This is a genomic window from Paraburkholderia lacunae (assembly GCF_003353175.1).
Classification (GTDB): domain Bacteria; phylum Pseudomonadota; class Gammaproteobacteria; order Burkholderiales; family Burkholderiaceae; genus Paraburkholderia; species Paraburkholderia lacunae.
Genome location: NZ_QHKS01000040.1, coordinates 1 through 50,421 on the forward strand (window position 1 = coordinate 1; position 50,421 = coordinate 50,421).

42 protein-coding genes and 4 pseudogenes are annotated in these 50,421 nt (G+C 62.7%); 16 read left to right on the top strand and 30 right to left on the bottom strand.

The window, feature by feature from the left end:
- Nucleotides 1–66 precede the first annotated feature (66 nt).
- A complete protein-coding gene (locus tag DLM46_RS39740; protein WP_165848133.1) occupies nucleotides 67–276 on the bottom strand; it encodes a hypothetical protein in 210 nt (69 codons plus the stop codon).
- On the opposite strand from DLM46_RS39740, the pseudogene DLM46_RS34935 reads away from it, so the two are divergent.
- A pseudogene (locus DLM46_RS34935) lies at nucleotides 245–697 on the top strand (helix-turn-helix domain-containing protein); the annotation flags it as partial. The gene DLM46_RS39740 and the pseudogene DLM46_RS34935 overlap by 32 nt on opposite strands.
- A gap of 705 nt (nucleotides 698–1,402) precedes the next feature.
- Here DLM46_RS34935 and DLM46_RS34940 read toward each other — a convergent pair.
- The 6 genes and pseudogenes from DLM46_RS34940 to DLM46_RS34965 form a co-directional block, all read right to left on the bottom strand.
- Nucleotides 1,403–1,480 (bottom strand): annotated as a pseudogene (locus DLM46_RS34940) (IS6 family transposase); the annotation flags it as partial.
- Between the two features lie 36 nt (nucleotides 1,481–1,516).
- On the bottom strand, nucleotides 1,517–2,797 hold the full coding sequence (locus DLM46_RS34945) for a DUF3443 domain-containing protein (RefSeq protein ID WP_115108775.1): 1,281 nt from the start codon (nucleotides 2,795–2,797) through the stop codon (nucleotides 1,517–1,519).
- Between the two features lie 10 nt (nucleotides 2,798–2,807).
- Nucleotides 2,808–3,230: a DUF2844 domain-containing protein gene (locus tag DLM46_RS34950; RefSeq protein ID WP_115108777.1), complete on the bottom strand. Its 423-nt coding sequence runs from the start codon at nucleotides 3,228–3,230 to the stop codon at nucleotides 2,808–2,810.
- A gap of 1,156 nt (nucleotides 3,231–4,386) precedes the next feature.
- Nucleotides 4,387–5,532 (bottom strand): branched-chain amino acid ABC transporter substrate-binding protein, encoded by a 1,146-nt coding sequence (locus DLM46_RS34955; RefSeq protein ID WP_425274045.1) that lies wholly within the window; start codon nucleotides 5,530–5,532, stop codon nucleotides 4,387–4,389.
- Between the two features lie 130 nt (nucleotides 5,533–5,662).
- Nucleotides 5,663–7,018 carry an amidase gene (locus DLM46_RS34960; RefSeq protein ID WP_115108855.1) on the bottom strand — a complete coding sequence of 452 codons (1,356 nt, stop codon included), beginning with the start codon at nucleotides 7,016–7,018 and terminating at the stop codon, nucleotides 5,663–5,665.
- Between the two features lie 5 nt (nucleotides 7,019–7,023).
- The gene (locus tag DLM46_RS34965; protein ID WP_115108779.1) at nucleotides 7,024–7,707 is read right to left on the bottom strand and encodes a DUF2848 domain-containing protein; all 684 of its coding nucleotides are present in this window, start codon (nucleotides 7,705–7,707) and stop codon (nucleotides 7,024–7,026) included.
- A gap of 198 nt (nucleotides 7,708–7,905) precedes the next feature.
- On the opposite strand from DLM46_RS34965, the gene DLM46_RS34970 reads away from it, so the two are divergent.
- The 3 genes from DLM46_RS34970 to DLM46_RS34980 all read left to right on the top strand — a co-directional run bounded on the left by DLM46_RS34970 (nucleotide 7,906) and on the right by DLM46_RS34980 (nucleotide 10,773).
- Complete coding sequence (locus tag DLM46_RS34970) at nucleotides 7,906–8,850, top strand: LysR family transcriptional regulator (protein ID WP_115108782.1); 945 nt, start codon at nucleotides 7,906–7,908, stop codon at nucleotides 8,848–8,850.
- 31 nt (nucleotides 8,851–8,881) lie between these two features.
- Nucleotides 8,882–9,415, top strand: coding sequence for an ureidoglycolate lyase (locus DLM46_RS34975; RefSeq protein ID WP_115108784.1), 534 nt, complete (start codon nucleotides 8,882–8,884; stop codon nucleotides 9,413–9,415).
- Between the two features lie 437 nt (nucleotides 9,416–9,852).
- Nucleotides 9,853–10,773 carry a LysR substrate-binding domain-containing protein gene (locus tag DLM46_RS34980; protein WP_115108786.1) on the top strand — a complete coding sequence of 307 codons (921 nt, stop codon included), beginning with the start codon at nucleotides 9,853–9,855 and terminating at the stop codon, nucleotides 10,771–10,773.
- Between the two features lie 44 nt (nucleotides 10,774–10,817).
- On the opposite strand, the gene DLM46_RS34985 is transcribed toward DLM46_RS34980, so the two are convergent.
- The 9 genes and pseudogenes from DLM46_RS34985 to DLM46_RS35025 form a co-directional block, all read right to left on the bottom strand.
- On the bottom strand, nucleotides 10,818–13,763 hold the full coding sequence (locus tag DLM46_RS34985) for an ATP-binding protein (RefSeq protein ID WP_115108788.1): 2,946 nt from the start codon (nucleotides 13,761–13,763) through the stop codon (nucleotides 10,818–10,820).
- A 384-nt stretch (nucleotides 13,764–14,147) separates the two neighbouring features.
- Nucleotides 14,148–15,344 carry a porin gene (locus tag DLM46_RS34990; RefSeq protein WP_115108791.1) on the bottom strand — a complete coding sequence of 399 codons (1,197 nt, stop codon included), beginning with the start codon at nucleotides 15,342–15,344 and terminating at the stop codon, nucleotides 14,148–14,150.
- An 88-nt stretch (nucleotides 15,345–15,432) separates the two neighbouring features.
- On the bottom strand, nucleotides 15,433–16,101 hold the full coding sequence (locus DLM46_RS34995) for a YoaK family protein (RefSeq protein ID WP_115108857.1): 669 nt from the start codon (nucleotides 16,099–16,101) through the stop codon (nucleotides 15,433–15,435).
- Between the two features lie 42 nt (nucleotides 16,102–16,143).
- Nucleotides 16,144–16,547, bottom strand: a pseudogene (locus DLM46_RS35000) (DoxX family protein); the annotation flags it as partial.
- A gap of 367 nt (nucleotides 16,548–16,914) precedes the next feature.
- A complete protein-coding gene (locus DLM46_RS35005) occupies nucleotides 16,915–17,427 on the bottom strand; it encodes a DUF3331 domain-containing protein (RefSeq protein WP_115108794.1) in 513 nt (170 codons plus the stop codon).
- A 161-nt stretch (nucleotides 17,428–17,588) separates the two neighbouring features.
- Complete coding sequence (locus DLM46_RS35010; RefSeq protein WP_115108859.1) at nucleotides 17,589–19,319, bottom strand: FAD-dependent oxidoreductase; 1,731 nt, start codon at nucleotides 19,317–19,319, stop codon at nucleotides 17,589–17,591.
- Between the two features lie 230 nt (nucleotides 19,320–19,549).
- Nucleotides 19,550–20,191: an HD domain-containing protein gene (locus DLM46_RS35015; RefSeq protein ID WP_115108796.1), complete on the bottom strand. Its 642-nt coding sequence runs from the start codon at nucleotides 20,189–20,191 to the stop codon at nucleotides 19,550–19,552.
- A gap of 72 nt (nucleotides 20,192–20,263) precedes the next feature.
- A complete protein-coding gene (locus tag DLM46_RS35020) occupies nucleotides 20,264–20,407 on the bottom strand; it encodes an alpha/beta fold hydrolase (protein ID WP_341868622.1) in 144 nt (47 codons plus the stop codon).
- Nucleotides 20,408–21,133: 726 nt separating this feature from the next.
- Nucleotides 21,134–21,433 (bottom strand): hypothetical protein, encoded by a 300-nt coding sequence (locus DLM46_RS35025; protein ID WP_115108798.1) that lies wholly within the window; start codon nucleotides 21,431–21,433, stop codon nucleotides 21,134–21,136.
- On the opposite strand from DLM46_RS35025, the gene DLM46_RS35030 reads away from it, so the two are divergent.
- The gene (locus tag DLM46_RS35030) at nucleotides 21,432–22,253 is read left to right on the top strand and encodes an alpha/beta fold hydrolase (protein ID WP_115108801.1); all 822 of its coding nucleotides are present in this window, start codon (nucleotides 21,432–21,434) and stop codon (nucleotides 22,251–22,253) included. The genes DLM46_RS35025 and DLM46_RS35030 overlap by 2 nt on opposite strands.
- 150 nt (nucleotides 22,254–22,403) lie before the next feature.
- Nucleotides 22,404–22,919 carry a LysR family transcriptional regulator gene (locus DLM46_RS35035; RefSeq protein ID WP_244306491.1) on the top strand — a complete coding sequence of 172 codons (516 nt, stop codon included), beginning with the start codon at nucleotides 22,404–22,406 and terminating at the stop codon, nucleotides 22,917–22,919.
- Here DLM46_RS35035 and DLM46_RS35040 read toward each other — a convergent pair.
- The 7 genes from DLM46_RS35040 to DLM46_RS35070 all read right to left on the bottom strand — a co-directional run bounded on the left by DLM46_RS35040 (nucleotide 22,886) and on the right by DLM46_RS35070 (nucleotide 29,397).
- Complete coding sequence (locus tag DLM46_RS35040) at nucleotides 22,886–24,370, bottom strand: alginate export family protein (RefSeq protein ID WP_115108803.1); 1,485 nt, start codon at nucleotides 24,368–24,370, stop codon at nucleotides 22,886–22,888. The genes DLM46_RS35035 and DLM46_RS35040 overlap by 34 nt on opposite strands.
- Entirely contained in the window at nucleotides 24,367–25,062 is a 696-nt protein-coding gene (locus DLM46_RS35045) for a YoaK family protein (RefSeq protein WP_115108806.1), read from the bottom strand. Before DLM46_RS35045 ends, DLM46_RS35040 begins: the two co-directional genes overlap by 4 nt.
- Complete coding sequence (locus tag DLM46_RS35050) at nucleotides 25,059–25,976, bottom strand: glyoxalase (protein ID WP_115108861.1); 918 nt, start codon at nucleotides 25,974–25,976, stop codon at nucleotides 25,059–25,061. Before DLM46_RS35050 ends, DLM46_RS35045 begins: the two co-directional genes overlap by 4 nt.
- Before the next feature lie 26 nt (nucleotides 25,977–26,002).
- The gene (locus DLM46_RS35055; RefSeq protein ID WP_115108808.1) at nucleotides 26,003–26,464 is read right to left on the bottom strand and encodes a DoxX family protein; all 462 of its coding nucleotides are present in this window, start codon (nucleotides 26,462–26,464) and stop codon (nucleotides 26,003–26,005) included.
- A 1-nt stretch (nucleotide 26,465) separates the two neighbouring features.
- Complete coding sequence (locus tag DLM46_RS35060) at nucleotides 26,466–28,355, bottom strand: amidohydrolase (RefSeq protein ID WP_115108811.1); 1,890 nt, start codon at nucleotides 28,353–28,355, stop codon at nucleotides 26,466–26,468.
- 18 nt (nucleotides 28,356–28,373) lie between these two features.
- On the bottom strand, nucleotides 28,374–28,541 hold the full coding sequence (locus DLM46_RS35065; protein WP_115108813.1) for a DUF1427 family protein: 168 nt from the start codon (nucleotides 28,539–28,541) through the stop codon (nucleotides 28,374–28,376).
- A gap of 169 nt (nucleotides 28,542–28,710) precedes the next feature.
- Nucleotides 28,711–29,397, bottom strand: a complete 687-nt coding sequence (locus DLM46_RS35070; protein ID WP_059867247.1) for a hydrolase — start codon at nucleotides 29,395–29,397, stop codon at nucleotides 28,711–28,713.
- A gap of 287 nt (nucleotides 29,398–29,684) precedes the next feature.
- On the opposite strand from DLM46_RS35070, the gene DLM46_RS35075 reads away from it, so the two are divergent.
- Entirely contained in the window at nucleotides 29,685–29,960 is a 276-nt protein-coding gene (locus DLM46_RS35075; RefSeq protein WP_115108864.1) for a DUF1427 family protein, read from the top strand.
- A gap of 49 nt (nucleotides 29,961–30,009) precedes the next feature.
- Complete coding sequence (locus DLM46_RS35080) at nucleotides 30,010–31,590, top strand: Na+/H+ antiporter (RefSeq protein WP_115108815.1); 1,581 nt, start codon at nucleotides 30,010–30,012, stop codon at nucleotides 31,588–31,590.
- Between the two features lie 159 nt (nucleotides 31,591–31,749).
- Here DLM46_RS35080 and DLM46_RS35085 read toward each other — a convergent pair whose 3' ends face one another.
- The 3 genes and pseudogenes from DLM46_RS35085 to DLM46_RS41030 form a co-directional block, all read right to left on the bottom strand.
- On the bottom strand, nucleotides 31,750–32,151 hold the full coding sequence (locus DLM46_RS35085; protein ID WP_115108818.1) for a response regulator transcription factor: 402 nt from the start codon (nucleotides 32,149–32,151) through the stop codon (nucleotides 31,750–31,752).
- Between the two features lie 123 nt (nucleotides 32,152–32,274).
- Nucleotides 32,275–33,759 (bottom strand): ATP-binding protein, encoded by a 1,485-nt coding sequence (locus tag DLM46_RS35090; protein ID WP_165848134.1) that lies wholly within the window; start codon nucleotides 33,757–33,759, stop codon nucleotides 32,275–32,277.
- Between the two features lie 156 nt (nucleotides 33,760–33,915).
- Nucleotides 33,916–34,107 (bottom strand): annotated as a pseudogene (locus tag DLM46_RS41030) (oxidoreductase); the annotation flags it as partial.
- Here DLM46_RS41030 and DLM46_RS41035 point away from each other — a divergent pair.
- Nucleotides 34,090–34,215 carry a hypothetical protein gene (locus DLM46_RS41035; RefSeq protein WP_279635261.1) on the top strand — a complete coding sequence of 42 codons (126 nt, stop codon included), beginning with the start codon at nucleotides 34,090–34,092 and terminating at the stop codon, nucleotides 34,213–34,215. The pseudogene DLM46_RS41030 and the gene DLM46_RS41035 sit on opposite strands and share 18 nt — an antisense overlap.
- A 56-nt stretch (nucleotides 34,216–34,271) precedes the next feature.
- Here the strand turns inward: DLM46_RS41035 and DLM46_RS35100 are convergent, their stop codons facing one another.
- A complete protein-coding gene (locus DLM46_RS35100; RefSeq protein WP_115108825.1) occupies nucleotides 34,272–34,679 on the bottom strand; it encodes a DUF3331 domain-containing protein in 408 nt (135 codons plus the stop codon).
- A gap of 70 nt (nucleotides 34,680–34,749) precedes the next feature.
- The gene (locus DLM46_RS35105; protein ID WP_115108827.1) at nucleotides 34,750–35,685 is read right to left on the bottom strand and encodes a helix-turn-helix transcriptional regulator; all 936 of its coding nucleotides are present in this window, start codon (nucleotides 35,683–35,685) and stop codon (nucleotides 34,750–34,752) included.
- A 387-nt stretch (nucleotides 35,686–36,072) separates the two neighbouring features.
- Here DLM46_RS35105 and DLM46_RS35110 point away from each other — a divergent pair, with 387 nt between their 5' ends.
- Nucleotides 36,073–36,741 carry a helix-turn-helix transcriptional regulator gene (locus tag DLM46_RS35110; protein WP_115108830.1) on the top strand — a complete coding sequence of 223 codons (669 nt, stop codon included), beginning with the start codon at nucleotides 36,073–36,075 and terminating at the stop codon, nucleotides 36,739–36,741.
- Nucleotides 36,742–36,758: 17 nt separating this feature from the next.
- Nucleotides 36,759–37,652, top strand: a complete 894-nt coding sequence (locus tag DLM46_RS35115; protein WP_115108833.1) for a helix-turn-helix transcriptional regulator — start codon at nucleotides 36,759–36,761, stop codon at nucleotides 37,650–37,652.
- A gap of 88 nt (nucleotides 37,653–37,740) precedes the next feature.
- Here DLM46_RS35115 and DLM46_RS35120 read toward each other — a convergent pair whose 3' ends face one another.
- Complete coding sequence (locus DLM46_RS35120) at nucleotides 37,741–38,415, bottom strand: response regulator transcription factor (RefSeq protein WP_115108836.1); 675 nt, start codon at nucleotides 38,413–38,415, stop codon at nucleotides 37,741–37,743.
- Between the two features lie 257 nt (nucleotides 38,416–38,672).
- Here DLM46_RS35120 and DLM46_RS35125 point away from each other — a divergent pair, with 257 nt between their 5' ends.
- The 5 genes from DLM46_RS35125 (at nucleotide 38,673) to DLM46_RS35150 (ending at nucleotide 49,158) form a co-directional block, all read left to right on the top strand.
- Entirely contained in the window at nucleotides 38,673–43,802 is a 5,130-nt protein-coding gene (locus DLM46_RS35125; protein ID WP_165848135.1) for a trifunctional serine/threonine-protein kinase/ATP-binding protein/sensor histidine kinase, read from the top strand.
- A 687-nt stretch (nucleotides 43,803–44,489) separates the two neighbouring features.
- On the top strand, nucleotides 44,490–45,782 hold the full coding sequence (locus DLM46_RS35130; protein WP_115108841.1) for a hypothetical protein: 1,293 nt from the start codon (nucleotides 44,490–44,492) through the stop codon (nucleotides 45,780–45,782).
- An 868-nt stretch (nucleotides 45,783–46,650) separates the two neighbouring features.
- Nucleotides 46,651–47,103, top strand: a complete 453-nt coding sequence (locus tag DLM46_RS35135; RefSeq protein ID WP_115108843.1) for a helix-turn-helix transcriptional regulator — start codon at nucleotides 46,651–46,653, stop codon at nucleotides 47,101–47,103.
- Nucleotides 47,104–47,105: 2 nt separating this feature from the next.
- A complete protein-coding gene (locus tag DLM46_RS35140; RefSeq protein ID WP_115108846.1) occupies nucleotides 47,106–48,437 on the top strand; it encodes a type II toxin-antitoxin system HipA family toxin in 1,332 nt (443 codons plus the stop codon).
- A gap of 361 nt (nucleotides 48,438–48,798) precedes the next feature.
- Nucleotides 48,799–49,158, top strand: coding sequence for a YbjQ family protein (locus DLM46_RS35150; protein WP_115108848.1), 360 nt, complete (start codon nucleotides 48,799–48,801; stop codon nucleotides 49,156–49,158).
- Between the two features lie 545 nt (nucleotides 49,159–49,703).
- On the opposite strand, the gene DLM46_RS35160 is transcribed toward DLM46_RS35150, so the two are convergent.
- The gene (locus DLM46_RS35160) at nucleotides 49,704–50,084 is read right to left on the bottom strand and encodes a hypothetical protein (RefSeq protein ID WP_133300430.1); all 381 of its coding nucleotides are present in this window, start codon (nucleotides 50,082–50,084) and stop codon (nucleotides 49,704–49,706) included.
- Nucleotides 50,085–50,421 lie beyond the last annotated feature (337 nt).

Sequence of the window (50,421 nt, forward strand, 5' to 3'; positions counted from 1 at the left end):
CGTTCACACGCTGTCCTTCAACGCCGTGTGAGATTCAAACCGTTAAATACAGAGTCAAAATCAACGTCAAAACCCGACATTTCTAAATAGCTGCCACTGCGACATTTCAGGATGGCTTTGACATAAGGTGTCAGAGCTTTTTAGTAATGTCTGGTTCTGGCTCATTAGAAATGTCCGGTTTTCCCGGCTCCAGGCCGGCTGCTGTGGCGCATGCTGCGGCATGAGCACAGCCCGGGAGCCGGACATGAACGGACGTGGATTCATCACGATCAGCATGCACGAGCTCGAGCGCGTGAAGATCATCGAATCGGTCGTCCAGCGGCGGCTGACGATCGTGCTGGCGGCTGAGCGGCTGCAGCTGAGTGAGCGTCAGGTCAGCCGGCTGGTGCGGCGCTACGAGGCTGCCGGACCGGCCGGACTGGTGTCGGCGCGGCGTGGGCAACCGAGTAACCGCGAGCTGCCGGTGGATCTGCGTGCACGGGCGATGGCGCTGGTGCGTGAGCGCTACGCCGATTTCGGGCCGACGCTGGCGTGCGAGAAGCTCGCTGAATGTCATGGCGTGGTGCTGGCGAAGGAAACCGTGCGGCGCTGGATGCGGGATGCCGGGCTGTGGATTCCACGCAAACAGCGGCCGCCGAAACTCCACCAGCCGAGAAACCGCCGCGCCTGTCTGGGCGAGCTGATCCGGATCGCCGGCTGGCTGATTTCCCTGATTCCGACGGGCGGGTCGACGAGTTGCGTGAACTGAACATGATCCAGTTTCGACAGGTAATCTCTGGCGCGAACAGGGTCGTCTATCAGGTCACAGACGACATGGTCTATGTCCACGTCGTCTGCGACTCCCGCATGGATCTCACGGCCCTACTCCATCGACGCCTACTTCGATCGATTTAGCTTGGTCCATGCAGAGTTGTGCCCTCTTCCTTCCGGATCAGAATTCACGACTCGAGCGCCTTCCGAAACGCAATCCAGTTGAGCACCGCCCGCGTATCGCCAGTCGATACATCGTAAGCGTGCAGAAATCGGCGTCTAGTACTCAGCGATCTGACCGTGCAGGCTATGTCCACTGATTTGAACTGCACCCAAAAAGTTGGACCTCATTTTGAGGTGCTTTTATGCGATACAGCGAGAAGAAGAAGTTGGCTGCAACGGAAGATTATTGCTCGGGCCACGACGGTCTCATACGGGTAGCCGCAAGACATGGCGTAGACGTGTCGTTACGACGCATATGGGCGGCAATCTATCGATCACATGGCGCATCGGGGCTCGTACGCGGACACGGCATCAATGCGAACCTGCCGCGCAAGTGGATCAAGCTGCACCAGCAACGGCTCTGTCAAGTTGGCGAGCGCCGGCTACCTGTGCGTCTAAAGAGTAGTGATCCTTATCAGATAACATTCCTGCGGGTCGGCTGGTGGCTGTTCTCGGCACGGTTGCTCACGCGTGCAGCCGCCTTGACGAAAACGTGCTTCACATGCGCATCCGACACAAAGATGGCAGATTAATGCGGCGTATCTCAGTACGCAATATAGGGCCCCGCTCCGCCAGGGGTCGATTGCTGCTCGACGGCGGCATAGACGTTACGCCCGTAGAAAAACGGCATGCCCCAGACAAAGATCGCCGGGGAAACGTATGCCGGACCGGCTAGCAGCGGCACTACTGAGTTGCCGCCACGGTTCTGCTTGAGTTCCGTGCCATTGCCGACGTCAAACGAGACAGCACTGTTCGTGCCGTTTGCACCTTCAATCATGGCGCTCAACTGCTGAGTCGATGCGGGGCAGTAATACAGGCTGTTTGGGCTCGCGCAGACAGGCAGCATGCTGGTTTGAAAGAACAGTCCGTTCGAACCACTGTCCACGATGCTCCTTGAGTAGCTCGTTCCATTTAGCACGGTCATGAACGTGCCGCTGGACGGACTGAGCCCGATCACCTGCGCGTTGCCCAAGCCATTATTGCTCTGCGTACCGATGCCGAACACGAGTTGGCCGGTGAGCGAAGTTTGGCCGCTCGGCGAGGCGGCTGGCAACATCAATATCGAACCATTGTTATTGATCGCGAAGTAGGGAATCGGATTGCCAACCTGCAGGTTCTCGGCGACGGCGGTCGACGTGCAACTGTTTCCGACGCAGCCATAGTAGGTCGCCGGCACGGCAGTTCGCACGCAGGCCGGACCGCAATCGTGCTTGAACACGCCAATGCCGAGCACCCCGTTGGCTGCCAGACTAGCAGGAGTGTTGCGCGACGCGCCGAGACTGCTGCAGTCCGACGGTATCGCGCCATAGTTTGGGTCAATCACCTGAATGGGTAGCGACGCCGCTTTCTCACCACCGATCAGTACATCGGCGAGCTGTACAGAACCCCATGTGTAACCGTCGAAGAACTGCATGCACTCGGCAAGCGGATTGCCCGCACCATCCTTCTGTTGCGACAGCATGAACGACGGCGGCAGTTGCGAGGCGAACACGCGCAGCCCCGACGATCCGGTGTCGACCTGCACGTGATCCACGGTTTGACACTGCGTTGTGTCCCGCATACAGAGCGTGACGCTGACGAAGGGCATATTCGGCACACCGATCACGCCGAAATCGACGGTCAGCGCCGCGGCGTTAGAGGCCAGCACTGGCGGCGCAGGGGGCGTATTCGTGACCGTCTGCGCCGGTGCCGATGCACTGGACCCGCTACTGCTCCCACCACCGCCACCCCCTCCCCCGCATCCGGCCATTAACACCGCAAGCAATGTGGTTGCGAGAAGCTTGAGAAGCGGACCTGAACCACGGGGCGAATCTGAGTCGCGCATGATCGCCCCGCTAATTAATGACGCTGGCGTCGACGCCGGGCGGGAGCGCTTGCGGCAAATAGGCGTAGCCTGCGAACGCACGTAAATGGCCGGCCGAGAATACCACCAGAGCATCGTTCGAAACGGCAAGCGGGCTTGCCCGGCGCGTCGCGATGGCCGCGACGTATTGATCGAAAGCTTTGCCCAGCGTAGCCTTGAGATTCGGCAATGTCGGTCCCTCCCAAGCGACGCCGAACACGATTCCGTTTGCCGCGACATACTCGCGCACCACAGTGCCCGAGGGCAGCGTCATCGTATGCACGGTGTAGGCGGCTTGCGATGTGACGCTATGTACCGTGGCATGCATTTGAATCTGATCGCTACCTACGTCGCTGACCCTCTCTCCAAGCGTGGCGTACGCGAGTGAAGACAAGGCGCAAGTCGCCACGGGCATTGCGCAAGCAATGCCAATCCGATATATATTCTTCACGAGTCCTCCCCCTGAAAACAGCCTGGTCGGCAGTTTTCACGGCCCCTTATTAATCTCTAATGCAAACCATTTGTCGGTCTTTCGTCGCTCGACTTTTCAATGGGCTCAGCTGATTGCATCAAAAATGCGTTGGCGTTTCCGTGTCCACGCGTGCGAGGTCTGTATCGCTTCCCTGGATTGTTCTGGGCTTCATATCGGTCGCCGCAGACTCGCTCGTGAATCTGTTACTGCAACGGCTGTGCCATGAGCGCGCAAACCCTTTCCGCGCGACAAACAGCATTGTTCCAATGTTGTCGGCGGGCGCGGCACAGGCGCCTCATGTTTCGCAGCTGTTACACACGCAAGGGCTCGACCCGGTTCAAAAATGGCCGTTTCTCAAGGGTGCGAGAGAGACCATGCCCTCCGCAAGTCCATGGTGCATAAGGCCGGCGCGGGAGGCCTGTTGAATGTTCAGGCACAGCGTGGCGGCAACGAATAGGAAGTCAAACCTGTTTCAACATTGAGACCGGATCGGGGCCATAGATGCCCGCGAAACACCTTTTCCGACCTATTTCGGGTCCAGTTCAGTCAACGGATTGACTCCATCCACCACTGGCTTCCGCCGATCGCTTCGATAGACGAAACTTCGCTTCGGTCTTCGAGGGGAGGCCCTCCACGAGGCGACCCGTCCCTCGATTTTTCGGCCTGCCCCTCCCTCGGGTGGCAGGCTTCTCTTTTTTTCGTTCGATTCATCGGGGCTTTGCCACGAGGCTCGTCAAGCAACTGTCGGGCAACTGCGGCATGAACCGGATGGGGAATGGTCGTTACAGGTCCCTGAACGGCCAATCCCAATGGCCAATCCAATGACCGTTTCAAAACAGTCATGAGACGTTCCAGGCGCTTCGCCATAACATAAGCCGCCGAGGGATAACGAGCCAAATTCAATCAACTTACGACTCGACCACTCTATTATTGGCGTCCCGATTTGAAACCTCCGGCGGACACAGCCTGGGAATGGTGTGGCTTGCATCCTGCCCCGCAATGCGTCTTGCGCATTCATGCTGCAGATATGCAGAAAGCCGGGTGCGACACGTCGCATCCGGCAAACCGGGATTCCAACAGGTATCAGGCGCCAGATGTCCTACATTTTTATAACGTCCATCACCGATTTTCTTTTGTCCTTGAACTGGTAAATCGTGATGGCGGCGTCTTTCAGATCACCGTGCGAGTCGAACGCGATCCGCCCGATCACCCCGTCGTACTGTGTCGCGGGAATCGCAGCCAGCACCGTGGCTCGTTCCGTCGAATTGGCACGCTTCATGGCGTCGTAGATTACGTAGATTGCGTCGTAGGCGAACGGTGCGTACGCGTCGACCGGCACCTTGTAGCGTGCAGTGTAGCGTCGATCGAAATCCCGCCCTTTCGGCATCTGCGACAGCGCGAGTCCAGCTTCGGAGCAGACAACATTTGATATTGCGTCGCCTGCAAGACTGACCATCTTGATAGTGCAGGCGCCGTCTCCACCAAGCACGGGAGCCGTGACCCCCAGATTCGCCGCCTGTTTTGCAAGCGGACCAGCCGTCGCGTCAGAACCGCCATACATGATGACGTCGGGCCGGAGCCCCTTTACCTTCGTCAGAATGGCACGGAAGTCAGTCGCCTTGTCGTTGGTAGCTTCGCGCGCGATGATCTTCCCCCCGTTCGCGTTCGCCGCCTTGACGAACTCGTCGGCGAGACCTTGCCCGTATGCCGTCGAATCGTCGATCACGGCGATACGTTTGGCGTGCAGCGAAGCAAGCGCATAGCGGGCGAGCGCCGGTCCCTGCAGTGCATCGGTTGCGACCATGCGAAACGTCGTCTTGTACCCTTGCTGCGTGTACGCTGGGTTCGTCGAGCCCTGCGATATCTGCACGACCTGTGCTTCGCTATAGATGCGCGATGCCGGAATCGATACACCGGAATTGATGTCGCCGACAACGGCCACAACGCCATCGTCAACCAGCTTCTGTGCGACCTGCGTGCCCGTGCGCGGATCGGCTGCGTCGTCCTGCGAATCCAGTTGGAGACGCACCGGCTTGCCGCCGATCACGGGATGCTGGCTGTTGATTTCATCGATGGCGAGGCGCGCCGCGTTCTCGCTGTCCTTGCCCATGTTCGCGAGCTGGCCGGTGAGCGGCGCGGCGTGACCGATCAGCACGACGACAGGAGAGGCGTCGGCTGCATGTGCCGATGCATGAATGGCGGCCAGCACGACCACGCCGACCACGGAACGAAAAGTAGAATTCACGGGCTGCCTCACTTCTGTAGTGGATGTGTCGAATGGCGCTCTGTCGATCCCGATGCGCCTGAAAACCAGTATTCGATCGCCGTAATTGCGCGTCCAACGACAAATTCTTTTTGCCGCCGATAAACAAACCTTATGCCGCCACGACGGGCACGCTCGCACGCAGCAATGCCTCGACGCTGCGCGCTATCGAGAGAATCGATGCATCGGCGAGCGCGGGTCCGCAGATCGAAAGGCCGACGGGCAGTTCGCCCTCGTTGTGGCAAGGCAGTGTGAGCGCGCATCCGTCCATGAAATTCACGACACTCGGGTTCCGTAGAACTTTCGCGTTCACCGCAAAAAATGCCTCATCGTCGTGCTCGACGCCGGCAATCACCGGCGGCACGATCGCGACCGTCGGCATCAGCCATGCATCGAAACTCGCAAGTCTCGTACGTGCGTCTCGCACGAAGCGCTCGCGCGCGGCAAGCAGGTCGATATAGTCGGCGGCGCCGCGCCCTTCGCCGATGCGCAGACGGGTGAGTACGCGCGGGTCGTAACCTTCAGCGTGGCTTGCGACATGCTCGCGATGCCACGCCCAAGCCTGCGCCGCCGTGATGCCCGCAAGCGGAAGGTGGCCGGCAACCTCATGCAACTCTGGAAACGCAAAGCGCTCGACCGACGCGCCCGCGCGCCTCAGCATGCTGATCGCGCGGTTGAACGCCGTACTCACGGTCTCGTCCAGATCGTCTGAGACATAGTCCGACGTGACCCCGAAGCGAAGCCCCGTAAGCGGGCGCGGCGTGGTATCGAGCGCTTGCCCCGACACGACACGATCGATGAGCGTGCAACAGTCGACGCTTCGCGCGATCGGGCCGATCGAGTCGAAGGATGTGGACAGCGGCACCGCGCCGTCGAGCGGCACGCGGCGTGCGGTCGGCTTGAAACTGACGAGACCGCAAAATGCAGCGGGAATGCGGACCGAGCCCCCCGTGTCGGTGCCTAGTGCGGCTGCGACATGTCCGAGTGCGACGGATGTCGCCGCCCCGGAACTGGAACCGCCCGCCAGACGGCTCGGATCGAACGGATTCAGCGGCGTGCCATAGTGAGGATTGAGTCCGAGGCCGGAGAACGCGAACTCGCTCATATTCGTGCGGCCGACGAACACCGCGCCTGCCTCGCGCAATCGTGCGACGGCGGCTGCGTCGCGGACGGCGGGCGCCGCTCCGCGCAAGATTCGCGAGCCTGCCGTCGTCACCTGGCCTTTGACGTCGAACAGGTCTTTCACGGACACAGGCACGCCTGCCAGCGCCGAAGGCACATAACCCCGATCGCGGAATGCGTCGCTGCTGGAGGCGGCTTCGCGCGCCGCCGAACGGTCAATATGCGTGTAGGTTGATCCACCGCGCACCACGTCGGCATCGATGGCGGCGAGGCTCGCGTCGAGCAACTGGCCCGCCGATACGGTCTTTGTCGCAAGCGCTTTGCCTGTTTGACGGATGGTGCGCATCGCGGTCACTCCGTGTGCGCAAGCGCATCGACCGAATAACGGTGCCAGAGGCTGCGTCCGAGGATGGGGTCGTGCAGTTCCAGCACGTAAGCGACGGCCGGCGTCAATGGACCGAGCACCGGCTGCGTGCCGCAAAACAGCACAGTCTCCGGAATCATCGACATCGCACCGAACGCACGCCAAATCAACGGCTCGGGATGCATCAGCCGCGCAAGCGTGCCTTCCTGATAGCGGATGCGCTCACCAGTTGAGTCGATGCGCCAGCTGCGCGCGATCAGCGCATCCCAATGCGCAGCCACTTCCGAATAACGCCAGAGCGCCCGGCCGAGCGGCTTCGCGCACATCTGTTTCGACACGGCAACGTCATAGCCCTCGACCTTGCGGTCCGTGTGATCCGAGCCGAGGCCTACCAGCAGGCCATCCGCCTCCGTCTGGATCAGCACGACTTCGACCTCACCCGACGAATGCGCGCCGATCACTTCGATGCTCTCCGCCGTCGTCAGCAGCTCGGGCGTGACTTCGTAGAAGCATGGCACGGTCGATGGCCTGCGCACGCCGATCGCTTCCAGTTCGCGGATATGATGCTCGACCTCGACGCTGTCCCTACCGGCCCAGCCCGCGATCACGAGCCGGCTCGCAGTCACTTCAATCGGCGTTCCGCCTTCGATTTCACATGCCACTTTTTTCATCGCAACGTCCTTTCGTTTGACAGCCCCCTCGCCGACGGCGGTTGTGCGCCTGCATCGGCATTCGTTGCGAAGTTTTGGCGCTCGGCGCGCCCGTGTCCAACAAATTAAAGTTGTCGCGCCGGAGAAAAATTTCTTGTCGCATGGCGCGAAGGACAGCACTACACTGAACCATTCTCGCTTGGCTCGTCAGGGTTGCAAATGAATCTGCGATTTCTGGAAACGTTTGTCTGGCTCGCGCGACTGCGCAGCTTTCGTCTGACGGCTGAGCGGCTGCACGCAACCCAGGCAGCGATTTCCAGCCGCATTTCGGCGTTGGAACAGGAACTTGGCGTGCGGCTCTTCGAACGCGGCCCCAAAGAAGCAACGCTCACGCAGGACGGCACGAAGGCGTTGCCGTTCGCAGAACAGATGCTGAAGCTGAATGAGGCGATGATCTCGAGCGTCGGCGATCGCTCGAAGGTTTCGGGGTTGCTGCGGGTAGGCGCGATCGAATCGATCGTTCACACGTGGTTGCCGGATCTCCTCAAGCACATCCGGGAGGAATATCCGAATCTCGTGATCGAACTGACCAGCGACACGTCAAGCAATCTGTCGACACAACTGCTCAATGGCCATGTCGACGTCTCGTTTCAGACGACGAGCGTCACGGGCTCTGACATGACGAATGTCCCACTAGGCAGCCTTCCGATGCGCTGGATGGCGAGCCCGGCGCTCAACCTGTCAGCGCAGGCGTTAACGGCGGCTGAACTCGCTGCCTACCCGGTGATCAGTTTCGCGCGTCATTCGCCGCCGCACGAATTTCTCACTGGCTTGTTCGCCGCAAGCGGCGACGTACAGGTGCAGATCAACTGCCTGTCGTCGGTGGCCGCCATCATCCGGCTCGTTGTCGATGGATTCGGCATTGCCGTGCTGCCTCCCGCGTTCGTCATGCGCGAGCTCGAAGCCGGTCAACTGCATCTGCTGCAAGTGACGCATCGGGTGCCCGCGTTACCGCTAGTCGCCGTGTTTCGGCGCACACCCGACAGCCTGCTTCCCGAGTCCATCACGCGGCTTGCGCTCAACGTGGTGCTCGACTTCAGCCTGAAGCATGGGTCTGAATTCGCGCTGTTCCCACCGACGGACGAAACGATTTCGCGCATCTGAACGATCCAATCATCAACACGAGTACTCCGACATGCCGACCGCCCTTTTCATTCCGATCGGACCGCTCGATGCGACCCTTTGCGAGCCTTATGGCTGGATGCTCGGCAAGCCCGTCCGTGCCGACAGCGACGCGCCGTCGTACATCAGTCCCGCATCCGATTTCTGGCGTGAACATCTGTTTGACACCGGCTCGCAGGGAGAAACGGAAATCCTGTGGGTGACCTACCGGAACCGCGACAAAAAGGTAACGTCTCTCGAGCTGCATCGTCTGACTCAGCAGGCCATCGTGCCACTGACGGCGCCAGTCATCCAGATCGTCGCGACCTCATCGGACGACGGTACCCCGAACTTGAATTCCTTGCGTGCGTTCGACATTCCGGTCGGTAAGGGCCTGTGCATGCGGCCCAATATATGGCACGCGACCCGGGTTCACGAACGCGAAGCGACGTGCCTCATGCTCACCCGCCCATCGACGACCTACGACCTCGTGGTTCATCTCAAAACACACGCGCCAGCATGCGAAAGTGTCATGCGAAGTATCGAGATGCACCGGCTCGAAAGATAGCAGCCGTCGCGACCACCAAGCGCAGCTTTAGCCAACAGGAGCAGGGTCGAGTTCGAGTTGCGGGAGTGCCGCACTTGTCTTCCGGCGCGAGGTGGAAACATCGTGCCCCTATGTTGCTATCAACGTGGTGGGTAGTCGCAATTCTATGCATATAGAGCTCCAATCAAGCGCGGGCCCCTCCGCGATGCGCCTGTTTCGCGCTGCGCTGCCGTTCACCTTACGATGCTCACCCCACCAGCGCGCACCCGCTGTTCCCTGTACATGCGTCACCTTGATTCCAGATTGGGAATCGCCGCGCCCTCCTCCTGCCCTCCGGTTTATGAGGCTGGCATTTCGACTCGAATGATCTGGGCTGCACGATTGATCGGACGAACGCGGTTGCGGACCCCCTGAAATCCAGTATGCTCACGATGTGCCTAAATCCCCGGTTGTTCGCCATGAAGCTATCTTTTGACGTGCTGCAAGTCCTCGACGCAATCGATCGCACCGGCACCTTTGCGAGTGCGGCGGAAACGCTTCACAAGGTTCCGTCGTCGTTGACCTATCTCGTCCAGAAACTGGAGCTCGACCTTGGCGTGAAACTGTTCGACCGCAGCGGTCGCCGCGCGACGCTCACGCACGCGGGGCGCGTGGTCGTGGAGGAGGGACGTCGCCTGCTGGAGGCTGCGGACGATCTGGAGCGCAAAGCGAAAAGAATCCAGCACGGCTGGGAAGCCGACCTTCATATCGCCGTCGACGAGATCATCCCATTCCAGCTGCTATGGGATCACGTCAGCGCCTTTTACAAGCTGAATCTGGACACGCGGCTGCATCTTTCGAAAGAGGTGCTCGGGGGATCGTGGGACGCCTTGCTGACTCGGCGCGCCGATCTGATCGTCGGTGCGGCCGGCGAGCCGCCGCCCATCCCGCATCTGGTTGCGAAACCGATCGGTTCGCTACGCCACGTGTTCGTGGTCGCGCCGGATCACCCTCTGGCTTCGATACCGGGGCCGCTCACACTGGATATCGTTGCGCGGTATCGCGCGGTCGCGATCGGCGATACGTCCCGCAAGCTTGCGCCGCGCAGCATCGCGCTTGCTGCCAATCAGGAAGTGCTGATCGTGCCCACGCTCGAAGCCAAGCTCGACGCGCAGATCAAAGGCTTGGCGGCGGGCACCATACCGGAATGTCTTGCGGCCGGGCCGTTGAGCCAGGGCGAACTCGTGAAAAAGGAAGTGCGCGGCATGCGCGATGTCACGCACTGCTATCTGGCCTGGCGTGACGACGAGACGGGCAAGGCCCTGCGCTGGTGGGCCGACCAACTGGACCGGCCGGACCTGATCGACGAGGCCGCGCAGCAGCGGATGATGTACGGATGACCCTTGTCCAGCCGCGTGCCATGAATTTGCCGGGCGGCGTTTCATCAGGACGAGCCAGCCGCCACATGAGCGTCGGCTTGCTCGCTTGCTCTTGTGGCGATTTGCAGCAGGTGGTTGGCGGCCTTGAAGTCGTCCCAATCAAGGCCTTGCGTCACCTTTGCGCAGGCGGATTCCACCAGTTGTGCCGCCTCCGCGTTTCGGCCCTGCGCGTGCCACAGCCGGCCGAGGCTCGTCGCCGCACGCAATTGCAACGAGCGGCAGCCCTGCTCCAACGATTCGTCTAGCGCCGCGATCAGGCTCGCCTCCGCATCCCTGGCGACGTCGACGGATGGCGAGTCGCCTGCAGCGCTCATCAAAAGTAGATCGCCATGAATGCGCCGAAGTTCGGCGGCATACCAGCGGTCGCCGGTTTCATCACATTGCGCGAGTGCGCGCTCGACCGCAGCGATGCCTTCTTCCCGCCGTCCCGCGCGGCCGAGCGCGAGACTGTACTGGCCGGCAAACATGGCGCGCGGCGCCCCAAACGCAAGCGATTCGAGATCATCCAGTGCCGCCCGGAAAGCATGCAAACGGTCCGGCACGGCTTCATCCAGCGAGCGCAAGTATTCATTGAAACAGCGGCAACACGCTTGCGACACACTCAGCCCGGCGCGCGCCGACACCTCATGCAGCACGGCGATAGCCTGGGCCGCCCGATCCCGCTTGCCTGACAGCAGTGCCAACGGAACCATTGCTTCGCCCAGAACGTAGCACGTGACGCACACCTGTTCCTGATTGCAGGCATCGACCACGCACTCCTCGGCAACCCTGAGCGCCTGGTCGCGGTAGCCCTGTAGCCACAACACACGCGCAAGCGTGGCGCGGCCAACTAAACGCTGATCGACGGACTGCCCAAGCGGCAGGCGATGCTGCAGGCCGTCACTGTGCTGCAGCAGTTGTTCGAGCGACAAACGCGCCTGCTTTTGATCGCCCGCGTAGTGCGAAGCGATGCCGAGCAAACGGTATCCGAGGACTATGCTGCCGGCATCGCCCGTCTCCGCTGCAAGCGATGCGAAGCGCTTGGCGAATGCCAATGCGTTGCGCACCGCGCCGGACGACTGACTTGCATTCCACAGGCCCCACAGCGCGCGCGCCTCGAACGCGTGATCGCCAAGCGCGATCGCCGACGCGAGTGTCTCGGCCCAGATGCCGCGCGTTTCCGTGTTCGGCCCCTTGACATAGACCTTCGCCGCGCCGAGCGCTGCAAGAAGCTGCATGCGCACGCGCAAATGCCTGGTCGAGAGCGAATCTTCATGTGCCGCGGCCACGGTGTCGAGCGCTCGACGTGCCCAGCAACAGCATTCGTCGACCAGCGACAATTCATAAAGTAGGAACACGACCTTCACGGCGAGCGTCTCGCCCAATGTCTCGTCGCCCTTCGTCGACAAGGCCCAGGCCAGCGCCGCGCGCAGGTCATCGAGCAGGTCCCGCATCCGGTGGTGCCATTGATCGCGGAACGCTCCCGTAGCATACCCGCCGCCCGACGCATCGCGGTCGAGCAGGCCGGCGAAATAGCGCGCGTGATTGAGCGCGACGAGACGCCGTTCACCATTGTCGTCCAGCTTCTGCATCGCGTAAGCGTGGGTGGTCTCCAGCAGTCGATAGCTCGCTTTGCCGCGCTCCACATGCGCCACCACCAGCGACTTTTCGACCAGCCCCGATATCGCCGAGATCACATCGAGCTCGTGCAGCTCGCCGTCGCCTGCAACGGCGATAGCCGCTTCCATCGTAAAGCTGTTCACGAAGATGCCGAGCCTACGCAGCGTCGCGCGCTCAGCGTCATCGAGCAGCGCATGGCTCCAGTCGAGCGTCGCTTTCAGCGTTTGATGTCGCGGCAACGCCGTGCAATTGCCGCCATTCAGCATATTGAAGCGATCGTCGAGATGCTCTGCAAGCGTCTCGATGCCGAGTATCGCCGCACGCGCCGCCGCCAGTTCGATGGCCAATGGGATGCCGTCGAGCCGGCGGCAGACCGTGCCCGTCAGATGGATGCTTCGTGTATCGAACGAAAAGCGCGCGTCGATCGCACGTGCCCGTGACAGGAACAGCTTCACGGCACTGGATTGCAGGACGGCTTGACTCTGATCATCCGGCGCGGGCACGTCCAGCGAGGCGACCCAGTACAGCCGCTCGTTCGCTACCCTCAACGGCTCTCGGCTCGTCGCGAGCAAGCGAATCGACGCACTTACGTTCAACAGCATCTCGGCAAGCTCAGCGGCAGGACCAAGAACGTGCTCGCAGTTGTCGAGCACGAACAGCACGCGCCGTTCACCGAGCTCCTTGCAGACGCGCGCGAGCGAGAGCGGGCCGGTTGCCGGATTCACACCCATGCTGGTCGCGAACATTGCAAGGACACTACGCGGGTCGGACGCGGACGCGAGCGGCACCAGACAGACGCCGTCGGGAAAGTACCCCAGCAGGCTGCGCGCGACCTCGATCGCCAGACGCGTCTTGCCGATGCCACCAGCACCGACAAGCGTCACATGGCGGGCGGACTCCAGCGCAAGGGCGACATCCTTGATTGCCTTGTCGCGTCCGATCAACGCGGACGAACTGGAAGGCAGGTTGTTTGGAACGATCGGCTCGCGAACCACGTCATCGACATCATCGATGTCGTGGGCACCGGCGCCTCGATCGGCCCCGGCGCCATGAACCGTCGTTGGCTCTGGCACCATGAGCCGATAGCCTCGCCCCGACACCGTCTGGATCAGTCCGCGACTCTCGCCGAGCACCTTGCGCAGAGCGGACATATGAACCTGAAGATTGTTCTCTTCGACGATCGTATCCGGCCAGACCCGCCTGAGTATCTCGCTCTTCGATACCAATGCGCCGTTTGCGGCGATCAGAACTGCGAGCATGTCGAACGCACGGCTACCCAGCCGCACAGGTTGTCCGTCGACAAACATTTCTCTGCGAGGGAGGTCCACCTGAAGTGGGCCAATGTGAATCATTGCTTGTGTATCCAGGACGCGGCGGGTAGAAGGGAACTGAGGACTGACCGCTCAGCGTTGCGTTCCGAAGTCTAGAACAGCCGCCGATTTGCATGCGCGGAAAATATCGAACATATGATTCGAAAATTTTGTAGTAAGCACCCGGCTCTCATGACCCGGTTTTGTCGCGATAATGGCGGCAGGGCGAAGGAATCCCGACAATATGATGGCGATTGCCTATGCTGCCGGCGAGTAGAACCGCTCAGATGCGGTCAGTCCGATGTCGCCGTCATTCATCGGCCCCCTGGCGATCATGTGCATGACCTCGATGCCGCCAAGCAGCCGAACTCATGGCGTAGAGTGACGCTCAATAAACGTTGATCGCCGAAGGCTCGGCCTCAATGGTCAGAAGTTATGGATCAGGCCGATGCCCGCCCCGAACTGGCTACGCGATGACGACGGCGAGTTGTTGAAACCGTTGCCGATCGACGCCGTTGCGTCGATGATCTCCCCGCCATTGAGCGTCATGCCGTTTGCGTGCTGGTAAGCCTCGACTGCGTAGAGACCCGTGCGCTTCGACAGGTTGTAGAACTGTGACAGCGTGAACTGGTGGTACTGCGCTGCGCTCGAGATGCCGTTTGACCGGGTTGCGCGTGTGTAGCTGTAGCCACCCGCGAGCGCCCACGGGGCTGTAGGCTTCCATCGAAGCACGGCGCCTGCCGTGTTGAATGTCGCCTGGTTGCGGAATGTCGAGCCGACACCCGGGATGTACTGCACGTTCGAGTACGATGCTGTTATGTCCCACTCCGACGTGAGGTAGCCCGCCGTCACAGCCACGCGCTGCTGCGCTTGCGCCGTCTTATACCCATTGTTGATTGCCGACACGGCCGTCTGAGCGCCACCGTTCGACAGCGTGGATTCCGCACCCCAGGCACCGCCGCCCGGCGTCGAGTTATTCACACGCTGAAAGCCGGCGGCGATGCCATAGGGACCGTGGACATACCGGACGCCCCCGCTCCAAGTCGAGCCGGCGTTCAGGCTGCCCGGCACGCCACCAAACGCGTACGAGCCTCCAACCGTGAAGCCGTAAAACTCCGGCGACATGTAGACGAGCGAATTGTTAGCGCGATAATCGACGTCGAGCGCGTCGATGTCGCCAGGGTGTGCGCCGAAGTAGCCGGTCAGCCAGTTGTTCGGAGTGTACGGCGACAGCAGCGTGTAGTACGCCGTATACTGGCGGCCTGCCGTCAGCACGCCGTAGTGCGGGTCGGACAGTCCCACCCACGATTGACGCGTGAACATGCCACCGCTGAATTGCGAAGTACCGTTATTGGTGTTCACGCCCGCTTCGAGTTGAAAGACGGCCTTCAAGCCACCGCCCAGGTCCTCAGCACCCTTCAAACCGAACCGGCTTCCTAGCCAGACGCCCGTCGACATCTTCACCGCCGAGTGACCGCCGGTCGTCGAGCCGAGCGACGTGCTGCTGCTTTGATAGGTGATGCCGTTATCGACGAGCCCGTAGAGGATCACGCTGCTTTGAGCGCAAACAGTGCCGGACGCAAGACCTGCGGCCGTCATGGCGATCGCGACGCATTTCTTCATCGATTTTCTCCGTCTTCAAATTCTTTCTTGACGCGGCCGCACACCCAGGACGTGAGACCAAAGTCCTCATCGTGGTACCGCTTGCACACTAGGCTTGCTCGTTTCCGGCAAGGAAGAGCCCGACGGCGATGAGCACCGGTGGCACGGCAAAACTCCAGTTGCCAGCAAGGTAGTACATGCCCGCCGCTGCACCGCATCCCACCGCGAAGCTCGCGACACTCGCTGCCATCCGCGCCAGCGGTGACGGTCCGCCGGCCGCCGCAGGCTGAACCCTCCGGAAGCGGTCGGCCAGCTGCAGCATGATCTGGGTGACAGTACCCGTCATGAGCGTCGACGGCGGCGCATCTGGGAGATGGAGCCGGTGCAGCGCGTTCTGGATCGACATTGCAGCGACGAGCGTAAGGCCAGTTACGACTGCCGTCCAGTCGTCTCCGTCGGCGAGCGGGTCAAGACGGACTGCAAGCGCCGCGCCGAGAACGAGCAACAGAACCTGAACGCCGAGCATTACGCGCAGCACCGGCGCGCCGACCTGCTGCAGCCGATAGCTCATGGCGCCCGCCAGCATTACCATCAAGCAAAACACCGGCAACGCGAGCAGTTTCGCAACAGCGCCCGTTGTGCCGAAAACGAACGTCGCCCCCAACGTGACGAAGTTTCCGGTGACGTGCGCCGTAAACAAGCCATGCAGCGCGAGAAAGCCTGCCGTATCGACATAGCCTCCGTTGAAGCTCAGCAACGCCGGTAAATTCCGCCTCATCAAGCGATCCTTCGTAGTATGCGTTCGTTTTGAATTCGCCGGGTGCCAGGCGACCCGCACGAATCCGCCGACGAGCCCGAGATGTTCGAAGAACGCATTGGCAACCGGCACACGGTTAGGCGGCGCCATTTCCCAGAACCGATTGACGAGGAACGTCGCCTCAACGTGAACGCGACCAGCGCCAGCGCACCGAGCCAGCGAAAACGGCCCGTGAGGATCGCGAGCGGCGCAACCAGCTCCAGCACGATCGTTGCGACGGCCAGCGGTGCGGCAGGCGTGAGTCCTGCATGAGCCATCTCCGCCACCGCACCGCTGAAATCCATGGCCTTCGTAAGACCGCCCTGCAGATATGCCGAGCAAAGCCCGAGCAATCCGATCCATCTCAACGCGGGCACGCTCATCACCGAGCGCACCCATTCGATTACCGCCGGGCCCGACCGCCGCATGAACGAAAGTTAGTTCATTTGGAACGGTCCTGCCAGTAATTTGGATTGTCCAAAAACGCGATTTTTGCCTGCAGGATGCGATACGAATTCACGCGGCAGCTTGATGCCGGCATGCGTCGACAGCAGAACGGCCGATCAGTCTGGCCTGCTCGCGACGCGCGCGGTGGGCACCCGCCAACTGTGTGCAGAAAGTCGATTGACTATCGAATTCAACTGCGTCGTGAGTCGGGGAGCTGCACTTTGCTTGCGACGGAACCACACGACCCGCTGTCGCGATTGATCTTTGTTGCTGCAATGCGTCAGATCAAGTACTGGTATGAGGATAGTCAGCCACCGCACCCGCTGCAACGGCAGGATGCCTGAAGATCTAGCGCGAGTCGCCCTTCAGGGCACTGGAGGGCGGCCCTTTGATCACGGAAGCCAGAATCATCGCGTCGGCGTTGGCCGGGGTCGTACCGCGTCCCCTCGGTTTGTAGATGAGATCATTACGGCGGATCATCGCGCCGCTCAATGCGCAGCGCCCCGTCACCCGGGCGCGGCAACTGATCCACACCTGGTCCGCGTAACGGCCGCGTGTGGCGTCCTGCCAATGCACCGCGACCGCCGTGTCTGACAGTCGCTCGATGACTTCAACCTGCACGCGCGGTGACGTCGCATACGCATCGATGCCATTCGATGGCCGGGCGAGCTGCGGTCCGCGTCTATCTTCATCGCAATGGCCGGCCAGCAGCGCTCTGATCACATGATCCCACACAGGCATGCGGCCGCCGTCGATCCTCGAATCGGCCCGGTCGCAAGGCGCGCAAAGTGCGCCTTGCCGGACTTGCCCCTCGCCCCGAACCATTTCGGTGCATTGATTCGTGTGGATGTCGACATGCATAGTGCTTCTCCCGATCAATCGGCTTTGTACGTGCGGCGCCATCTGACGAATGCCCGTTCAGCCTCAGAAAATCCATCAGCATTTCGTTGACGCTTTCGGGTTGTTCCTCTTCCTGCAAAATAGGATACCGACGACACGCTCAGCGTCGTTGCTAATTTTTCTTAATCGTGCTGAGCAGACGTCGTTCTCAGATGGCTCAGATAGGCATGGATCTGACTGACGACCGCCGCGCCGTCGCCAACCGCCGACGCCACCCGCTTCGCGGACTCCGAACGCGCGTCGCCGACGGCGAACATGCCAGGCACGCTGGTTTCGAGCGGATACACGACGCCTGCTCCTGGCGACCCATGCTCGTGACGCGCGAACCCCGTCACGACAAACCCCCGGTTGTCGAGCTCCACGCCGCTCGAGCGGAGCCAGTCTGTCTTCGGGGCCGCGCCGATGAAAAGGAACAGGTGACGCGACGCCACCACCTCGTCCCCGTCGTCGCCTTCACGTCTGACATGAATGTGCGTCAACCCGGCCTCGTCGCCATCGAGCGAACGCAGCGTGCAGCCCGTGCAGAGCGTCACATTCGGTAGCGAACCGATCCGGTCGATCAGATACTTTGACATGCTCGCGCTGAGATCCTTGCCGCGAATCAGCACGCGAATGCTGCGCGCGGAATTGGCGAGAAAGACGATCGCCTGCCCGGCGGAGTTGCCGCCGCCGATCAACACGATGTCCTGCCCTTTCACCAGTTTCGCTTCGATCGTCGATGCCCAGTAGTACGTGCCCCGTCCTTCAAAGCGATCGAAGCCGGGCACCCTCGGCTTCCGATAAGCAGCCCCGCTGGCCACCACCACCGCAAGAGCGCTGATGTGTTGCCCGTCGAGCAAGGTCAGACGGAACACGCCATCTTGCCGGCTCACGTCGATGACCTTGCCGGGAATGGCCAGATGCGCGCCGAACTTCAACGCCTGCTGGAAAGCTCGTGCAGCCAGCGCCTGACCCGAGATGCCGGTCGGAAAGCCGAGATAGTTCTCAATGCGCGAGCTTGCACCCGCCTGCCCGCCCGGCGCGCGCTGGTCGAACACGGCAACCGACAGCCCTTCCGTCGCCGCGTAGACGGACGCGGCGAGCCCCGCTGGACCGGCACCGACGATCGCCACGTCATAGACATGCGATGGCTCGAACGTCGGCAAGAGCCCGAGGCATGATGCGAGTTGTGCCTCGTCGGGCGCGCGCAGAACATAACCATTCGGGCAGAACACGAGCGGGAAGTCGTCGGGTCCTGTCGTCATGCCGCCGAGCAGTGTGACCGCTTCCGGGTCGCTACGCGCGTCCACTACCGTTGCCGGGTAGGCGTTCCGGCGCAGGAACCCCTGGAGCGAGACCAGTCGTGCGTCGTCGCTATTGCCCACAATGATCGGGCCGAGCCCCTGCTCGATCAGCCCAAGCCGCCGCAAGATCAGCGCGCGCATGATGTGCTCGCCTAGCTGGGCATCGGCGACGATCAGCGCCCGCAATCGTTCCGGATCGGTGACGAGCGTGTCAACATCCGTCAGCGCGACGCCATCGATCAGCGCGGGCTTGCCCGATAACTGCGCCATCTCCGCCATGAAGTGACCGTCGTCATGCTCGGTGACGAGCGTCGAACGGCCAAAGCTGTCGCGCGAATAGATGCGCACCCGTCCCTTCAGAAGAACGAACAGGCCCAGCGCAACCTGTCCGGTTTCGAAGATCAGTTCGCCCGCCTTGAATGACATTGGCGTCGCAAAGCGCCGCAGGCTCTGAATCTCCGCAGCCGACAGGCGCGGGAACATCTGGTGCTGACGATATTCCAGCGACGAGTACGGAATCTCGAGCTCGGACGGCATCGCGGCGTCGGCAGGTAAATCTGGGGTGCTCATAAAATCGACCTCATCCAACATGTCAGCGTTGTCACGTTTCCAGAAACTGCGTCTACCAACCGAACTTCAGCTCGGCGCCTACGTAGTCGGCATTGCGCGGCTGCATCCGGCCGCCTCTTTGCTTCCAGGCGAGGAACAGCAGGACAGCCACAGGGACGGCATTCGCGCTATCCACATCCGATCCGCACACGACTCGTCGCATGGCGGTCGTGCTTACGTCACTCGCAACGTCAGTTCGGCCAGTCCGATCCCAGCACCGTCCCACAGAAATTCAATCGCCGATAGTTCGGGTCCCACCGGTCGAGAACGTCGGCATTCACAGTGCCGAAAGTCGTCTCCGGGCGATGCTCCATGCCACGCGCGTACGCCTCGATGACCCTCTTCTTGAACCCGGCTTCGCGCGGATACGCCTGAACGATTTCGTCACGCTGCTGTACCGTGAATTCCCCATAGCGGGCGCCCCGTATGTCCATCTGCACTCCGGCGCTGACCAGCGCGATGAGCGGAGACATATGCTGCGGAATGCCTGGCGTCGTATGCAACGCGATCGCCGCCCACACTTCCTGCACCGCGGATTCCGCGGCTCCGTGCTGGCGCATGAATTCACGCGCGGCGTTCGCGCCGTCCACTTCGAATCGGTGCGGGGAACGCTGATGCTTCACGTTCAGACCGACGTTATGAAACATTGCGCCGACATAGAGCAGCTCCGCATCGAAAGTCAGTTTCTCGCGATAGCCGATCAGCGCACCGAACAGAAAAGCTCTGAGTGCATGGTGGAACATCAGCTCAGACTCCGTGCTCCGGATCTGGTCGGTTGCCGCTCTTGCCATCGCGCCATCGGGAATGTCGACTCCCGCTATGGTTTCCTTCATGTCCCCTCCTCTGTGCCGAACATCTCCTCCCGGCAGAGCCGGCGCACGCGCCGGCCTCGCTGCCAGCGGCCTCTATGACCGTGCGAAGTCAAGCAGATCCCGATTGAGCCGTTCCTTATGCGTGAAATAAAGCGCATGCGGTGCGCCCTCGTAGACCAGCAGCTTCGCGCCCTTGATCAGTGCGGCCGCCGCCCTCCCCGTGACGTCGAATCTCACGACTGCATCCGCATCACCGTGCAAGTCTGGACAGACATGCCGTGCTCGCTTGATCGCCGAGAAGAACTGGAGCCCATTCTATCGACAGCTTTTCGTAGAGTCCTTGGCTAAAGGCCTTAATAATTCTTAAAAAGTATTCAAGCAGCGACGCACTCGATCGATAGCGGAAAGTCGGCGACGATCGCGTACTCAGAGCATTTCACATCTTCTGTAGAACTTTATCTGCGGTGCATTCCTACGCTTGGGCTCGCGGGATCCGCGACCCACTTTGTACCAGGAAACGGACCTTATTTGCACGCAGCGACCCGAAGTGCCCTTTCGCTACGCGCTTGCTGCGTCAGCGGGCTTTCATCGACGTTGCTGCTGTCGCAAGGTGAGCGAGCTGTCAATTGCCGAGCAGCAGCTCGTCGAAATTGCGCGGGCCGTCCACGCCCGCGCAACGAGCCGACCACGCCGCTGTCGTCGCGCGAAACGGACCGCCTGTTCCAGCTGATTCGCCAGTTGCATACCGAAGGGCTCGTGGGTCGCGAGATGGTCGTGCTCCGACGCAAACCGTCGCGGTCTGCGGCGGGTGAGCAGGTGCCACGATAGTCGTGCGCCGCGGAAGAGTCTTGAAGTGTGTTTTATTTTTTCGCATCGTGGCAATCCGAACCGGTAACCCAGCGGCACTCAAGAAAATTAAGCCAGATTTCAGTACAGCGTGCACCGCGTCGGGATAGGCTCCTGTCAGCCTTCGTTCGCCAGCATTGCGCGCCGGCCGGTGCGCGACGGCGCAGGCGGGCCGGCCGCCGCCGAGATGACGCGGCCGGTCCCCCCATCAACCATCTTGCGCGGCGTCCTTGCGCCGCATACCCAAGGAGCCCCGATGCATTCCGTACAACCCGATGCCGTTCCGTTGACCCGCCGCCGCGACATGCTCATCGCCGGCGCGACCGCCGTCGCGGCAGCGGCGCTGCCCGCCATGGCGGCCGCGGCCGGCACACCCGCCCGCACCGCATCTTCCGCCCACACAGGAGCTCGCGCCATGAACACGATCACCACAAACGACGGTACGCAGATTTACTTCAAGGACTGGGGAAGCGGCCGTCCGGTTGTCTTCTCGCACGGCTGGCCGCTGTGCGCCGACGCGTGGGATCCGCAGATGCTGTTCCTCCTGCAGCACGGCTATCGCGTGATCGCGCACGACCGCCGCGGCCACGGCCGCTCGAGTCAGCCGTCCCACGGCAACGACATGGACACGTACGCGGACGATCTCGCAGCGCTGCTGGACGCACTCGACGTACGCGAAGCGACGCTCGTCGGCCACTCCACCGGCGGCGGCGAAGTCGCGCACTACATCGGGCGCCACGGCACGAAGCGCGTGTCGAAGGCCGTGCTGATCGGCGCAGTGCCGCCGCAGATGGTGAAGTCGGCCACGAACCCCGGCGGCCTGCCGATGGAAGTGTTCGACGGCATCCGCAAGAACGTGGCGGAGAACCGTTCGCAGTTTTACAGGGATCTCGCCGTGCCGTTCTTCGGCTTCAATCGCTCGAACGCCAAGGCGTCGCAGGGCACGATCGACGCGTTCTGGGCGCAGGGGATGATGGGCGGCGTCTACGGCCAGTATCTGTGCGTAAAGGAATTTTCCGAGGTCGACTACACGGAGGACCTGAAGAAGATCGACGTGCCGACGCTGATCCTGCATGGCGACGACGACCAGATCGTGCCGATCGACGATTCGGCCCGCCTGTCCGCGAAGATCGTAAAGCACGCGCAACTGAAGGTGATCGAGGGCGGTTCGCACGGCATGTGCGTCGTCAACGCGGATCGCATCAACGCGGAACTGCTCGCGTTCCTGCAGGCATAAGCATCTTCCCCTTCGATCCTGCCCGACCGGACCGCACCTGCGCGAAATGTCGTTTGCCGTCGATCCGCTCCGACGCATAGCGGTTCGATCGACATGGCAGCGCCGGCACGAGCCGGCGCTGCAAACCAACAGGCTGGAGAGCTCCCGACGATGGATACCCTGCTTTCGATGCGTGTCTTTACGCGCATTGTCGAAACTGGCAGCTTCACGCGCGCGTCTGACACGATCGGACTCACGACGCCACGCGTGTCGGCGCTGCTGAGCGCGCTCGAGCAGCATCTCGGCTTCCGGCTGCTGAATCGCACCACCCGTCGGATCTCGCTGACCGAGGACGGGCAGGCGTACTACGAGCGCTCCGTCGCAGTGCTCCGCGAGATCGACGATATGGAGGCGTCGGTATCGCATGCACGTAACGTGCCGCACGGCCGCCTGAAGGTGAACCTACCGCCAGCGATGGCGAAACAAGTCATGGTTCCAGCGCTGCCGGCGTTTCTCGCGTACCTGGTCGAACCGTACCTGAAGTCGGGCCGCTTGCGTGAGGTCCTGACTGATTTCAACACCCCCGCGCGCCCGATCTCGGTGCTGTATCCGCCCAGGGCAACCGATGCGTGGATCTCGGACCCACGCATCGGTTACCACCCGTACTTCAGCTCGACGCCGACGTAGTCCGCGTTGTGCCCGCCCGCCTTCCGGATCGCGTCGCCGACCTGGAAATGCACGGCCTCGATCGCGCCGACCAGGTTCGCGGCAATCGTCCAGTCCGCACGCAACTGCACATACATCCCCGTCCACAACCCGCCCTTGCCGGCCGTACCCGGCACCACGGCGTTGCCCTGCTGGTAGACGGCGTCGCCGGTCGTCTCGCGCCACTGAAAACCGAGCGCGCCGAGCAGCGACAGGTTCGACGACGGCTTCAGCGTAACCGACGGCTTCACGTGAATCAGGTTCGAATAGCCGGTATAGCCGGCAAGCGTGAAGTAGTAGCCGTTGGGAAACAGCGGATTGAAGGTCTCGACGCGACCATCTCTGGGATGCCGGTCGCCCGAAGCCGCGTCGAACTGCAGCCCGATGCGCGGCGACCAGGGCAGGTCGAGCTTGTAGCCCGCGATCGAACCGAGCGCCCACGCGCCGATCGTGCTGTTGCCGACCGTGCCCGTCTGCAGCATGCCTTCGACATCCCAGTCGAAGCGGCCCTGCGTGCCCGTGTAGCGCAAGTCCCACACGTCGCGGCGCTCGGCGCCGCTCGCGTCGAGAAATCGCGCATTGCTGCGGTTATAGCGCGACCAGTAACCGGACAGATCGCCCGGCCCCACCGACTGGCGCTCGAAGCGCACGCCGCTGAAGGTGAGATCGCGGTTCGACACGTCGTCGAACACGGTCGCGTCGCGGTACTGCACAGGCTGCGTCGCGTACGCGATGAAGCGCCACTTCTGGTATTCGTAGTCGGCCCAGATGGCGTCGAATGCCTGGCGCACGTTCGGACCGTCTCGCACGGCAATGAAGCGCTGCAAGTCGAAGGCCATTTCCTGGCGGCCGATGCGAAACTTGACCGTGCCCCCGCCGAGCGCCCCGGTATAGGTCACGAATGCCTGCTCGATATCGAGCGGGTTCTTGTCCACGGACGTCACCGTGTTCTTGCCGAACGGGCGGGCGTCTTCGAGCTGCACGAAGAACTGCCAGTGCTGTCCGAGATGCGCATCGGCATGAACCTCGACGCGCTGGATCAGGTACGTGTCCGACTGCGCGGAGCCGATCCCGAACAGCGGCGCGTCGTTGGTCTCCAAACGCTCGCGCAGGTTCACGCCGAGCGACAGATAGGATGCCGGATCGTTGCCGAGCGGGATGTACTTCAACCCGTCGAGCGGCGCGTGCGGCACGCAAGGATTCGCGAGCACCGACCAGTCTTCCTGCCAGCGGTTGAACAGCACGGTTGGCCGCTTGGCCGTGCACGTCGACGCGGTGCTGTCCACGGCTGGCGCTGGCACCGAGGTCGGTGCCGGCGCCGCTTCCGCGAACGCCGCGTCGGCCCCGGCGAACAACAACCCCGCGACGACCGACACGCGGGCCGCACGATCAAAACGGCGGCCGTGATGCTTCCGTTCCCGCCGCCCGTTCATGTGCCCTCCTGCGTGACGATGCCGGCGGGTTGCGCCGCGCACAGCGCCAGCGCCGCAAGCGCACCGACGGGCACGAGCAGCGCCCAGAATCCGGCATGGCGGAACCCGAGCGCACCGGCCGTCGCGCCTAGCGCGAACGCCACGATCGCCGGCAGCATCTTTGCGAAACGCGCGCGTGCCGTCGCGCGCACGCTGTCGGCCATGCCGGCGGACAGCATGTCGACGACGTCGAGGATCGCCTGTGTAACGTTGCCGGTCATCACCGTGTTCGGCACGCCGGCGCGCGCGATCACGCGCGGATGCGCGTTCTGCACGCCCATCGCGAACGTGCCGACGATGCCGGCCACCAGCACCGGCAGGCTGTCGGATTGAGTCACGGGCGTCGCCCACACGCCGGCCGCGCAGAAGCCGAGCAGCAGCACGGCCTGCACCGCATGCAGCGCGCGCGCACCTTGCCACGCGGGCCGCCTCGAAAGCGCGCGCGCAATCAGGCTGCTCGCGACGACGCCGCACACGAACGCAGGAAACACGCTGAGCTTCAGCAGGATGCCCTGCCCGAATCCCGCGACGCCCGCGCCGATCAGCACGAAATTGCCCGTCACGTGCGCGGTGAACAGCCCGAACAGCGCGACGAAGCTCAGCGTATCGACGAAGCCGGCCACCGCGGCAAGGATCGTGTCTTCGTGCTTCATCGTGCCGCGCCCGCGTGGATCTCGGCGACGTAGCCGCCCAGGAACTGCACGAGCGCCGCATCGCGCCCGTCCGACGTGAACGTCGGTACCAGCACGGTCACGCCCGCGGCCTGTGCTTTCTTCAGCGTCGCGGCCAGGTCGGACACTTCGTAGCCGGTCATCTCGCGGCCGAACGGGTAAGGCAGATGGCCGTCCGTCGCGAGCACGGTCATCTTGCCGAACCCCGATTCGATACGGACGCGGCGGTACGTGTCGTTCGGCCGGCCGATCTCGATGCCCGGCGCATTGCGCACGTCGGACACGACCTTGCCGTGCGAGAACGCGACGAAGTCGCGCACCAGCTTGTCGGCACTTTCCGGCGACACGTATACGCGATTCTCGGGCACCGTCTCGAGCGCGTCGTAGTGCGGCACTTCGGTATGCCAGTAGAGTTGCATGTTCACGCCGCCCGGCCAGCGGACGATCGCGTCGCGGCCGATCGGGTCGGGAAACGTGTCGACGATCACGTCCGCGCCGTGCGCGCGCGCCGACTTCACCGCTACGCCCATGTCGGTGACGAAATAGCCGGTGCGCTCCGCGCAGAACGGATACGGAATCGGCGTTTTGAAGCCGAACACCGAGATCGTGCCGACCGGCGTGAGCACGACTTGCGACATCGTCTGGCTCGGCGTCGGCGTGACCTGGAACACGCCCTGCTTCGACTTCTTGCCGCCGAAGGTCGCGACGAAGCTGTCGGTGAAGCGGTCGAAATCGTCGGGCGACACGCACACGTGCGTCGTGTCGTACTGCGGGCCGACCGCAACGGCCGGTGTCGCAATGGTCTTCGCGACCGGCGTCTTCGCGAACGCGATGGGCGCGACGGCGAGACCGCCCGCGATCATCGCGGCGAGCAGCACGGAACGAATGGTTTTCATCACAGGGTTTCCTTGTTGTTTCATCGTCATCGAACGGGGCGGCCGTCGCCGGGCGGATGCTTCGCATCGGCGAGCACGGTCGCGAGCACGAGTGCGGCGATCAGCCCGAGATGTTCGAAAAAGCTGTTGAGCGCCGTGAAATGCTCGGCGCCCGTGCGGTTCCAGAAATCGTTCGCCACCGCCATTGCGACGAGCGTCAGCATGCCGAGGCTGCCGGCGCCGAGCCACGTGAAGCGGTTCAGCACCACGCTCAGCGAGCCGGCGATCTCGACTGCGATCGCGAGCGCCGCCCAGAGCGCGGCCGGATGCAGGCCGAAATGCGCCTGTTCGGCGACCGCGCCGTCGAAGTCCAGCGCCTTCGCGACGCCGCCGATCAGGTAGGCGGACACCAGCGCCAGACGCACGAGCGGCAGGATCCACGGCTGCGCCAGCAGCGCGCGGACCCACGCCGGGTTGCCGAAGCCGCCGCGGTTGGTCGAAGCCGCCATGTCAGATCGCCCAGCACGAACAGCCGAACGCGCCCCAGAAGCCCTTCGCGTCCGACGTCGGCAACGCGCGGCTCCATGCGCCCGCATGCGCATGTCCGTGCACGTTGCATGCGCTCGCGCAGCCGCACATCGCGGCAGCAGCCGCACGCTGCAGCGGTGCGCCGTTGCGCTGCGTCGCGCCCCAGCCGCCGTAGCCGCCGTACTCGCGCACGGGCGACCAGTCCGGCATCGCGGGCGGAATCGGCGCATCGTGCGACGCGAACGGCCCCGCGCCCCATACGATCTTTCCGCCGACCACCGTCAACAACGCGGTCGTGTCCGCAATATCGTCTTCCGCACACGCGAAGAAATCGCGATCCGGGACCACCAGATCGGCGAGCTGCCCGACCGCCACACGCCCTTTCTTCCCTTCCTCGTTCGAGAACCAGGTCACGTATTCGGTCCACATGCGCAGCGCGGTCTCGCGATCGAGCAGGTTGCGTTGCGGATACATCCGCAGCCCGCCGACCGTCTTGCCCGTCACGAGCCATGCGAGCGACACCCACGGGTTGTACGACGCGACGCGCGTCGCGTCGGTGCCGGCCGACACCTTGATGCCCTTCGAAAGCATCTTCGCGACGGGCGGCGTCGCTTCGGCTGCCTGCGCGCCATAGCGCTCGACGAAGTATTCGCCCTGGTACGCCATGCGATGCTGCACCGCGATGCCGCCGCCCAGCGCCGCAATACGATCCATCGATTTTTCGGTAACGGTTTCCGCGTGATCGAAGAACCAGTTCAAACCGGCAAGCGGGATGTCCTTGTTGACCTTCTCGAACACGTCGAGCGCGCGGCTGATCGTTTCGTCGTAGGTCGCATGCATGCGCCACGGCCAGCGGTTCTGTGCGAGCACACGCACGACACCTTCGAGATCGTCTTCCATCTGCGCCGGCAGGTCCGGGCGCGCGACGCGGAAGTCCTCGAAATCGGCCGCCGAGAACACCAGCATCTCGCCCGCGCCGTTGTTGCGGAAATAGTCGGTACCGTCGTGATACTTGACGCTCTTCGTCCAGTTCACGAAGTCTTCCTTCTCGGCATTCGGCTTCTGCGTGAACAGGTTGTACGCGATCCGGATCGTCATCTCGCCCGCGTCGTGCAGCTTGCGGATCACTTCGTAATCGTCGGGATAATTCTGCGAACCGCCGCCCGCATCGATCACGCCCGTCACGCCGAGGCGGTTCAGTTCGCGCATGAAGTGGCGTGTCGAGTTGTACTGGTATTCGAACGGCAGCTTGGGCCCCTTCGCGAGCGTCGCGTAAAGGATCGTCGCGTTCGGGTTCGCGAGCAGCAACCCGCTCGGGTTGCCCGCGGCGTCGCGCAGGATCGTGCCGCCCGGCGGCTCGGGCGTGTCCTTCGTGTAGCCGACCACACGCAGCGCGGCCGCGTTCAGCAGCGCGCGGTCGTACAGGTGCAGGATGAACACCGGCGTATCGGGCGCGGCCGCATTGAGTTCTTCGATCGTCGGCAGCCGCTTCTCGGCAAACTGGTGTTCGGTGAAACCACCAACCACGCGCACCCATTGCGGCGCGGGCGTGATCGCGACCTGCCGCCTGAGCATGTCCATCGCGACCGCGAGCGACGGCACGCCATCCCAGCGCAGCTCCATGTTGTAGTTCAAGCCACCGCGAATCACGTGGCAGTGGTTGTCGATCAGGCCCGGCAGCACGGCGCGCCCCCCGAGGTCGACGACCTTCGTCGCGCGGCCCGCGAGCGGCACGATCTCCGCGTTGCCGCCGACCGCGACGAAGCGGCCGCCCTTGATCGCGACGGCGGTGGCGACGGGGTTCGCACGATCGAGCGTCGTGATGCGCCCGTTGTGCAGGATGAGATCGGGTTGAGTATCGTTTGCGCTCATGAAATGTCCTCGATGCGGTCAGAAGCCGAGCCAGTGACGGACCGGCGCGATAGCCTGTGCGCCGATCAGCATGCCGGCCAGGCCGACCAGGGCAATCAGCGGCGGTGCGGGAGAACGAACCTTAATTGCGCTGTAGATCACACCGATCAGCAAGCCCGCACCAAGGGAAACCAGATAGGGTTCCATACGATCAATTTCTCGGACAGGTTGGAATGCAGGTCGCACGTCCCGGCAGTCGCTCCGAGGATGGCTTTGGTGAATTGACCACGAATCGCCACCCTCATTACGTGTTGCCGACGCGACGCGTTCACATCGAACACGCCACATCAGCACCGCCAGTCGCGACGGCCTATGGTCACTTCGCCGGCACAGGCGCGATGGCCTCGTGAGCAGTGGCGGTGCGTTGCGCGGCCTTGTGGACCATCGTGTATGCGTAGTCAACGCCCATACCGTAGGCCCCAGAGTGCTCCTTGACGAGGTTCATGACCGCGTCATAGGTCTCGCGATGGGCCCAATCCCGCTGCCACTCGAGCAGGACCTGCTGCCACGTCACCGGCACCACGCCGGCCTGGATCATGCGCTGCATCGCGTAGTCGTGCGCTTCTTTGCTGGTGCCGCCCGAAGCGTCGGCTACCATGTAGATCTCGTAGCCGCCTTCGAGCATCGCGCAGAGCGCGAACGTGTTGTTGCAGACTTCTGTCCACAGGCCCGACACGATCACCTTCTTGCGGCCATTGGCGGCCAGCGCGTCACGAACCTTCTGGTCGTCCCACGAGTTCATCGAGGTACGCTCGAGCAGCTTCTGGCCCGGGAAAACGTCCAGCAACTCGGGGTACGTGAAGCCGGAGAACGACTCGGTTTCGACCGTGGTGATGGTGGTCGGGATGTTGAAGATTTTCGCGGCCTTGGCAAGGCCGACCGTATTGTTCTTCAGCACCTGGCGGTCGATCGACTGAACGCCGAAGGCCATTTGCGGCTGCTGATCGATGAAGATCAGCTGACTGTTCTGCGGGGTGAGTACTTCAAGTTTCGGATTGCTCATGATTTCTATGTCCTTTGAACCGGTCGGAGAAAAGTCCACCTCGCCGGAATGATCGGGAGGATTCCAACGTACGTTTTCGCTGGCGAAAGCTGTCGTCCAGCTGCGTTTATTTGACATGCAAAAGCAGAAGATCAACAGTTAAAAAAACGGAAATAATCTAATTCAAAAAATTTACCCCTTAAATAATCTGAATGGACCTTCTCTTAACACCTGGAAGCCGATACGCTTTCAAAGAGTTTTCCGCACAGAGCCTGTGCAACCTGCTGGAAGTCAACGAGGCCCGCAACATGAAACCGTATTTCCTTTCGCTATTCGCCGGCATGCTTGCCGGCGTCGTTTATGGTGCGCTCGACGTGCAGTCGCCGGCCCCACCCACGATCGCGCTGCTCGGTCTGCTGGGCATGCTGGCCGGCGAGCAGATTCTGCCTCTCGCGCGGCAGGTGCTATCGGGCCTCAAGCTGGGCGCGGCATGGCGCGAAGCGAAATGCAGCCAGCACATGTTTGGGCGGCTGCCGGGTGCTCGCGTATCAGACGTGGCCGCAAGAGACCAGCAACCATCGTGATGGGCCGCCACTCACACGAGTGCGCGCTGTATCAGCTGCCGGCACACGAATGAACAACGTCGAGCTCTTCCAATATCTGCTGCTACTGATCTGCGGCGCGGGCGCGCTGACCTGGCTCGCCAGCCGCATTGCCATCCCCCCTGCCGTCGTTCTGCTGGTGGGCGGCTGCATGATCGCAGTCGCCGGCAAGCGCGTGCCCGACATGGACCCCGACCTGTTGCTGGCAGCCGTCCTGCCGCCGCTGCTGATGTCGAGCTCGTTCTACACGGCGTGGAAGGAATTCCGGCAGGAAATCGGCACCATCATTTCGCTCGTGCTCGGGGCTGTGACGTTCACGACTTTCTCGGTCGCCTCCGCCGTGCACGCCTTCAACCCTGGGCTGCCATGGGCCGTGTGCTTCACGCTAGGTGCGATCGTCTCGCCTCCCGACGCCGTGGCCGCGAAGGCGATCCTGCAGCGCAACCCGCTGCCCGCAAGGCTAGTAGCCGTGCTGGAAGGAGAAAGCCTCGTCAACGACGCGTCCGGCCTGCTGCTCTACCAGATTGCGGTTTCGGCGGCGCTGGCAACCACCATCACCGTTGCGGGTGGAACGGGCCTGTTCTTCATGCTCACGCTGATCGGCGTCGCGATCGGTCTGCTATGCGGCCAGGCGATGTGCTGGGTGCTGCCGCGCCTGCGCGATCCCATGCTCGGCATCGTTGTGACCTTTGTGGCAGCCTGGGCGAGTTTCGGCGTCGCTGAGGCCGTCCACGGCTCGGGCGTGCTTTCCGTTGTGACCTGTGGCCTCGTGCTGGGCATCCGGCAGCATCGGGTATTTGACGCCGATATGCGCATCAAGGCCAAGGCAACCTGGGAAGCGATCGTGTTCGTGCTGGACGCGCTCGTCTTCATCCTGATTGGCCTCGCGCTGCACACCATACTCGCGCGAGTGAATCACGAAGGCGCCGTATTGATGGCGGGCCTGCGCGTCGCATTGCCGGCGACCGCGGCGGCAATCGTCGCCCGGCTCCTGTGGGCATTCGCGGCGGTCTGGCTACCGGGCCGCATCCGTGGGAGGTCACCAGGGGCGCGGCCGTGGTCGTTCGGCGAGGCGGTCGTGCTCGGATGGGCTGGCATGCGGGGCGTCGTCAGCCTCGCAGCCGCGCTTGCGCTGCCGGGCAATTTCCCGAATCGTGACCTGATCGTCTTCAGCGCCTTCCTGCTCATCATCGCGACGCTTGTCCTGCAAGGCGCGAGCCTGGCGCCTCTTATCCGGTTGCTTAAGTTGCGCCCGAGCGCACGCCGTACGATGTCCGAGCATGAGGCGCGCGTGCATACGTTCGGTGCGTCGCTCGCCGCGCTCGAGAGGACCGGCAAGCGCACGTCCGGCATTGAACATACGACGTTGGAGCGCCTGCTCGCCGAATACCGGATCCGCGTTGCCGCGAACGAAAACGCACACGCGTTTGGCGCCGAGCAGGTCGAGCACCGCGCGCGCTTCCTGCGCGTCGAACTCGATCTGGTAGGCGTATCGCGCGAGGCATTGCTCGACCTACATCGTGACGGCAAGGTGGACGACGCCGTGCTGCATCGCATCGAGTCCGAACTCGATCTCGAGGAGCTGCGCCTGTTGCGCCTGCTCGAACCGTAACGGGGTGCTCGTCTCCTTCAACCTGCACCTCTGATCGCTTTAAATTAAGAAAATTCAGAGGCGACATCTATTCTGACGCCGGGGGACTGCGAGAGGAGGCACCCATGGATGCTCACGCCGCGCTCGCGTGACATGGGCAAGACGTGAGGGTGAGAGCGGTCAGGCATTGCCACCGTCAGGCCCGCTTCCTTGCCCGGACGCGGGATTTGGCGAGAGACGTTCGATCAGCTCCAGTATTTCCTCCGACGAGAACGGCTTGTGCAAGAACGCACGTGCGCCCTGTTCAAGAGCCCGACCAACAGACGCGTCGTCGCCGTGCGACGATATGAAAATCACCGGAGCGTCCACGCCCCGTTCGAGCAGCAGCCGCTGAACTTCGAGCCCATTCACGCCCTTCAACTCCAGATCCAGCAGGATGCAGCCAGCGCTCCCAGCCTGAGCAGAGGCGAGAAAATCCTCTCCGGAAGAAAAAGGCACCGCGGTATGCCCGGCTGATTTCAGCAGACTCGTCAGACTCTTACGTATCAACGCGTCGTCATCGATGATGCAGACAATGGCCATTTAATTAAAACCAGATATGTGTCGCGATACGGCGCCGGCGCGACTTTGAAGCTCGCCCGCTTCGCCCTGTGGCTTGCCGCGGCGGTGTCCATGCCGGCAGGCGGCAGAATCGCGCGCTAGCCGCTACATATACGTGACAGTTGCCGGCGCCGCCATAGTCAAAGCGATCGGCGAGGATCGCCGGGTGGCCGCCAGCAAAGTGTCGATGCTGGGGCTCGACAGGTAACGGTCGCTGACCTGCGTGCGCTCACCGGCCTCCTCGAGTTTTTCAAATGCGTACGTGCGCACGCAGTCAAGCAGCGAATAATATTTCGATAATTCGGCCGCGTGCACGACGAGCAACGACTTGGACGCGAGGCTCACCACGCAATCAAGCACGGCGTCGTGGCCCAGTTGCTCGCAAGTGGCGAGCGCACAGGCCGCTTCAAGCCTGAAAGTAAAGGGGAATACCGCGAGTCGCCGCAACACGGTACGCTCAGCCTCTCCGAGCAGCTCGTAGCTCCATTCGACACTCGCCCGCAGTGTCCGCTGCCTCGGGTGCGCAGTGCGCAGCCCACCGGAGAGCGACAACAGCGATCGGTCCAGATCTGCCGCGAGCCCCTTTATGCCGAGCGATGCGGCCCGCGCGGCGGCAAGCTCCAGCCCCAAGGGTAAGCCATTGAGCCTTCCACACACGCTGGCGATCATCCGCAGCGTTTTGAGGTCGTGGGGGAAGTCCGTCCCCATCGCACGCACACGCGCGATGAACATCCTGACTGCACTGCATGCCTCCAGATCGCTCTCGCTCGCCTCGGTGTCGGGTACAGCAAGTGGGTCAACCCGGTAAATGCGTTCGTAAGCGACCCGCAGTGGCTCGCGGCTTGTCACGATCATCGACACCACTGCATGCGAAGCCGCGATGGCTTCGCAGAACCCTGCCAACTCGTCCACGCACCGCTCGGAATTGTCGAATACGAGTACGAGCTCGCGAGCGCCTATTTCGCGCACGACGTCGTCCATGTCGCCTTTGCAGGAATCTCCGGAACCGCGAAGCGCACGCAGCAGCGTTGCCATAAGTGTGTCACGCCCGGTCAGGCTGGCAAGATCGACGTGACACAGCTTGACCCTGCGCGAACATGCCAGGGCCGCCGCGGCTTCGAGTGCAAGGTGTGATTTGCCGACACCGCCGGGGCCCACCAGGGTCACGAGCACTTCCCGCTCGAACAGGTTACGAAGCTCTGCGAGCTCGTGTTCGCGCCCAATCAACGGCCATTTACGCTGTGCGGCGAGCGCGTGTGGCTGCGCGGGTACAGCGTCGCCAACCGGCACGCGTGTACCCGCGGCGGGCGGCGCGAAACGGTAACCCCTGCCCGCCTCGGTCCGGATCCAGCCGTGCTTGCCGCCAAACAACTTCCGTAGCGTCGAGACATGTACCTGAATATTGTTCTCAACGACAACTGTGTTCGGCCACACGGTACGCATGATCTGGTCCTTCGTGACCAGCCCCCCTTCGGCGCTGATGAGAAGTTCCAGGATTTCGAAAGCTCGGGCTCCGATATGCTGAGGCTGACCATCGGCGAACACCTCACGGCATTCTAGAGAGACCGACACTCGATCAAAATTGTGCATTTCCCACGCTCTCCACACATTCGCCCGTGCCTCGCGGCGCTGGCATCGTGCCGTATCTGCTCCGCGCTCGTCGTGCGGAGCAGATACGGCAGGGCTCATACGCATGCTAGAGGGTGGATAAGCACTGGACCATTATCCATAGGTCTAAGCTCGGTCCCACCCGTGGCGCGAACCTGCCCAGTCCGTCCCCGTGATGCGAAAACCGAGTGCGACTTCCGCAGGCAGTGCGGCCTTCACGGCATCGGCGATCTCCAGTGCGAGTCGCATCCGGTTCTCGAGCGTGCCGCCGTAATCGTCCTGCCGACGATTGGCGAGCGGCGAGAGAAACTGATGCAGCAGATGAACGTGGTGGAGGCCGCGTCCGATCCGAGCGCCATCGTCTTCATGCTGATAGGGATCGGCCTGATCGCTTCCGTCACGATCGGAACCAATACCATCTGTTCCGCTGCAACGTGATCTCGCAGGAGCACACTGACGCCTGAGCGGGACGCCGTCCGACGTACCACCGCGCATCATGCGGTCACCGGCTCGAAATCGTCGACCTCGGCCGTGCGCAGCACCGACGCGAGGATCATCTCGCGGGCATTCAGCGCCGGCGGCTGGCAGTGGCGCGGCTGGAAGACCTCGTCGCCACGGTGGATCGCTCGTCCGCTCATCGCGCACACGCCCGGGCCACGCGCGCGGGCCGCCTGCCAGATCTGGTCGCCGTACGAGCAACGGGTCGCCTCGCTCCACGCAATCGTGGCGGTCACGTCCGTCTGCCGCTCGAGCAAACGAATCGTCGCCTGATGTACCGCACAGGATGCAATCCCGTGAGATTGCAGCACACGCTCGGCCACCATCGCAGGATAGGCGTACACGCGCGACAGCAGATCGACCGTCCACCGCCACGGATCCCGATTCGTTTCGAATATCGACATGATGCTGCACTCCTTTGTCCCGCCGGCGTACTGCGCCGGCGCGCGCGTCTCGACAGACTGGTACCGCGTGCTATCCAGCCGTCGCCATGATTCGCCAACGATGCGGCGTGTTACCGACGAACCGTCGGAACACCATCGTGAAATGCGCCTGTGACCGGAATCCGCAGGCGAGCGCGACATCGAGCACGTTCAGCTTCGACGTCACAAGCAGCGTCTGCGCGCGTTCGATCCGGCGTTTCAGCAGGTACTCGTGGGGTCGCAAGCCCGTCGCCCGCCGAAACTGGGACGCGAACTGCATGCGCGTAAGCCCGGCGCTCTCGGCCATGTCGGCGAGTCCGATCGGCTCGGACAAGTGAGCATCCACGTATTCGGCGACATGCCGCATGCGCCAGCCCGGCAACGCCGCGTCATGCGCCCGCCGCGCCATGCCTTCGAATCGATGCGCAACGAGCCGCGATACGATCGCGAGGCCCACCGCGTCGACGAATATCGCGCCGCACGCGATGTCGCCGGTCTGTGCGGCGACAAGCGCCTGAGCGAGCCGTTCGATCACCGGGTCGTATCGCAAGCGCGGATCGTCGAGCAATACGTCCGCTGAGGGGCCGTCGTCGAAAAGGCTCTGATAGCACTCGGTCAGGCAGCCGGGCGAAACGAACAGATGCAGGACGTCGCACGCGCAATGGAAGCACGCTCGCGTCGCAACGCGTGGCGTCGTCACCTGGATTGCGCCCGGAATCACGCGGCCGTCAAACAGAACCTCGTCTGCGTGCTCAAACCTCAACGATGTGCATTTCAGGTTGATGCCGACGCAATGAAGCGCGTCATGGCCGCCGTGCGCGACCTCCTCCGGCTCGACGAGATGGCGCGTCCAGCGCGCCAGCCTGACCGCGCGTCGGGCCTTGTCGCCCGGACAGCGCCAGAGGGATTCCAGCTCGACCCGATCGCCGCCGGGCCTCAATCCTGAAGTGAGCGACGGAATCAGGGTAACTGGCAACGAAGTCTTCATCGCGGTAGCCCGGGGGCGCGTTCACGGTACATGCCTGAATGATGGATACGCCGGCGGAGACTTTCTTGAACGTTCTTGCCCGGCATTGCACGATTTGATCCGGCAATAGTAGCCTCGAACGTCGCCGGTGACCAGATCAGTCATGGTTCGCCCAATTCCTTAAGCAATTGCTGAATCATCAGTGGAATTCGAAGCATAAAAATTTTATAAAGCGCACTTTCACGCGCGACTTGTTCGAATTTTCACGTGCTAAGATTCAGCCCAAAGCTGGATGCGCAGCGTCCGGTTTGATCACGCGACGCAGGAAGCCAACCGCCCGCATTGCCCGCCCCGTGGTTCACTCGCACGCATGCGCATCCGCCCCGATGTCGAAACCGGAAGCCCCGAATGTCCATAGCTGAGCTATCGCGACTTGCGTCGCTGGCATCCGCGCTGCACGCGCCGCTCCCGCAAGTCGCGGGCACTTGGCAGCCGGATCCCGCGGTCGCACGCGAACTTGAAACACTGGCAGAGGAGTTAACGAACGGCGACCCCGTATCGACGCGGCTTGGTACGCTGTTGCGCGATGCGCTCGCCTCTCCGCACGCGCAAACGCGCGGTGTCGTACACGGCTTGCTGCTCGCGATCTACGGCCACGCCGCCGGGCCCGGCGGCGCGGCGCGCTCGCTCGAGCGAGACACCCGCGGAATGACTGCACGCCAGTATCGGGCGCTACTCGAACATGCCAACACGCATCTGTCCGCGTCGCTGATGACAGCCGAGCTTGCCGCCGCGTCGACGCTGAGCGCCGCGCATCTGTCCCGTGCACTCAAGCGCGCGACCGGCGAGACGCCGAAGCAATGGCTCCTGCGGCGGCGCATCGAGCGAGCCAAGCAAATGCTCATACGAAACGATTGCTCATTAAGCGAGATCGCAGCGGCCTGTGGCTTCTCACATCAGAGTCACCTGACCCGCGTATTCGTCAAAGTGACCGGCGCCACGCCGCGTGCCTGGCAAGCGTCGAGGCGAATACCCATGCAGTCGCGGGCGGAACGGACCCGCGCGCCGTCGCGCTAAGTCGCCGGGACTCACCGATGTCCAACCATTACGGCAACGAAGCCGCCCAGTACTTCAGACTGCCGCCCATGCCGGTGCTCAGGAGCTCAATGCTTCAAACGCCGGACGTCACGATTACGCGCCTGACGTCCACGCCGGGCGCCGTCAACCTGACCGACCCTATCCCGCCGGAAAACGCGTTCGTTCTGTGCCTCCAGCTGCAGCCGCTGCCCCGGCACGAGCTGTGGTTGGACGGCAAGCCCGAGCGCGTGACTCCGTACGCTCGCGGAGCCGTGTCGGTGGTCGATCTTGCCGCCCGCCCCTCCGCGTTCCTTCCCACGGCATTCGACTGCCTGCAGTTCTATCTGCCGGAAGCTTCGCTGCAACGTATCGCCGCCGCGGAAGACTGCGCCGCGATCCGCGAACTCGCCATTCCGCACGGCATCCAGGATCCATTCGTCGCGACGATCGGGCAGTTGCTGCTGCCCGCGCTTGCCGGCAACACCGTGCCGCAATTGTTTGTCGATGGTCTGTTGATCGCGCTGCATAGCCATCTCGCGGCTACGTACAGTGGCGTGCGGGTCGCGGATGCGCGCAAGACGGGGGCACTCGCACCGTGGCAGGAACTGCGCGCCAAGGCGATGATCGACGCGCACCTCGAAGACGGCCTGTCGATCCTTGAGCTCGCCGCCGCGTGCGAGCTCTCTCCCGCTTACTTCTGCCGCGCATTCCGCCGCTCCACCGGGCTCGCGCCGCACCAGTGGTTGATGCGACGACGCATCGACATCGCGCGCGATCTGCTCGAACGCGGCACGTTGTCGATGACGGAAATCGCGATCTCATGCGGCTTCGCCGATCAAAGCCATTTCACGCGTGTGTTCTCGCAGATGACCGGCGGCACACCGCGCGCATGGCGTCAAGCGCGGCAGTGAGGGCGGCAACCCGGCAAGCGCGCGGCCGCCTCTCCGACGCGACATATCGCACCTGCCCGGCCTCAGGTTTGCATGCGGGCGTGCTCGCTCAGCTATGTGTGCGGGCAGGCTGGACGCCCAGCGCCTCGGCCTTGCGCACGAGATCCGGCAAGGTGCGCACCCGCATCTTCTTCATCACCTGCGCGCGATGAACCTTGATCGTGATCTCCTGCACGGACAGGTCCCAGGCGATTTGCTTGTTCATCAGGCCCGCGATCACACAGGCCATCACTTCGCGCTCACGCGGCGTCAACGTCGCATATGCCCGGCGATCGTCACCTAGCGCGCGCTCGCGCCCGAGTCGTTGGCTGTCGAGCGCGAGCGCGCGGCCGACGGCGTCGAGCATCTCCTCGTCGTCAAACGGCTTGGTCAGGAAGTCGAGCGCGCCGCCCTTCATCGCCTTGACCGACGCGGCAACATCCCCGTATCCAGTCATGAACAGGATCGGCATGGTCAAGCCGACGCGCGCCACTTCCTCCTGGACCGCGAGTCCGCTTTCGTCATCGAGTTGCAGGTCGAGGATCAGGCAGCTTGGCACGTCGGGACGACGGAACTCGAGCAACGCGCGCGACGAAGCAAACGCTTCGACAAGGTAACCCGTCGAGCGCAACAACGAGCTCAACGATCGTCTCAGCGTCTCGTCGTCGTCGACGACATAGACGATCGGCGCCGCATCGTCCAATCTCGGGTCGCCGGACGACGCGGAATCCAGCGTGCACGACATGGCACCTCCATGCGGATCAGATTCATCGTTTCCGGATGATAATCGCGCGCCTGGCGGCTTGTCAGACACCCCCCTGGTTACACGAAGGGCAGGCACGCGCCGCGGGCGCTCGAGGGGGGTGCCTGAATTTTCCCGCGACCTGCCGGACAATGCGGGGGCCGCGACGACGATGCCTGCGGCCCGACTGGCGCGTGGCGGAACCGACACGCCGGCCGGCAGTCGCCCAGTTCCACCATTTTGAGCGTCCGACTATGAACATGCGCCCTGCCCTCCCGGCCGATGCGAGGCGGATGGACGCCGACTGGCTCGCCCGCGCGAAGTGGACCAACATCACGCGATCCGACAACGTGCTGACGTTTGACGTAACGGATCCGGACAACGGCATCGTCTGGTCAGCGCGCCAGACCTCATGGGAGCTCGACCTGCGCTGCCGGCAGCTCGAGCGTGAGTTCGCGTTGAACCAATCGCTGGAGCCGGAATGGGCGCTTCTGGCGGTCGCGCTGATTCGCGCGAGCGACGGCCCGGTTCTCGTCCACCCGCACACGGGCGGCAATACGTTCGATTCGCTTGCGGATGGCCAACTGCCGCTCGACACCTTCCTCGACCTGTCGCTCGGCGCAGTGCGCGCCCTCGCCAAGCTCCATCGCCGGTCCTGGCTGCACAGCGACCTGCGGCCGACGAGCCTTTTCGTCGATCAAGACGGCGCGGTGAAGCTCCGCTCGTTCGCCCATGCGAGGAAGCTGCGCAACGACACGGAAGCGTCCGGTACGATGCGCGCGGATTTCGCTGCCTATGCGGCCCCCGAGCAGGTAGCGTCGGAAAACGCGCGGATCGACGAGCGGTCGGACCTGTATTCGCTCGGCGTCACGCTGTTCCGCCTGCTGACGGGCTCCATGCCGTACAAGGCGTCGTCGACGTCCGAATGGATTCACGCGCACGTCGCCATGCAGCCGTCGCCCCCGGGCGCGTTTCGCAACGGCGTGCCGGCGATTCTGGAGCGCGCGATCCTGAAGCTGATCGCGAAAGAACCGGGTGAGCGCTATCCGTCCTGCGATTCGCTGCAGCACGACCTCGAGCACATTCGCCGTGATTGGCTCGCGCCTGGCCGCGTCGAGCCGTTCGAGCTCGCGAGCGCCGACCCGCTCGCGCGCCTGCGCATACCCGACGTACTGATCGGCCGCGCGGCGCAATCGCGTCAGCTCGCCGACACGCTGAGCCAGGTCGCGCGCTCCAGCGAGACCGCGATCGTCCTCATCGAAGGACCGGGCGGCGTCGGCAAGACGGCGCTCGCCGACGAGTTTGCGCGCCACGTGCGCGCGGCGTCGCCCACATCCTGCTGCGCATCCGGCAAGGTCGCTCAGTACCATCCCGCGAGGCCGTACGCGCCGGTGCTACAGGCACTACGCTCGCTGTTCGGCAGCGCGCTGGCAAGGCGCGATGACGAGATCGCTGCGATAGTCGCACGGCTGCACGACTGCGTCGGTCGACAGGCGAGCCTGCTGGCCGGCATTTTTCCGGAAATCACCTGGCTGATCGACCTGGAACCGCTCACGCTCAGCCACGCGGGACCGGCGGACGTGATTCCGGAGTTCCACTTGTGCCATGCACTCGTGAACGCATTCCGCGCATTCGCGGGGCCAGCCGAGCCGCTGCTCCTCATGATCGACGACATCCAGTGGGCCGACGACGCGACGCTCGCATTCATCGCCTCTATAGCAGCGGACGGGCCGGCCAATATCTGTCTGGTCGCCGGATACCGCAGCGAGCAGGACCACACGCCCGCGTTCCAGGCATTCCTGCGGCAACTCGATCGGGCCCGTGTATCGAGCATCACGCTGGCTCCGCTCGATCCACACAATGTCGCGCAGATGCTTGCCGCGATGCTGGGCGAGGTGCGCGGCCAACTGTCGGAGCTAGCCAACATCATCCACCGCAAGACCGGCGGCAATCCGTTCTACGTACAGCAGTTGCTGCGCGCGCTGATCGACGAGCGGCTGCTCCGCTACGACTCCGCGCTGCAAACCTGGCAATGGCGATCGGCCGACATCGACGCGCATCGGCAGACCGAGAACGTCGTGAGCCTGCTCGTCACCCGGCTCGAACGGCTGACACCCGGCGCGCGGGCGATGCTGTCGCTGCTCGCGTGCGTCGGCACCCGCGCCGATGAGACCCTGCTGTGCGCGGTGGCCGGCACGACGCCGGCCGAACTCCGCCTCCGGCTGGAGCCGGCCCGCAAGGCGGGCCTGGTCTGCATGCGCGACGGTCACTGGAGCTTCATGCACGACCGGATGCTCGAGGCCGCGTATGCGCTGATCGCTCAGCCGGTGCGCGCCGCACATCACGCGAACATCGCCGCGGCGCAGCTCGCGCGCCCCGATGCAGCGTCGGCACAAACGCTGCTCGATCTCGCCGCTCACATCGAGGAGGCGATGTCCATACCGCTCGAAGACAGCCAGGCGCTCGCGTTCGCGCACGCGCTCGTCAGTGCCGCGGAAGCCGCGGCCGCGGCCGCGGCGCGCAAACGCGCACTGTCGTTCCTTGCGTCCGCACGAACATTGCTCGGTCCGCAAGGCTGGGCCCGTCATTACGCGCTCGCCAGTCGGATAGGCATGCTCCGTTGCGGCATCCTGCTCGCGGAAGGCGAAACCGCGCAGGCAGGCATCGAAATCGACGAGCTCCTGGCTCGCACGAGCACGCCGGCTGACCGCGCCGAGGCGCACCGGCTGAAAGCTGCGCTGTTGACGGTGGAGTCGGAATACGAGCGAGCGGTCGACATCGCCCTCGCGGGACTCGCTCTGCTCGGCGTGGACCTGCCCGCTCATCCGACCGAAGCGGATCTCACGGCGGCCTGCCAGGCCGTGCGCGATGCGCTCGGCGAGCGGCACGTCCACGAACTGGTCGATCTGCCCGCGATGACCGACCAGCGGATCGGAGCGACGATGGCGCTCCTCACCGCGCTCGAGGCCGCCCATTTCTACCCGAGCAGCGGACTCGTGCTGTTGCACCTGGCGATGATGGTCCGGCTCACGCTGCGCCATGGCGTGACGGCCGCATCGGTGCAGGGACTCGCGTGGTACGGCGTGAGCATCGCGGAACATTGCGACGCGTATGAGGAGGGTTTCGAATTCGCGAAGGTCGCGCTCGCGCTCGTCGAGCGCCACGGTTTCGAGCGCTATCGCTCCGCGACGCTCGTCGCGCTCGATCAGGTCAGCGTCTGGACCCAGCCGCTCTCGTATGCGCTCGACCGCGCACGCGATGCGAAGGCCGCCGGCAACGCGAGCGCCGAACTACGCTGGATGTGCTACAGCTGCAACCACATCGTCAGCGACCTGCTGGCGATGGGGGAACCGCTGCCGGCGATCCGCGAGGAGATCGAACCGCTGCTCGAAGTCGCGCGCGGCGCGCACTATGAAGACATCGTCGACCTGGTGTCGACACAGTTGGAATTCGTCGATGCATTGCGGTTCGGTTACGATCGCCCGGTCGGCTCGTGGCGGGCCCGCGCGGGGACCAAAATGCCAATGTCCGTACTGCAGTTTTGGACCGACGTGCTGAAAGGCCAGGCTGCATTCCTCTTCGGCGACATCGACACGGCGCGCGCGTCGTTTGATGCCGCCGCGCCGCTCGCATGGTCCACGCCGGCCCACATCATGCTCTCCGACTTCTATCTGTTCAGTGCGCTCGCGGAGATTGCGTGCGACAACGGCGCGACGCCGCCGGAGCGGCTGATCGATCGCCTCGATGCACACCGCGCCAGGTTCGTCGCATGGAGCGCACTGAATCCGCATACGTTCCGCAACAAGCTCGCGTTGATCGACGCAGAGTTCGCGCGCATACGCGGCGACCATGTCGCCGCCATGCAGCACTATGAGTCGTCTGCGAATCTCGCGGCCGAACGCGGCTTCGTGCACGAACAGGCACTTGCACATGAGTTAGCGGGACGCCATGCCGCGTTGCTCGGCCTGACCGGTCCGGCGCGCCATCAGTTGCGTGTTGCGCACGCGTGCTATCGGCGATGGGGTGCGACGGGCAAGGCGCATACGATGACGGCCCTGCATCCGTTCCTCGTCGTCGATACGTCCCTGCACGGGGTGACGGCCGCTTACGCGCGTGAGGATCTGGACTTCTCTCTGGCAATGCGAACCGCGCACTCGCTGTCCGAGGAAATTGTGCTCGAGCGGCTGATCCAGACGCTGATGCGCAACATGGTGGTGTACGCCGGCGCGCGCTATGGACTCCTTCTGCTCGCGCGGCACGAGAAGCTCGGGATCGAAGCGGTCGCGCGCGTCTTCGGCAACGACGTGATCGTCGACATCGCTCACGGCCAGCCGACCGAACAGGACGTGCCGTTGTCGATCCTGAACATGGTGGTTCGGACCCGCAAGCCGATCCTGCTCGGAGACGCACAGCGCCAGGGAATGCCCGAACACGTCCACAGCCTGAGCGCGCATCCAACGCGTTCGGTGTTCTGCCTCCCGCTTCTGAAGCAAGGCACGCTGATTGGCGTGCTGTATCTCGAGAATGCGCTGACCCAGGGCGTGTTTTCGCCGCGGCGCGTCGCGATGCTCGAGGTGCTCGCCCCGCAGGCGGCGAACTCGCTCGAGTCGGCGCGGCTCTATGCGGAGCTGATCGACGAAAGCACGCGCCGGATCGAGACCGAGGCCGCGCTGCGGCATGCGCGAACCGAACTCGCTCGCACCGCGCACATGACGGTGATGGGAGAACTGGCCGCATCGATCGCGCACGAAATCAACCAGCCGCTGACCAGCGTCGTGACGAGCGTTGGCGCATGCATGCGCTGGCTGCGCGGCGAGCAGCCGGATATCGACGAGGCGCTCGCGAGCCTCGAGGACATCCGGGCATCGGGCGTACGCGCGGCCGACATCGTGCGTGCGCTGCGCTCGCTCGCAAAGCAGGCGCCGCCGGCGATGGCGCCGCTCGTGATCGATGATCTGATTCGGGACATTCTGCGGCTGACCGCAACCGAAATCAACGCGAAGAACGTGCAGCTGCGTGTCGATCTGCGCAGCGGTGGCATCAAGGTGCTGGCCGACCGGACGCAGATCCAGCAGGTCATCTTCAACCTCGTGACGAACGCTCTCGACGCGATGGACGGTATCGCCGCGCCGCGCGAACTCGCGGTGACGTCGCACGCGAGCGACGGACACGTGATCGTCGGCATCGCCGACAGCGGCGGCGGGATCGACGGGGAAATCACCGCGCGGATCTTCGATCCGTTCTTCACGACGAAGTCAGGCGGGATGGGGATGGGCCTCGCGATCTGCCGGTCAATAACCGACGCGCACGGCGGCACGCTCGACGCCGCTCCGCGCGCGGCGCGCGGCAGCGTGTTCACGTTCAGGCTGCCAGCCGGGACAGCGCCCTGAAGCGCGCGACTGCGCGACGTCGCGCGAGGCCTTCATTCGCCGAGTGCTGCGGCTTTTCGCAGAAAGGTGACACACAGCCATGCGGTCTTTCGGAACGTTCACGGTCCAGTAACTCGCGGACGGTGCGGGCACGCCGGCACTGGATCATGATGATGCGTTCCTTGCCTGGCTGGTTGTCGGCCTTTCAAGAGGCGGACACACCGTGTGCTTGGGGAAATCCGACAGACCGCGGGCTGCTGTTGGCGACACAGCGACATATGTGGAAAGGCTCATCCGAAGCCAACCCAGGTTCGCCTCGGCCGCCGAAGGTTCAAGACCTCGCGGATTTCAAAATTCCAGTCGCTGCGTCGTTCTCCAGGCATCGGTCATAGAACGTCAGGTGCGACGATGACCGCACCAAACAACCCTGGTTGTTGATGAATCGATACGGCGATCTCCGCTTCGTCAGGTGTCGACTACCCAGCGACCCCGGCGCTGGTTCTGTGCAGGATTGACCGCACGTCCAACCCCGCCGATCGCCACACGCGACCAAACGGGTCGAGCGCGTGGTTCGAAGGAGCAGAGTCATGTCCTGTCTCATCCTGTCTCACTGTTCTCCGAAAAGCCCGTTTTGAAGACGCCTACCAGCGTGGAGCCGCATTGATTCCCGATTCCCTTGGTAACTAGACTGCGCTGTGGAGCGAACCGATGGCCACTCCTGCTCTCGCTGCCGTGCCCGATGATGAGCCCGTGCCAAGCACGTTCGACGAGCTCATTTTCAAGCGCGATCTCAATGAGGTTCACCTGCTGCTGGACTTCATTTCCGGACGACCCGATTCCCATATCTGGGATATCGGCGACGTCAAATTTCCGGATCGAAGCAGCGGGAACGGCGCGGTTCTGACGGCGTACCAGGTCATCGAACGCATTTGCGAACTACGTTATCCGCCACCGACGGGACAAAATACGCCAGACAAGGCGGAAAATGCGGCGCTCCTTTTGTGCGTGAAAGACAGATTGAATGCGGTTGCGTATCCGGCTTGCGGCTTGACGATCGCGTATACGTACGTCTTTCTTGAGGAAATCGAGAAGTCCGGACGCCAGGAAGCGTCGTCCGGGCGTTCCAGGGCGCGCGCTTTAGTTGCGAGAACGGCGTATCCAGGCCTGATTGTGAGCGCGACGCGGTTTCGCCGCTTTCATAAGACTGTGGCGTGGGCGGGTGTTGCCATCACGCTGCTGGCGGCGATTCTATTGTGGTTGGTTGTGTACGGCGTGCAGCTGACGTCGCGGTTCGAGGAAGACCAGAAGAGCGCGGCCGACGTGGCGACTCAGATATACGCGCAGGTCGACAAGGAAAACGCGGCAGTGCCCCCTCCTGCGCAACAAACCCACGAGAGCGCCCCAGTGCGGTGCGGTGCGGACAAGATCGAGCAGCAAAGCAATCAGATCAGGCTGTTGTGCAACCAGTGGTCCTACGATCAGGCGCGCTACGACAAATCGATCAGCGACGTCGCGACGTTTGCCAACCATTGGCCCTCCAGCTGGCTGATGACGCCCTTCCCGACTTCTCCGGGACTCAGGGAAAGAGGCGAAAGCGGATATGTCGCAAAGCAGGAAAACATTCAGTCGATTACGCTGGTGCTGTCTGCGTACGCGAGCTATGTATTGCCGGTGATGTTTGGCGTGGTCGGCACGATTGCGTCTTTCCTGCGCGACATCGGCAACCGGCTCACCGGCAGTACGCTCGCGCCACGCGATGAAACGCTCGCCATCATCCGCCTGATTCTGGGTGCAATCGCGGGGCTCGCGGTCGGGCTGTTCTTCACGCCCGCGTCCGTCGCGGCGCAGGTGAGCTCGGGCGCCGGGGTGCTGACGTTGTCGGCATCGGCAATCGCATTTCTCGCCGGCTATGGCGCAGACGGGTTCTTCCGGATGATCGACGGGATGATTACGCGCGTGTTCAGCCTGGACCGCCCCGACAAGTCTTTGCCCCCCAGGTGAGACTCGGGTAGTGGGATGTGGCTATGCCGGATCAGCACGTAAGACACCTCTCTCAGGGCCTCATCCAAACGAAATTGTTCGTACTGTCGGCACATTCCGCCGCACCAACGACAGACAATGCGTCAGATGTGCGAAAACCCGTGGGCGCACAATCGGGACCCGGGCGATGCGGACGGACACAACTTCAACGTGTAAAACGAGTGATCTCGCGATGCAATCTTGAGTTGTCGCCTGGAATTGCGCACCCGGGTCATTGATAAACCCCCCACCCCTGCGGTTGGAAGCAGAAGTTCGCGGTCGCTATGTGTGGATAAGGCCCGGTCAGCATCCCTTGGCGGACGTGCTAACGCCGGACCGCGAAGGGCTGATTGGGTCGGCGAGATTGGCAGCCAAGCTCACAGTTGCGTCGGCGGCAATTCGGCCTTATGGAAAGCGTCACATAAAGCAGAGCATAAGCGCGTACCTTGTTCTTCCCCCGACAACTGACGGCGTTTCTCCGTCAACGTTTCGTCGTGCCGGGTCGATGCCGCCTTGCCGTTCGTGTTCAGGGTAAAGAACGGCCCGAGGCGATCGAGATCCCGGTCCGACTAGCCGCTGTGGACGTCAACAAGACCTGCGAGAGGCTGGTCAGGAAGCCTCAGGCGCTCCACCTCCCGGGATGTCGAAACTCGCCGATTGACGTCGCCGGCCATCAACCACCCATACACCAGACTTGACCTTATCTCACAGAAATCACGGGGATACCTGACAAGGTATTTCCTGTATCCGTCATTTACAGGATATTTTTTGTATTTGTCGAATACAGAATATATACTGTGCTTGTCATTTACAGACTGACCACTGTTTTTCAGACTACCCGAGGTCGCCCGTGGATTATCCCGTTAAAACCCCTCTCCAGTTGCGGCCGCTTCTTGTCGGCTTCCGCAAGGCCGCCGGACTCACGCAGGCCCAGATGGCGAGCCATTTGGGGGTCACCCAGCAGACCTACGCCCAGCTCGAGGCAAAGCCCGAATCCGCGAGCATGGATCGGCTATTCCATGTTTTGAAGGTGCTCAAGGTCGATATCGTTCTGACTCATGTGTCGGGCTCGGCGAACCTCGAGGGCCGCCTACCCGGGCGTCTGCGGACAGTGGAGTCGCCGGTCGCGGTGAAGCAGCGCGTGACAAAAGAGCGCGCGACTACCGCGGCAGCGAAGACGGCGGGCACCCGAAAGGCCGCCCCCACACCGGCACGCGGTAGCAGGCAAGGCTCGCCGAAGCCGGTCACACGGAAGCGAGTGGCGCCGTTGGCCGCTGCCCCCAAGAAGCGGGAGGACTGGTAACAATGGGCCGCCGCGCACACGCCAGGAGACTGAACCTCTGGATGAACGGGTTGCCCGTAGGCACCTGGGAGACCACCCGGGACGGGGAGAGACTCACCTACTTCGAAGATTGGATAGCAGACGAACAGGGGCGCCCCCTGTCCCTCTCGCTGCCTTTCACGGCCGGCAACCAGTCCTATCGGGGCAAGGTAGTTTCGGACTATTTCGATAACCTGCTGCCTGACAGCAAGGCTATCCGCGAGCGCATCGCAGGGCGCTACAAAACTGGCGGCACGTCGCCTTTCGAGTTGCTAGCCCAACTGGGCCGAGACTGCGTAGGTGCTATCCAGATGCTGTCTCCAGACGAAACCCCGGTGGATCTTGAGCAGATCAGCGGGCGCCCCCTCGACGAGGCGGAAATTGCGCGGCTACTGCGGGAAGTAACGGCCCCGCCTGTAATGGGTCAGCGTGAGCCCATCGACGACCTACGCCTGTCCATCGCTGGTGTGCAGGAAAAGACCGCGCTTCTATGGCACGACGACCAGTGGATCATCCCGGAAGGCAGCACCCCGACCACACATATCCTGAAGCTACCTCTTGGACTGGTCGGAAACATGCGCGCCGACATGCGCACGTCGGTAGAGAACGAGTGGCTGTGCTCGAAAATCGTCGCCGCGTATGGTTTGCCCATCGCAAGATGCGACATCGCAACCTTCGAGGACCAGAAGGTGCTCGTCGTCGAGCGATTTGATCGCAGATACGCGAGCGACGGTTCATGGATCCTGCGGCTTCCGCAGGAGGATATGTGCCAGGCGACCGGGACGTCCGCTGCGGCCAAATATGAGTCAGATGGTGGACCTGGAATCCAGAAGGTCATGGAAGTCCTGGCCGGTTCAGAGCAGTCCGCGATCGATCAGCGCTATTTCTTCATGACGCAGATCATTTTCTGGATGCTCGCCGCCACCGACGGGCACGCGAAGAATTTCAGCATCTCACACCTGAAGTCCAATCGCTATGAGGCCACTCCGATCTATGACGTTCTCTCCGCGCACCCGATCATTGGAAACGGGCCGAACCTGTTTTCTCCGCGTCGGGTGAAACTGGCAATGGCGGTACGAGGTAAAAACGCTCACTACCTGATCAATGATATCCGGCGTCGGCACTGGATTGCCCAGGGGCAACGAGTCACGCTGGCCCCGGCTGACGTCGACGAGATGATCACTACCCTGACCGACATGACGGAAGGTGTCGTCGCGGAGGTTGAGGCGCTGTTGCCGGCCGCGTTTCCGAAGGACGTGTCAGACAAGATCTTCGAGGGCCTGCGGCAACAAAGCGCGAAGCTTGCCGCCTCGTAGGCTGGTGATGGCGTCCTGAGAGGGCCGGTGACGCGAAGAAGTGGCGTTGCCTGGCTCGATCTCAAAGCGTTAGCGCGTCCGGTAACGGCGTCGTGACCAGCGACGAAGGAAAACCGCTGCGTCGGCGGGGTTGCGTCATCGTGCTATTTTAGGGAGACGTGCAAGGCTGGGTGAATGAACTGCGCAATCCGGAGCACTGGCAACCCGGCTGCATAGCTGTCGATGAGCAGGGGCGCAGTTGGACGACCATCGCGGGCAACGGGAGCGATGAAGCATTATGGGCTGCGCAAAGACCCGATCCAGGAAAGGACAACAGCTCCGGTCCCTGCGCCGGAAACGAAACCTCAGCATTGAGAAGGCGATGATAGAACGACATATGGTTGTGACGGCGTTTGAGCTTCCGGGTTGCAGGATAGAGCGCTCCTTCGGTGTCGCCCGCGGAATCATCGTTCGATCTCGATCCATCGTCGGAGCGCTTGGAGCATCCCTCCAGACAATATTCGGTGGAAACATTTCGCTGTATACATCGTTATGTGAGCGGGCGAGACAAGATGCATACGAACGCATGATTGCGCAAGCCGAGGGCTTGGGGGCAAACGGCATCATCGGTATGCGCTACGACGCAACCGAAATAGCAAAGGGAATCACAGAGGTACTGTGTTACGGGACGGCGGTCCGTGCAACGCCGTTGTTATTGCGCGTACCGGTCGGGCCTGCTTGAAGTTGTTCAAATTGGTCCAGCCGCCCTCTTTCGTCGTCAGCCTGGCGCTACCGAATGGGTCGCCGTAAATTGCCGCCGCATCGCGGGCAATGGTGTTCTGGTATGCCTGTGAATTCTGTGCAGATTACGACAGGAGGTCGCTTCAAGCCTGACAAGGCTTGGCCGGCCGAAACGTAGCACGCCTTTATGCGGATGACGGTTATCGGGATCGCGTCATGCTCGACGGCGAGAGCTACCGCGTTCCACGTCCGATGCCCGAGAGCAACAAATCAACACTTGCAAAAGGAGGTAAAAACAAGGATCTTGATCCTTGTGTCGGGTACGGACGCAACGGTTCGAACGTTCGAGCTGGCACAGCCGAACGCCGTTGCGGAGTTCGTCACAGACTAGCGGTCCTGGTCGCCGGCCGCTGCGTTCGTCAGCTTCGCCTTGGCCAGCCGCGCCGTCGCAAGTGAGGGAATCGGGCAAGCGGCTGTCTCGAAGCGATTGCGGCAACTTCACTCGGCCTTGTACATCGCATCGGGCAGGCGCGAGCGAGGCATTTGTCAACTTGGCCACCCGGCCCAAAACATCTTCACGGTTCCAGAGACAGCCACAAAGGCAATCACCCAGAAAAGTATCGGCCCACCGGCACCTTTGATCTTGATAGCAGCGAATTCAAACTCTACAGGACCACGCGTCGCCTCCAATGTGACGACCAGGAAATAGGCGAGGCAGCCGATGTACGGAAGAATGAAGAAAACCGCGTAGTTGCCCAGGACGAAGTCTATAAAGTCGTCATCCGCCCATGCAGGCGGTATGGTCACAAATATCGCCAAGAAGACGGGGCCGATAACTAGTGCGCCCAGTATCAGACTCGCACATATTTTATGCACAAGATCCTTCCAGCCTCTCCCCTCCACCTTCGTAATTTGGTTGCTTGCCATTACCATCCTCCCCATGACAGTCGACGTTTAGCGTTACAAAACGTTATCGGGCGCAGCGAATGTGGCTCAGGGCGATAGATGCTCTTGACGAAAACCAGCCCAAACCGACAACTCAGTGTAGGACTGTTCTTCGTAATGGCCAACATAAGCGCCCCCTACATTCGCCCTTCACTTCGCTTGCCTTCCCAATGACACATAGAAGATCTGTTAGCAGTGTAGTGGTCAAGTTATTTCGGACAGGGAGATAGGTTCTTTCACTGTCGGTTTCGCCTCGTAGGCAGCGGGCGACAGATAGCCCAAAGTCGAATGCAGGCGTACGGCATTGTAGAAACCGACG

Excerpts from the sequence above, each read along its gene's own strand:
- DLM46_RS39740 (WP_165848133.1), bottom strand. The coding sequence starts at position 276 with ATGCTGATCGTGATGAATCCACGTCCGTTCATGTCCGGCTCCCGGGCT.
- DLM46_RS34945 (WP_115108775.1), bottom strand. The coding sequence starts at position 2,797 with ATGCGCGACTCAGATTCGCCCCGTGGTTCAGGTCCGCTTCTCAAGCTT.
- DLM46_RS34950 (WP_115108777.1), bottom strand. The coding sequence starts at position 3,230 with ATGCCCGTGGCGACTTGCGCCTTGTCTTCACTCGCGTACGCCACGCTT.
- DLM46_RS34960 (WP_115108855.1), bottom strand. The coding sequence starts at position 7,018 with ATGCGCACCATCCGTCAAACAGGCAAAGCGCTTGCGACAAAGACCGTA.
- DLM46_RS34965 (WP_115108779.1), bottom strand. The coding sequence starts at position 7,707 with ATGAAAAAAGTGGCATGTGAAATCGAAGGCGGAACGCCGATTGAAGTG.
- DLM46_RS34970 (WP_115108782.1), top strand. The coding sequence starts at position 7,906 with ATGAATCTGCGATTTCTGGAAACGTTTGTCTGGCTCGCGCGACTGCGC.
- DLM46_RS34975 (WP_115108784.1), top strand. The coding sequence starts at position 8,882 with ATGCCGACCGCCCTTTTCATTCCGATCGGACCGCTCGATGCGACCCTT.
- DLM46_RS34980 (WP_115108786.1), top strand. The coding sequence starts at position 9,853 with ATGAAGCTATCTTTTGACGTGCTGCAAGTCCTCGACGCAATCGATCGC.
- DLM46_RS34985 (WP_115108788.1), bottom strand. The coding sequence starts at position 13,763 with ATGATTCACATTGGCCCACTTCAGGTGGACCTCCCTCGCAGAGAAATG.
- DLM46_RS34990 (WP_115108791.1), bottom strand. The coding sequence starts at position 15,344 with ATGAAGAAATGCGTCGCGATCGCCATGACGGCCGCAGGTCTTGCGTCC.
- DLM46_RS34995 (WP_115108857.1), bottom strand. The coding sequence starts at position 16,101 with ATGAGGCGGAATTTACCGGCGTTGCTGAGCTTCAACGGAGGCTATGTC.
- DLM46_RS35005 (WP_115108794.1), bottom strand. The coding sequence starts at position 17,427 with ATGCATGTCGACATCCACACGAATCAATGCACCGAAATGGTTCGGGGC.
- DLM46_RS35010 (WP_115108859.1), bottom strand. The coding sequence starts at position 19,319 with ATGAGCACCCCAGATTTACCTGCCGACGCCGCGATGCCGTCCGAGCTC.
- DLM46_RS35015 (WP_115108796.1), bottom strand. The coding sequence starts at position 20,191 with ATGAAGGAAACCATAGCGGGAGTCGACATTCCCGATGGCGCGATGGCA.
- DLM46_RS35030 (WP_115108801.1), top strand. The coding sequence starts at position 21,432 with ATGAACACGATCACCACAAACGACGGTACGCAGATTTACTTCAAGGAC.
- DLM46_RS35025 (WP_115108798.1), bottom strand. The coding sequence starts at position 21,433 with ATGGCGCGAGCTCCTGTGTGGGCGGAAGATGCGGTGCGGGCGGGTGTG.
- DLM46_RS35035 (WP_244306491.1), top strand. The coding sequence starts at position 22,404 with ATGGATACCCTGCTTTCGATGCGTGTCTTTACGCGCATTGTCGAAACT.
- DLM46_RS35040 (WP_115108803.1), bottom strand. The coding sequence starts at position 24,370 with ATGAACGGGCGGCGGGAACGGAAGCATCACGGCCGCCGTTTTGATCGT.
- DLM46_RS35045 (WP_115108806.1), bottom strand. The coding sequence starts at position 25,062 with ATGAAGCACGAAGACACGATCCTTGCCGCGGTGGCCGGCTTCGTCGAT.
- DLM46_RS35050 (WP_115108861.1), bottom strand. The coding sequence starts at position 25,976 with ATGAAAACCATTCGTTCCGTGCTGCTCGCCGCGATGATCGCGGGCGGT.
- DLM46_RS35055 (WP_115108808.1), bottom strand. The coding sequence starts at position 26,464 with ATGGCGGCTTCGACCAACCGCGGCGGCTTCGGCAACCCGGCGTGGGTC.
- DLM46_RS35060 (WP_115108811.1), bottom strand. The coding sequence starts at position 28,355 with ATGAGCGCAAACGATACTCAACCCGATCTCATCCTGCACAACGGGCGC.
- DLM46_RS35065 (WP_115108813.1), bottom strand. The coding sequence starts at position 28,541 with ATGGAACCCTATCTGGTTTCCCTTGGTGCGGGCTTGCTGATCGGTGTG.
- DLM46_RS35070 (WP_059867247.1), bottom strand. The coding sequence starts at position 29,397 with ATGAGCAATCCGAAACTTGAAGTACTCACCCCGCAGAACAGTCAGCTG.
- DLM46_RS35075 (WP_115108864.1), top strand. The coding sequence starts at position 29,685 with ATGAAACCGTATTTCCTTTCGCTATTCGCCGGCATGCTTGCCGGCGTC.
- DLM46_RS35080 (WP_115108815.1), top strand. The coding sequence starts at position 30,010 with ATGAACAACGTCGAGCTCTTCCAATATCTGCTGCTACTGATCTGCGGC.
- DLM46_RS35085 (WP_115108818.1), bottom strand. The coding sequence starts at position 32,151 with ATGGCCATTGTCTGCATCATCGATGACGACGCGTTGATACGTAAGAGT.
- DLM46_RS35090 (WP_165848134.1), bottom strand. The coding sequence starts at position 33,759 with ATGCACAATTTTGATCGAGTGTCGGTCTCTCTAGAATGCCGTGAGGTG.
- DLM46_RS41035 (WP_279635261.1), top strand. The coding sequence starts at position 34,090 with ATGCAGCAGATGAACGTGGTGGAGGCCGCGTCCGATCCGAGCGCCATC.
- DLM46_RS35100 (WP_115108825.1), bottom strand. The coding sequence starts at position 34,679 with ATGTCGATATTCGAAACGAATCGGGATCCGTGGCGGTGGACGGTCGAT.
- DLM46_RS35105 (WP_115108827.1), bottom strand. The coding sequence starts at position 35,685 with ATGAAGACTTCGTTGCCAGTTACCCTGATTCCGTCGCTCACTTCAGGA.
- DLM46_RS35110 (WP_115108830.1), top strand. The coding sequence starts at position 36,073 with ATGTCCATAGCTGAGCTATCGCGACTTGCGTCGCTGGCATCCGCGCTG.
- DLM46_RS35115 (WP_115108833.1), top strand. The coding sequence starts at position 36,759 with ATGTCCAACCATTACGGCAACGAAGCCGCCCAGTACTTCAGACTGCCG.
- DLM46_RS35120 (WP_115108836.1), bottom strand. The coding sequence starts at position 38,415 with ATGTCGTGCACGCTGGATTCCGCGTCGTCCGGCGACCCGAGATTGGAC.
- DLM46_RS35125 (WP_165848135.1), top strand. The coding sequence starts at position 38,673 with ATGCGCCCTGCCCTCCCGGCCGATGCGAGGCGGATGGACGCCGACTGG.
- DLM46_RS35130 (WP_115108841.1), top strand. The coding sequence starts at position 44,490 with ATGGCCACTCCTGCTCTCGCTGCCGTGCCCGATGATGAGCCCGTGCCA.
- DLM46_RS35140 (WP_115108846.1), top strand. The coding sequence starts at position 47,106 with ATGGGCCGCCGCGCACACGCCAGGAGACTGAACCTCTGGATGAACGGG.
- DLM46_RS35150 (WP_115108848.1), top strand. The coding sequence starts at position 48,799 with ATGATAGAACGACATATGGTTGTGACGGCGTTTGAGCTTCCGGGTTGC.
- DLM46_RS35160 (WP_133300430.1), bottom strand. The coding sequence starts at position 50,084 with ATGGCAAGCAACCAAATTACGAAGGTGGAGGGGAGAGGCTGGAAGGAT.